General features: G+C 64.9%; 57 protein-coding genes and 2 riboswitches (2 of these 59 running past the window's edge). Of the genes, 43 read left to right on the top strand and 14 right to left on the bottom strand.

Features of this window, described 5'->3' with window-relative positions; all coding sequences use genetic code 11:
- The 14 genes from G6N43_RS29150 to G6N43_RS29085 all read left to right on the top strand — a co-directional run.
- Positions 1–264, top strand: the final stretch of a protein-coding gene (locus G6N43_RS29150; RefSeq protein ID WP_083156444.1) for a flavin-containing monooxygenase. 1389 nt of this gene lie to the left of the window's left edge; 264 of the gene's 1653 nt are visible here — the last part of the coding sequence; the start codon falls outside the window, past its left edge; it ends in the stop codon at positions 262–264.
- Positions 265–358: 94 nt separating this feature from the next.
- On the top strand, positions 359–1171 hold the full coding sequence (locus tag G6N43_RS29145; protein ID WP_083156446.1) for an MlaE family ABC transporter permease: 813 nt from the start codon (positions 359–361) through the stop codon (positions 1169–1171).
- Positions 1168–2022: an ABC transporter permease gene (locus tag G6N43_RS29140; RefSeq protein ID WP_083156447.1), complete on the top strand. Its 855-nt coding sequence runs from the start codon at positions 1168–1170 to the stop codon at positions 2020–2022. The genes G6N43_RS29145 and G6N43_RS29140 overlap by 4 nt, the downstream gene beginning before the upstream one ends.
- 4 nt (positions 2023–2026) lie before the next feature.
- Positions 2027–3409, top strand: a complete 1383-nt coding sequence (locus G6N43_RS29135) for an MCE family protein (RefSeq protein WP_083156449.1) — start codon at positions 2027–2029, stop codon at positions 3407–3409.
- 27 nt (positions 3410–3436) lie between these two features.
- Positions 3437–4465 carry an MCE family protein gene (locus tag G6N43_RS29130; protein ID WP_083156450.1) on the top strand — a complete coding sequence of 343 codons (1029 nt, stop codon included), beginning with the start codon at positions 3437–3439 and terminating at the stop codon, positions 4463–4465.
- Positions 4462–5808 (top strand): MCE family protein, encoded by a 1347-nt coding sequence (locus tag G6N43_RS29125; RefSeq protein WP_083156501.1) that lies wholly within the window; start codon positions 4462–4464, stop codon positions 5806–5808. The genes G6N43_RS29130 and G6N43_RS29125 overlap by 4 nt, the downstream gene beginning before the upstream one ends.
- On the top strand, positions 5805–7184 hold the full coding sequence (locus G6N43_RS29120) for an MCE family protein (protein WP_083156452.1): 1380 nt from the start codon (positions 5805–5807) through the stop codon (positions 7182–7184). The genes G6N43_RS29125 and G6N43_RS29120 overlap by 4 nt, the downstream gene beginning before the upstream one ends.
- Positions 7185–7198: 14 nt before the next feature.
- Positions 7199–8332 carry an MCE family protein gene (locus tag G6N43_RS29115; RefSeq protein ID WP_234810238.1) on the top strand — a complete coding sequence of 378 codons (1134 nt, stop codon included), beginning with the start codon at positions 7199–7201 and terminating at the stop codon, positions 8330–8332.
- 1 nt (position 8333) lies between these two features.
- A complete protein-coding gene (locus tag G6N43_RS29110; RefSeq protein ID WP_083156455.1) occupies positions 8334–9815 on the top strand; it encodes an MCE family protein in 1482 nt (493 codons plus the stop codon).
- A 96-nt stretch (positions 9816–9911) separates the two neighbouring features.
- Entirely contained in the window at positions 9912–10403 is a 492-nt protein-coding gene (locus G6N43_RS29105; protein ID WP_083156461.1) for an Rv1363c family protein, read from the top strand.
- Positions 10404–10582: 179 nt separating this feature from the next.
- A complete protein-coding gene (locus tag G6N43_RS29100; protein ID WP_083156503.1) occupies positions 10583–11023 on the top strand; it encodes an Rv1363c family protein in 441 nt (146 codons plus the stop codon).
- Positions 11024–11206: 183 nt separating this feature from the next.
- Positions 11207–11989: an enoyl-CoA hydratase/isomerase family protein gene (locus G6N43_RS29095; RefSeq protein WP_083156463.1), complete on the top strand. Its 783-nt coding sequence runs from the start codon at positions 11207–11209 to the stop codon at positions 11987–11989.
- Between the two features lie 119 nt (positions 11990–12108).
- A complete protein-coding gene (locus G6N43_RS29090; protein ID WP_083156464.1) occupies positions 12109–13038 on the top strand; it encodes an EfeM/EfeO family lipoprotein in 930 nt (309 codons plus the stop codon).
- The gene (locus G6N43_RS29085) at positions 13035–14303 is read left to right on the top strand and encodes a Dyp-type peroxidase (RefSeq protein WP_083156466.1); all 1269 of its coding nucleotides are present in this window, start codon (positions 13035–13037) and stop codon (positions 14301–14303) included. Before G6N43_RS29090 ends, G6N43_RS29085 begins: the two co-directional genes overlap by 4 nt.
- Here G6N43_RS29085 and G6N43_RS29080 read toward each other — a convergent pair.
- A complete protein-coding gene (locus tag G6N43_RS29080; protein WP_083156467.1) occupies positions 14260–16290 on the bottom strand; it encodes a prolyl oligopeptidase family serine peptidase in 2031 nt (676 codons plus the stop codon). The two genes, G6N43_RS29085 and G6N43_RS29080, sit on opposite strands and share 44 nt — an antisense overlap.
- Positions 16291–16509: 219 nt before the next feature.
- Here G6N43_RS29080 and G6N43_RS29075 point away from each other — a divergent pair, with 219 nt between their 5' ends.
- Entirely contained in the window at positions 16510–17385 is an 876-nt protein-coding gene (locus G6N43_RS29075) for a phytanoyl-CoA dioxygenase family protein (protein WP_083156469.1), read from the top strand.
- On the opposite strand, the gene G6N43_RS29070 is transcribed toward G6N43_RS29075, so the two are convergent.
- The gene (locus G6N43_RS29070) at positions 17375–18853 is read right to left on the bottom strand and encodes an MFS transporter (RefSeq protein ID WP_163658259.1); all 1479 of its coding nucleotides are present in this window, start codon (positions 18851–18853) and stop codon (positions 17375–17377) included. The two genes, G6N43_RS29075 and G6N43_RS29070, sit on opposite strands and share 11 nt — an antisense overlap.
- An 85-nt stretch (positions 18854–18938) precedes the next feature.
- Between G6N43_RS29070 and adh the strand changes: the two genes are divergently transcribed.
- Genes adh through G6N43_RS29040 form a run of 6 tightly spaced genes read left to right on the top strand, consistent with a single transcriptional unit; the run spans position 18939 to position 23467 of the window.
- Positions 18939–20462 carry an aldehyde dehydrogenase gene (gene adh, locus G6N43_RS29065; RefSeq protein ID WP_083156472.1) on the top strand — a complete coding sequence of 508 codons (1524 nt, stop codon included), beginning with the start codon at positions 18939–18941 and terminating at the stop codon, positions 20460–20462.
- 53 nt (positions 20463–20515) lie between these two features.
- A complete protein-coding gene (locus G6N43_RS29060; protein ID WP_083156473.1) occupies positions 20516–21025 on the top strand; it encodes a DUF779 domain-containing protein in 510 nt (169 codons plus the stop codon).
- A 36-nt stretch (positions 21026–21061) separates the two neighbouring features.
- Positions 21062–21340, top strand: coding sequence for a putative holin (locus tag G6N43_RS29055; RefSeq protein ID WP_083156475.1), 279 nt, complete (start codon positions 21062–21064; stop codon positions 21338–21340).
- Between the two features lies 1 nt (position 21341).
- Positions 21342–21794 carry a hypothetical protein gene (locus G6N43_RS29050; RefSeq protein WP_083156476.1) on the top strand — a complete coding sequence of 151 codons (453 nt, stop codon included), beginning with the start codon at positions 21342–21344 and terminating at the stop codon, positions 21792–21794.
- Between the two features lie 9 nt (positions 21795–21803).
- Positions 21804–23198: a dihydrolipoyl dehydrogenase gene (gene lpdA, locus G6N43_RS29045; RefSeq protein WP_083156478.1), complete on the top strand. Its 1395-nt coding sequence runs from the start codon at positions 21804–21806 to the stop codon at positions 23196–23198.
- Complete coding sequence (locus G6N43_RS29040) at positions 23195–23467, top strand: hypothetical protein (protein ID WP_083156479.1); 273 nt, start codon at positions 23195–23197, stop codon at positions 23465–23467. Before lpdA ends, G6N43_RS29040 begins: the two co-directional genes overlap by 4 nt.
- Before the next feature lie 5 nt (positions 23468–23472).
- Here the strand turns inward: G6N43_RS29040 and G6N43_RS29035 are convergent, their stop codons facing one another.
- Entirely contained in the window at positions 23473–24024 is a 552-nt protein-coding gene (locus G6N43_RS29035) for a carboxymuconolactone decarboxylase family protein (protein ID WP_083156481.1), read from the bottom strand.
- A 10-nt stretch (positions 24025–24034) separates the two neighbouring features.
- Entirely contained in the window at positions 24035–25450 is a 1416-nt protein-coding gene (ramB, locus tag G6N43_RS29030; RefSeq protein WP_083156482.1) for an acetate metabolism transcriptional regulator RamB, read from the bottom strand.
- A gap of 77 nt (positions 25451–25527) precedes the next feature.
- On the opposite strand from ramB, the gene G6N43_RS29025 reads away from it, so the two are divergent.
- The 3 genes from G6N43_RS29025 to G6N43_RS29015 all read left to right on the top strand — a co-directional run bounded on the left by G6N43_RS29025 (position 25528) and on the right by G6N43_RS29015 (position 28832).
- The gene (locus G6N43_RS29025) at positions 25528–26334 is read left to right on the top strand and encodes an acyl-[acyl-carrier-protein] thioesterase (RefSeq protein WP_083156484.1); all 807 of its coding nucleotides are present in this window, start codon (positions 25528–25530) and stop codon (positions 26332–26334) included.
- A gap of 252 nt (positions 26335–26586) precedes the next feature.
- Positions 26587–27873 carry an isocitrate lyase gene (aceA, locus tag G6N43_RS29020; protein WP_163658257.1) on the top strand — a complete coding sequence of 429 codons (1287 nt, stop codon included), beginning with the start codon at positions 26587–26589 and terminating at the stop codon, positions 27871–27873.
- A gap of 143 nt (positions 27874–28016) precedes the next feature.
- Positions 28017–28832, top strand: coding sequence for a 3-hydroxybutyryl-CoA dehydrogenase (locus G6N43_RS29015; RefSeq protein WP_234810076.1), 816 nt, complete (start codon positions 28017–28019; stop codon positions 28830–28832).
- Here G6N43_RS29015 and G6N43_RS29010 read toward each other — a convergent pair.
- The 3 genes from G6N43_RS29010 to G6N43_RS29000 all read right to left on the bottom strand — a co-directional run bounded on the left by G6N43_RS29010 (position 28826) and on the right by G6N43_RS29000 (position 31033).
- Entirely contained in the window at positions 28826–29323 is a 498-nt protein-coding gene (locus G6N43_RS29010; protein ID WP_308206524.1) for a type IV toxin-antitoxin system AbiEi family antitoxin, read from the bottom strand. The genes G6N43_RS29015 and G6N43_RS29010 overlap by 7 nt on opposite strands.
- A gap of 137 nt (positions 29324–29460) precedes the next feature.
- Complete coding sequence (locus tag G6N43_RS29005; RefSeq protein WP_083150632.1) at positions 29461–30324, bottom strand: polyphosphate kinase 2 family protein; 864 nt, start codon at positions 30322–30324, stop codon at positions 29461–29463.
- Positions 30325–30328: 4 nt separating this feature from the next.
- The gene (locus G6N43_RS29000; RefSeq protein WP_083150631.1) at positions 30329–31033 is read right to left on the bottom strand and encodes a TetR/AcrR family transcriptional regulator; all 705 of its coding nucleotides are present in this window, start codon (positions 31031–31033) and stop codon (positions 30329–30331) included.
- A 138-nt stretch (positions 31034–31171) separates the two neighbouring features.
- Between G6N43_RS29000 and G6N43_RS28995 the strand changes: the two genes are divergently transcribed.
- From G6N43_RS28995 to G6N43_RS28955, 9 genes are all read left to right on the top strand, one after another.
- Positions 31172–32503, top strand: a complete 1332-nt coding sequence (locus tag G6N43_RS28995) for a DUF445 domain-containing protein (RefSeq protein ID WP_083150630.1) — start codon at positions 31172–31174, stop codon at positions 32501–32503.
- Positions 32504–32596: 93 nt separating this feature from the next.
- Positions 32597–33106 (top strand): helix-turn-helix transcriptional regulator, encoded by a 510-nt coding sequence (locus G6N43_RS28990; protein WP_083150664.1) that lies wholly within the window; start codon positions 32597–32599, stop codon positions 33104–33106.
- Positions 33099–33719 carry a heparin-binding hemagglutinin gene (locus G6N43_RS28985; protein WP_083150629.1) on the top strand — a complete coding sequence of 207 codons (621 nt, stop codon included), beginning with the start codon at positions 33099–33101 and terminating at the stop codon, positions 33717–33719. Before G6N43_RS28990 ends, G6N43_RS28985 begins: the two co-directional genes overlap by 8 nt.
- Positions 33720–33792: 73 nt before the next feature.
- The gene (locus tag G6N43_RS28980) at positions 33793–34089 is read left to right on the top strand and encodes a DUF2516 family protein (RefSeq protein WP_083150628.1); all 297 of its coding nucleotides are present in this window, start codon (positions 33793–33795) and stop codon (positions 34087–34089) included.
- A gap of 7 nt (positions 34090–34096) precedes the next feature.
- Positions 34097–34507, top strand: coding sequence for a DUF2599 domain-containing protein (locus G6N43_RS28975; protein WP_083150627.1), 411 nt, complete (start codon positions 34097–34099; stop codon positions 34505–34507).
- Positions 34508–35188: a deoxyribose-phosphate aldolase gene (gene deoC, locus G6N43_RS28970; protein ID WP_083150626.1), complete on the top strand. Its 681-nt coding sequence runs from the start codon at positions 34508–34510 to the stop codon at positions 35186–35188. It begins immediately after the preceding gene.
- Between the two features lie 132 nt (positions 35189–35320).
- Positions 35321–35626, top strand: coding sequence for a hypothetical protein (locus G6N43_RS28965; protein ID WP_083150625.1), 306 nt, complete (start codon positions 35321–35323; stop codon positions 35624–35626).
- Between the two features lie 4 nt (positions 35627–35630).
- Complete coding sequence (locus G6N43_RS28960) at positions 35631–37208, top strand: S53 family peptidase (protein ID WP_083150624.1); 1578 nt, start codon at positions 35631–35633, stop codon at positions 37206–37208.
- Positions 37205–38998: a zinc ribbon domain-containing protein gene (locus G6N43_RS28955; RefSeq protein WP_234810071.1), complete on the top strand. Its 1794-nt coding sequence runs from the start codon at positions 37205–37207 to the stop codon at positions 38996–38998. The genes G6N43_RS28960 and G6N43_RS28955 overlap by 4 nt, the downstream gene beginning before the upstream one ends.
- Positions 38999–39001: 3 nt before the next feature.
- Here G6N43_RS28955 and G6N43_RS28950 read toward each other — a convergent pair whose 3' ends face one another.
- The 3 genes from G6N43_RS28950 to G6N43_RS28940 all read right to left on the bottom strand — a co-directional run bounded on the left by G6N43_RS28950 (position 39002) and on the right by G6N43_RS28940 (position 41929).
- Entirely contained in the window at positions 39002–39895 is an 894-nt protein-coding gene (locus G6N43_RS28950) for an LmeA family phospholipid-binding protein (RefSeq protein ID WP_083150623.1), read from the bottom strand.
- A complete protein-coding gene (locus G6N43_RS28945; RefSeq protein WP_083150622.1) occupies positions 39892–40704 on the bottom strand; it encodes a carbon-nitrogen hydrolase family protein in 813 nt (270 codons plus the stop codon). The genes G6N43_RS28950 and G6N43_RS28945 overlap by 4 nt, the downstream gene beginning before the upstream one ends.
- 76 nt (positions 40705–40780) lie before the next feature.
- A complete protein-coding gene (locus tag G6N43_RS28940; RefSeq protein WP_083150621.1) occupies positions 40781–41929 on the bottom strand; it encodes an agmatinase family protein in 1149 nt (382 codons plus the stop codon).
- 9 nt (positions 41930–41938) lie between these two features.
- Positions 41939–42006: riboswitch (guanidine-III (ykkC-III) riboswitch) on the bottom strand.
- A 227-nt stretch (positions 42007–42233) separates the two neighbouring features.
- A riboswitch (guanidine-I (ykkC/yxkD leader) is annotated at positions 42234–42340 on the top strand.
- A 27-nt stretch (positions 42341–42367) separates the two neighbouring features.
- On the opposite strand from G6N43_RS28940, the gene G6N43_RS28935 reads away from it, so the two are divergent.
- Entirely contained in the window at positions 42368–43912 is a 1545-nt protein-coding gene (locus G6N43_RS28935; protein WP_083150620.1) for a high affinity choline transporter 1, read from the top strand.
- Here G6N43_RS28935 and G6N43_RS28930 read toward each other — a convergent pair.
- Positions 43872–44669, bottom strand: a complete 798-nt coding sequence (locus G6N43_RS28930) for a class I SAM-dependent methyltransferase (protein WP_083150619.1) — start codon at positions 44667–44669, stop codon at positions 43872–43874. The genes G6N43_RS28935 and G6N43_RS28930 overlap by 41 nt on opposite strands.
- A 129-nt stretch (positions 44670–44798) precedes the next feature.
- Here G6N43_RS28930 and G6N43_RS28925 point away from each other — a divergent pair, with 129 nt between their 5' ends.
- The 7 genes from G6N43_RS28925 (at position 44799) to G6N43_RS28895 (ending at position 52171) form a co-directional block, all read left to right on the top strand.
- The gene (locus G6N43_RS28925; RefSeq protein WP_083150662.1) at positions 44799–46325 is read left to right on the top strand and encodes an AMP-binding protein; all 1527 of its coding nucleotides are present in this window, start codon (positions 44799–44801) and stop codon (positions 46323–46325) included.
- Positions 46326–46341: 16 nt separating this feature from the next.
- Positions 46342–47175: a mycofactocin-coupled SDR family oxidoreductase gene (locus G6N43_RS28920; RefSeq protein ID WP_083150618.1), complete on the top strand. Its 834-nt coding sequence runs from the start codon at positions 46342–46344 to the stop codon at positions 47173–47175.
- A 9-nt stretch (positions 47176–47184) separates the two neighbouring features.
- Complete coding sequence (locus G6N43_RS28915; RefSeq protein ID WP_083150660.1) at positions 47185–48234, top strand: phosphotransferase; 1050 nt, start codon at positions 47185–47187, stop codon at positions 48232–48234.
- Entirely contained in the window at positions 48231–49454 is a 1224-nt protein-coding gene (locus tag G6N43_RS28910; RefSeq protein ID WP_083150617.1) for a CaiB/BaiF CoA transferase family protein, read from the top strand. Before G6N43_RS28915 ends, G6N43_RS28910 begins: the two co-directional genes overlap by 4 nt.
- The gene (locus G6N43_RS28905) at positions 49451–49858 is read left to right on the top strand and encodes a Zn-ribbon domain-containing OB-fold protein (RefSeq protein ID WP_234810070.1); all 408 of its coding nucleotides are present in this window, start codon (positions 49451–49453) and stop codon (positions 49856–49858) included. The genes G6N43_RS28910 and G6N43_RS28905 overlap by 4 nt, the downstream gene beginning before the upstream one ends.
- A complete protein-coding gene (locus G6N43_RS28900; protein WP_083150616.1) occupies positions 49840–51039 on the top strand; it encodes a thiolase family protein in 1200 nt (399 codons plus the stop codon). The genes G6N43_RS28905 and G6N43_RS28900 overlap by 19 nt, the downstream gene beginning before the upstream one ends.
- 154 nt (positions 51040–51193) lie before the next feature.
- Positions 51194–52171 (top strand): SDR family NAD(P)-dependent oxidoreductase, encoded by a 978-nt coding sequence (locus G6N43_RS28895; protein ID WP_083150615.1) that lies wholly within the window; start codon positions 51194–51196, stop codon positions 52169–52171.
- Positions 52172–52213: 42 nt separating this feature from the next.
- On the opposite strand, the gene G6N43_RS31155 is transcribed toward G6N43_RS28895, so the two are convergent.
- A complete protein-coding gene (locus G6N43_RS31155; protein WP_110810348.1) occupies positions 52214–52435 on the bottom strand; it encodes a Rieske 2Fe-2S domain-containing protein in 222 nt (73 codons plus the stop codon).
- Positions 52436–52554: 119 nt separating this feature from the next.
- On the opposite strand from G6N43_RS31155, the gene G6N43_RS28885 reads away from it, so the two are divergent.
- A complete protein-coding gene (locus G6N43_RS28885) occupies positions 52555–53775 on the top strand; it encodes a cytochrome P450 (protein WP_083150614.1) in 1221 nt (406 codons plus the stop codon).
- A 24-nt stretch (positions 53776–53799) separates the two neighbouring features.
- Complete coding sequence (locus tag G6N43_RS28880) at positions 53800–55269, top strand: class I adenylate-forming enzyme family protein (RefSeq protein ID WP_234810069.1); 1470 nt, start codon at positions 53800–53802, stop codon at positions 55267–55269.
- 30 nt (positions 55270–55299) lie between these two features.
- Here the strand turns inward: G6N43_RS28880 and G6N43_RS28875 are convergent, their stop codons facing one another.
- Together G6N43_RS28875 and G6N43_RS28870 are read right to left on the bottom strand one after the other, a co-directional pair.
- Positions 55300–56829, bottom strand: a complete 1530-nt coding sequence (locus G6N43_RS28875; RefSeq protein WP_083150612.1) for an MCE family protein — start codon at positions 56827–56829, stop codon at positions 55300–55302.
- A protein-coding gene (locus G6N43_RS28870; protein ID WP_083150611.1) for an MCE family protein crosses the window boundary here: on the bottom strand, positions 56829–57435 show its final stretch. It continues 662 nt past the right edge of the window; 607 of the gene's 1269 nt are visible here — the last part of the coding sequence; its start codon lies off the right edge, out of view — the gene reads right to left on this strand; it ends in the stop codon at positions 56829–56831. The genes G6N43_RS28875 and G6N43_RS28870 overlap by 1 nt, the downstream gene beginning before the upstream one ends.

The following is a 57435-nucleotide window of genomic DNA, read 5'->3' as shown; positions in this document are numbered from 1 at the left end:
GCGCGATCGAACGGCTTCAATCTCATCGATGCCGCAGAAGCAGCCGCCGAGGACTGGACAGCGCACGTGTACGAAGGGGCGCAACACTTCGCCCAGTCCGCCGGCTCTTGGTACGTGGGTGGCAATATTCCCGGCAAGGCCAAGAAGTTCCTTCCCTACAGTTGGGGCATTCCCATCTATCGCGAGAAGCTCAACGAAGTTGCGAACAACGGATATCGCGGCTTTCGTTTTGCGCATGTCGCCGCGGAGGCGGCAGTTTCCTGACCCCGGCCTGCCCTTGCCCCGGATGATCGCCGGTGAGCGGGATCTAGGCAGGTCGAAATTGGACGACTAATCGATCCGATGGAAGAGCACACTGATGGAGAATTCCGGCAACGTCGCGGGAACCAGCCGAGCGCTGAGCGCCATCGCGTCGACGAAGGTGGCTAAGCCGTTTCACTACCTTGGTGGCTTCTTCGCCATGACGCTGGACGTCCTGGTATTGATCCCGCGTAGACCTTTCGCGTGGCGCGAGCTCATCCTGCAGGCGTTCTTCGTTGCTCGCGTTTCGCTTCTGCCGACGGTGATGTTGGCGATCCCGTTCACCGTCTTGATGATCTTCACCTTCAACATCCTGTTGGTGGAATTCGGTGCCGCCGACTATTCGGGCACCGGGGCGGCCTACGGGACCGTCACGCAAATCGGCCCAGTGGTAACGGTTTTGGTTGTTGCTGGCGCCGGAGCGACGGCGATGTGCGCTGATCTCGGGGCCCGCACCATCCGAGAAGAGCTCGACGCCCTGCGTGTGATGGGCATCAATCCGATCCAGTCCTTGATCGTCCCTCGCGTACTGGCTGCGACCGTGGTCGCGACCTTGTTGTCGTCGGTGGTTATTCTCGTAGGACTGGTCGGAAGCTTCATCTTCTCCGTATTCACTCAGCACGTCACACCGGGTTCATTCATCGGCGGGCTCACCGTCATCACCAACGTCGACGACGTGATCATTTCGTTGATCAAGGCTGCACTTTTCGGCCTGGCAGCAGGACTCATCGCCTGTTACAAGGGCATAACCGTCGAAGGTGGTCCCGCTGGCGTCGGCAATGCGGTCAACGAAACAGTGGTCTACACATTCATGGCGCTGTTCGCCATCAACATCATTGCCACCGCGGTCGGGGTTAAGGCCACGTTATGAGCGTCGGAGTCCCCAGCGGGATGTACCCGCGCGTACGTACCATCACCTCAGGTTGGGTACGGGGGCTCACACGCATCGGTACACAAGCCCGGTTCTACTTCAGGACCCTGTACTCGATCCGGGACGCACTGGTTCACTACCACCTTGAGACGGTGCGCCTGATTGCGCAGATGAGCCTGGGCACAGGCGCATTGGCCATCATCGGCGGCACCGTCGTCATCATCGGCTTCCTGACGATGTCGACAGGGGCACTGGTGGCGGTGCAGGGATACAACCAGTTCGCCAACGTGGGTGTGGAAGCGCTGACGGGGTTCGCCTCGGCGTACTTCAACGTGCGGTTGATCGCACCGGTCATCGCGGGCATCGGCCTGGCGGCGACCATCGGTGCGGGAGCGACCGCTCAACTGGGCGCAATGCGGATAAACGAGGAGATCGATGCCCTGGAGGTGATGGGCATCAGATCAATCGCCTATTTGGCATCCAACCGTGTCGTGGCCGGCATCATCGTGGTGATCCCCTTGTACTGCGTGGCGATGATCACGTCGTTTCTGGCTGCCCGGTTGGGTACAACGGCCATTTATGGGCAGTCCAGCGGAGTCTATGACCACTACTTCAACACGTTCTTGAATCCCATCGACATCGTCTGGTCCTTTTTTCAGGCGGTCTCGATGGCGGTGGTGGTCATGTTGGTGCACACGTACTACGGCTTCACCGCGTCCGGTGGCCCCGCTGGCGTCGGGGAGGCCGTCGGACGTGCCGTCCGCACCTCGATGATCGCCGCGGTGTTCATCGTCCTGTTCCTCTCGCTGGCGATCTACGGCCAGTCCGGCAACTTTCACCTCGCGGGCTAGTGGCATGACCGAATCTCTGGGCGAAGACCGGATACATCCGTTGTGGTGGGCCGCGATCATGTTTGCCGCGATCCTCGGGATGGCGCTGGTGTGTTCAGGCCTCTTCGCCGGGACATTTCGCAGCTTCGTCCCGGTCATCGTGACGTCCGACCGTTCGGGCCTGGTGTTGGAACCCGGCGCGAAGGTGATGATGCGCGGCGTGCAGGTGGGCCGGGTTGCGGCAGTCATGGGCGGAGGCGAGCCAACGAGCCTGAAGCTGGAGCTATTTCCCGATCAGAACCAATACATCCCGGCCAATGTCGAGGCGGAGATCAAGGCCACCACCGTATTTGGTGCCAAGTACGTCGAGTTCATCTATCCGGACCAGCCCGCAGCCAAGCGTTTGTCTGCTGGGTCGGTGCTTCGTTCTCGAAACGTCAGCACAGAGGTGAACACCGTATTCGACAACTTGGTAGGCCTGCTTCAACAGATCGACGTCTCGAAGCTCAACGCGGTGCTGACCGCACTCGCGGACGGGGTGCGAGGCCAGGGGCCACGTATCGGCGAGGCGACCACCGACGCCAACCAAGTGCTGCTTGCCCTTAATCCCAGAATGGACACCGTCGCGGCGAACTGGCGCTCCTTCAAGGGAGTCAGCGACGCCTACAGCGTTGCGGCACAAGATATCTTGGCCACCTTGGATGCCGCGAGTGTCACGAGCACCACCATCACGAGCCATGCTAAGGACCTGGATGCGTTGCTCATGAACGTGATCGGGTTCTCGGACTCCGGCAACCGACTTCTCGCCGGGAGCAGCGTGAACTTCGTGGATGCCGTCAACGGACTTGCGCCGACCTTCGACCTACTACTCAAGTACGAGCCGTCGTACACCTGCTTGTTGAAAGGATCCGTCATATACCTACAGGGTGGAGGGTATGACGCCATCGGGGGCAATGGCCGGACGGTCCTTGTGGACGCAACGATTTTGGCGGGCGACAACCCGTACAAGTATCCCGAGCATCTCCCGATCCTTGCGGCCAAGGGCGGTCCGGGGGGCAAACCCGGGTGCGGGTCGCTACCTGACGTGGCGAAGATGTTCCCGCACCGCTATATGGTCACCAATACCGGCTGGGGCACCGGACTGGACATGCGGCCTAACCCCGGTATCGGGAATCCCTGCTGGGTCAACTTCTTTCCGGTGACACGGGCCGTCCCCGAGGGGCCAAGTCTTCGACAATGTCTGCCTGGGCCAGCGCCGGGCCCCATAGTCCCGCCGGGTGCGCCTCCGTACGGCGCCCCGATGTACGGGCCGGGCGGGGTGCCTCTATTTCCAGCGGTGCCGCCTGCGCCGCCGCCCGAACCAGCGGCCGCCAGCTCGACAGCCGAACCAGCACCACCCCCGTCGTGAGTACGCAGATCGAAGGGAGGCCTCGTCGTGAACGTTAGCTTGCGGCGTGCGTCCATCGGACTAGCTGTGTTCGTGGTCGCCTGCCTCGTCGGCACTTTCGCGCTCATCGCGATATTCGCGCAAACGCGGCATCAAAGCGAACGCGTCTACAAGGCCAATTTCACCGACGTCAGCGGCTTGGCCGCCAACGATTTCGTGCGCATCGCCGGAGTTGAAGTCGGCAAGGTAAAGCGCATCTCCATCAGTCCGGACAACCATGCGGTCGTGGAATTCTCGGCCGACCCTTCGGTTGTACTCACCGAGGGCAGCATTGCGGCTATCCGCTGGGCCAACCCGATCGGCGACCGATATCTGGCTCTGTTGGAAGGTGCTGGGGGCGTGAGGAAGCTGAACCCCGGCGATGTCATACCCCTGGAGAACACCGAACCAGCGCTGGACCTTGATAGCCTGCTCGGCGGATTCCGCCCACTCTTCCGCGCTCTCGACCCGGAGCAGGTAAATGCGTTGTCAGCGCAGTTGATCGAGGCGTTCCAAGGTGAGGGCGAGACCATCGGCTCGTTCTTGCGAACTGCGGCCGAAGTGACGAGCACGCTTGCCGATCGCGATGAGTTGATCGGGCAGGTGATTACAAACCTCAACTCCGTGGTGGGTTCACTCGCCCAAGAGCGCAGTCAATTCGCCAAGACAGTCGACTCAATGTCGGAACTCGTCCGCGGGCTGGCCGAACGAAAGTCCGATATCCGCAATGCCATTGCGTCCACCAACACCGCCTCGGCAACCATTGCGGATCTGTTGAGCCAGGCTCGGAAGCCGCTCAAGGAAGTGATCACAGAGACCGATCGAGTGTCAGCGCTTGTCGTCGCAGACCATGAGTACTTCGATAACTTGCTCGCTTCGCTGCCAGACGCTTACAAGATTCTGTCTCGCTTGGGTATTCAGGGCGACTACTTCACGTTCTATCTGTGCGATGCGGTGTTGAAGATGAACGGCAAGGGCGGGCAGCCCGTCTACATCAAGGTGGCAGGTCAAAACACGGGACGGTGCGCGCCAAAGTGAAATCCTTCGAGGAGTACAACCCTGTCGTCATCGGAGCCTTAGGGGTCGCGCTGACCGCGACGGTCGCATTAGGGGCCTTGCAGTACGACAAACTGCCATTCATCAATACGGCCAAACACTATTCGGCGGAATTCGCTGAAGCGGGCGGGCTGCGAGCAGGCGCGGCGGTGCAGGTCGCCGGGTATCGAGTAGGCGAAGTCACATCCATCGAATTGGACGGCGCGCAAGTGCTCGTCGAGTTCGACGTCGACCGCGACGTGCACCTCGGCGAGAACACCGAGGCCAACATCAGAACCAAGAGTCTGTTGGGAGCCAAGGTTCTGGAGATAACGCCACGCGGCGATGGCAATCTGAACCGGATCCCCCTGAGTCGCACAAGGTCGCCCTACCAGTTGCCCGACGCCCTCGGCGATTTGTCGGCCACCATCAGCGGGCTGAACACCGCCGGCGTTTCAGACGCGTTGGACACGCTGGCGCAGACTTTTCAGAACACCCCTCTGGACCTGAAGCTCGCCCTACAAGGCGTGACGCGGTTTTCTCGAACCCTCGGTGCCCGAGATGCTCAGCTTCGTAAGCTGCTCGAGGATGCGAACTCGGCCACGTCGGTGCTGTCCGAGCGGGCCGACGAGATCGCCGCCCTGATCGCTAACACCAACGCCCTGCTGGCTGAACTGAGGTCACAAAGTGCAGCGCTGCAGCAGATCTCGGGCAACCTGTCCGCCTTCGCGCGACAGCTGTCGGCGTTCGTTGAAGACAACCAGACCCAACTGCGTCCGGCGTTGGACAAGCTCAATGGCGTCATCACCATGGTCGACAATCACAAGAAGGGCCTTCAAAAGTCCATCGTCTATCTGAACCAGTACGCGCTGTCTTTTGGGGAGGCGATCGCCTCCGGGCCATTCTTCAAGGCCTATCTGTCCAACTTGCTGCCCGGGCAGTTTGTGCAACCGTTTGTCGACGCGGCTTTCTCCGACCTCGGGTTGGATCCAAATGTACTGTTGCCATCGGAGCGAACTGACCCCGAGATCGGTCAGCGGGCGACCCCGGCCCTTCCCATGCCGTACCCCCGCACAGGACAGGGCGGGGAACCCAAAACTCAACTCCCCGATGCGATCACCGGGAATCCCGGCGACCAGCAGTGCGGTCCGCCCGGTGTGCCATTACCGGGTCCCGGCTGCTACCCGTACCGCGAACCGCTACCTGCACCGGCGCCGGGCGGACCGCCGCCGGGCCCGCCGGCTGCCCCATCTGGTTCGGCGACACCTGCCGACACGACACCCTCCCCGGTTTATCAGACCGCACCTGGAGAACCAGCGCAGGCAAGTCAGGAGGCAGGCCGATGATCCGCTCACGTAGCGTCCGCATCGTCTTGGGCATCGCATTGACACTTGCTTTGATCGGCGGCATCACCGCCGCGGCACGGTCGATGCTGCAGGGCAGCAGAACCCATGTCGTGGCCTACTTCGACAACACCAATGGACTGTTTCGCGGTGACGAAGTGCGGATCTTGGGCGTGCCGGTCGGTGTGATCGAGTCGATCGAACCGCTACCCGAACAGGTACGGGTCAAGTTCTGGGTCGACTCGAAGTACAAGGTGCCCGCGGATGCGAAAGCCGCAATCGTGTCACCACAGTTGATCACCTCTCGAGCCATCCAACTGGTGCCGGCATATACCTCGGGGCCCGTGATGCCCGATGGCGCAGTCATACCGATGGAGCGCACCGCCGTACCCGTCGAGTGGGATGACCTGCGCCAGCAATTGGAAAAACTCACAGAAGCGCTACAACCCACCGCGCCCAGCGACGTGAGCGCACTCGGGGCGTTCATCAACACCGCGGCCGATAACCTGCGGGGGCAAGGCAAGAACATCCGCGACACGATTGTGACGATGTCGCAGGCCCTTTCAGTATTGGGCGATCACAGCTCTGACATCTTCGGCACGATAAGGAATCTCTCAGTGGTCGTGTCGGCGCTTCAGGACAGCGCGTCGCTGCTGCAGCAACTCAACAGCAACCTCGCCTCGGTCACCGGCGCATTGACTGTCGATCCCGACGCCGTCGGCAATGCGGTCGAGGACATCGAATCCGCAGTCGCTGCCACCACCAGGTTCATCACCGAGAATCACGAGGCGCTCGGCACCGCCGGCGACAAACTGTCGTCGATCTCGACGGCGGTCCGCGAGAGCACAGGCGAAATCAAACAAGCACTGCACGTCTTCCCGAATGTTGCGGCGAATTATCCCAACATCGTCCAGCCGACACAGGCGGCGCTGACCGGTGCTCTCGTCGCTACCAACTTCGCCAATCCCATCTCCTTCCTGTGCGGCGCGATCCAGGCCGCATCGCGTCGGGGTGCAGAAGAGTCGGCGAAGCTCTGTGTGCAATACCTGGCCCCGATCATCAAGAACCGGCAGATCAACTTTCCGCCGTTCGGCGAGAACTTCTTCGTCGGGGCAGCCGCGCGTCCCAACGAAATCACCTACAGCGAGGATTGGCTGCGTCCCGACTACGTACCGCCACTGCCGGCAGGTACACCGTCGGCGTCGGGAGAGCATTCGCCGCCGAATGTTCCCGGCCCTGGGGCGGCGCCCCCATTGCCCGCCGAGACGGGACCGGCAGGGGGCCAGTCCGCGGAGCCTCCGTCGGCGCAGCCCTCGGTGTCAACGGATCCATCCGCTGGGCTACCCGGCATGATGATCCCGACCGGCGGTGGCTCATGAGAACAGCCCATCGGATGAGACTTGCCCATCGGTTGTGCTCGGTACTCGTCGCGGTTGCGCTGGCCGTGCTCATTAGCGGCTGTCAGTGGCGCGGGCTCAACTCATTGCCGATGCCAGGGACGCAAGGTCAGGGCGACGGGTCGTTCGTGATCACCGCAGAGATGCCTGACGTCGGCTACATAGAGCCGAACTCCCGCGTCCGGGTTGGCGACGTGAATGTCGGCACCGTCACCAAGATCGAGCGCCAGGGATGGCATGCGTTGGTCACGATGAGGCTCAACGGCGACGTCGAACTGCCCGGCAACGCGACCGTCAAGATCGGCCAGACCAGCTTGTTGGGTTCGCTTCACATTGAGCTCGCAGCACCGACCCAAGCGCCGCCTCAGGGGCGACTGCACAACGGTTCGCACATCCCACTTGCGCACGCCGGTGCTTACCCCAACACCGATCAAACGCTCGCTGCCTTGTCGCTCCTCCTCAACGGAGGCGGAATCGGTCAGGTGCAGGACATCACGGCCGCATTCGCCACTGCGTTTGCCGGCAGGGAAAAGGATCTGCGCAGCCTGCTGGAGCAGATCGACGAGTTCGTCGGACACGTCGACAAACAGACCGGCGACATCATCGCCGCTACGGACAGTTTCAACAGTCTTGTGGGGCAGTTCTCGGAGCAGAAGCCGGTGGTGGACAAGGCACTTCGGACAATCCCCGATGCGCTGCGCATATTGGCCGACCAACGCGACAATCTCGCCGAAGCTGCCGATGCTTTCGGCAGGTTCGCCGCGCTGGCCGCTGACACCGTGGACCAAAGCAAGGAGAATCTGGTCAAGGAACTCAACGACATCGCTCCGGTGCTGCGGGCGCTGGCCGATGCCGGACCAGACATGACACGGGCGCTGAGCGGCCTCGTGGCGATCCCATGGCCCATAGAGACGCTGTCCAAGTGGATTCGCGGTGATTACGGCAACCTCACCGCTGTCTTCGATCTCACCTTGAGCCGCATCGACAACGCACTGTTCACCGGTACCCGGTTCGAAGGCCAACTCACCGAGCTTGAGATGCAGTGGGGCAGAACGATCGGTCAGTTACCCAGCCCCTACACCGCGAGGAATCCGTTGATTGCTCCCTACCACGCAGACCAGGGGCCCTGATATGCGCCTGCCCGGACAACATTTTCGCCAACGCCTGAACAAGAGGGTCAAGGTTCAGCTGGCCATCTTCACGGTTGTCGCCACGATCGCCGGCGCTGTGATGGTTTTCGGCTACATCAAGCTGCCGGCCTACCTTGGCATCGGCCAATACACCGTCACCGTGCAGCTGTCGAGGGCCGCGGGCCTCTATGCCGGCGGCAACGTCACCTACCGAGGGACGGAGGTCGGCCGAGTCGCCGACGTACGTCTTACCAACACGGGTGTGGACGCGGTCTTGTCCCTGCGTTCCGACGTTCGCGTCCCCGGTGACGTGGACGCGCAGGTGCACAGCGTCTCCGCCGTGGGCGAACAGTACGTCGCCCTCATACCGCGCAGTGGCAACGGAGCGCCACTGAAGGACGGCGACGTCGTCCCACTCGCGCGCACATCGGTGCCGCCGGATATCAACTCCTTGCTCGACGCGGCAAACCGAGCACTACAGGCGATACCTCAGGCCAACGTCAAGACGGTCGTCGACGAGAGCTACACGGCGTTCGGTGGGCTCGGACCGGAGATCGCACGGCTTGTGAAGGGGTCCACCCAGCTGGCCATCGACGCCCGGGCCAACCTCGAGCCACTGACTGTGCTGATCGACCGGTCAGGTCCGGTCCTTGACGCACAGGCCGAAAGCGCGACATCGATTGAAGCGTGGGCGGACCACGTCGCAGATCTCACCCGGCAACTCAGTACCCGCGATGCCGCAGTCGCGGGCGTGCTGGAGAAGGGACCCGCCGCCGCCGAGGCGGGCCGCCAGCTCTTCGATCGTCTGCAGGCCACGATCCCGGTGCTGATGGCCAATCTCAGCAGCCTGGGCCGCGTCACGCTCGTCTATAACCCGGCAATAGAGCAGATCCTCGTCTTGCTGCCGCAGGCCATGGCAGGCATTCAAACCACGACCGTGGCCAACCGGGGGACCAAGCATCCCGGCCTGTACATGGATTTCAACCTCAACTTCAACCTGCCCCCACCTTGCACGACCGGGTATCTGCCCGCCCAACAGTGGCGCAGTCCCGCTCTGACCGATGTGCCGGAGCGCACCACAGACGATATGTACTGTCGGATTCCGCAGGACGCCCCTAACGCCGTTCGGGGAGCACGCAATTTTCCGTGCCTCGCGCAGCCGGGCAAGCGTGCGCCGACAGCGGCAATGTGCGAAAGCGACGAGCAGTACGTGCCGCTCAATGATGGAAACAACTGGAAGGGCGACCCCAACGCGACCCTTACCGGACAGGATATCCCCGCACCACACAAACTCGCCCCGACTCCGCCACCTGCTGCACCGCTACCTTCGGGACTCGCGCCGCCCGTGTCGGTCGCCTATTACGACCCCGTTAAAGGGGCCTACATGGGACCCGACGGCAAGCAGTACATCCAATCCGACCTTGCTCAGGGTGAGAAAGACAGGTCATGGCAAAGCATGCTGATCCCGCGGGCCGGCAACTGAAGGAGTAGAGCCTCGATGGAAGTCCAGCCTGAAACAGCGAATATCACTGGGGTGCAGTTGATTCGAGAGGGTAACGCTAGCACCGCGCGGGCCGACATGAGGCGTCCGAGCGTAATTTGGGCGGCGATCGTGTTCGGGGTGGCGGTGATCGTGACGCTGGCATTCGTGGGTGCCTGGCTGGGCCACGGCGTGATCCAGACCCGCCAAGCTCATGTGCAGAACCACGCGTTCATCGAGGCGGCCCAACAGGGGGTCCTGAACATGACCACGATCGACTACGCCGAAGTCGATGCCGACATTCAACGCATACTCGACACCTCAACCGGGAGCTTCCACGATGACTTTCAGCAACGGTCCCAGTCGTTCATCGACGTTGTGAAAGAGGCGAAGTCCAAGTCTGAGGGATCGATCATCGCCAGTGGACTGGAGTCGCAGGATGGCGATAATGCACAGGTCCTCGTGGCAGTATCCGTCAAGACATCGAGTGGCGGTGTGCCGGAGCAGAGTCCGCGGACATGGCGAATGCGAGTCAGCGTCGCGAAGGTTGGCGGTGTCGTCAAGGTCTCCGACGTCCGGTTCGTGCCGTGACCACAGACACGAAGGGTGCTGCGCCCACCCCTGCGGAACTTGAGGTGGATTTTGACGACTCCCAAGCAGACTGCTCACTGCCGGCCACGACCGCATACGTCGACGAAACTGTGCCGGCAGGCAAGTGGATCGGCAGGCGCGGGTGGCAGCGCTTGGTGGGGTTCGGCCTGCTGCCGGTCATGGCACTCGGGATGACCCTCGGAGTGGGTTACCTGAAGTGGCAGGAGGGTTCCGAACGCGAAGCGCGGGAGGCGGCTCTGTCGTCGGTGCAGGCCGCGACTGACGGCTCGATCGCGATGCTCTCCTATAGTGCCGACACCGTCGACACTGACTTGGCCGCCGCCCGTCCTCTACTCACCGGCGGCTTCCGCGAGGAGTACACCAAGTTGATCAACGATATTGTGATCCCCGGTGCCCGGCAAAGGAGAATATCGGCAACCGCGAAAGTACCTGGTGCCGTGTCGTTATCGGCCACAGCTGACCACGCCGTGGTTCTGGTCTTCATCAACCAGACCACCACTGTGGCCGAGGACGCCCCTACCGACACAGCCTCCACCGTGCGCGTCACCCTCGACAAGGACCGCGGTAAATGGCTTATCTCCCAGTTCGAGCCAGTATGACTCGGGTGAGCGCTCCGGCTCCAGTGTTCAGCGACAAGGTCGCTTGAGCCGCCCCAGCCCGCTGGCACTTGTGCGACTGGCTGGCCTGGAGTTGGTGCAGGGTTCGGAACTCGATCGCTATCTGGAACTGCTCCACTGGCAATCACTGCGTCGCGAACGCAGTGCCAACGAAAGGTTGAAAGAATGGATCATCTCACATGGTCGGTTTCCGATGGTGTCGGCATGATTGTGCTAAACCGTCCGGAAGCTCGAAATGCCTTCACGTTACCGATGATCCGAGAGTGGGAGGCGTTGCTGAGGTCGTGGCGCACCGACGACAGCGTACACGTAGTGGTCTTGACTGGCGCTGGCGATAAGGCCTTCTGTGCCGGCATAGATTTGTCGTGGCTGACCGACTCGCGGACTCCGCTGGAACGTAAGACCGACCTGTATGCCGGCATCCAACGCATCGCGCTGGCCGTCGACGACCTGGACAAGCCGATCGTCGCAGCGATCAACGGCGTCGCTGTCGGAGCCGGCCTTGATATGGCACTGATGTGCGACTTGCGGGTCATGTCGGCTACCGCGCGAGTAGCTGAGGGCTATGTCAAGCTCGGCCTGGCGCCCGGCGGTGGCGGGGCGTACTACCTGCCGCGCCTGGTCGGCCTTTCCAAAGCGCTCGAATTACTACTCACCGGCGACTTCGTCGATGCGGAAGACGCGTTGCGTATCGGCCTCGTCAATCGCGTCGTCGCCCCACGCGAGCTGATTGCGGAAACGACCGCCCTAGCGCGGGCAATTGCAACCAATCCTCCAGCCAGTGTCCGGATGATCCGACGGGTGACCCGTCAGTCGGCCAGCCTAGAGCTTCGGCCCGCACTCGACCTGGTGTCGTCCCATGTCGCCATCCTCGCATCGACCGACGACGTCGGCGAAGCTCTCGCAGCCCTGAGCGAGAAACGGGCCGGCAACTTCATTGGTCGGTAGCCCTGTTCCAATCCCGTCAAGCCAAGCCGACCTGGGGTTTCGAATCAAGATTTAGGTGTGCCTACCCTCTCGTCAGGGGGAATGCTATGTTTTGCCTCTCCTAACTTAAGAGGGTGCAAATGAATCGTTATCTCGCATGGTCGGTGCCGATTGTTGCCGTGAGCCTCATCGTCGCCGGCTGCTCCAGTAACAAGTCCAGCGGTACCGAGGAGACATCCTCCGCCAGCGCCACGACCACCACGTCGAGTGCGGCTGCGGCGGCTGCCGATCCTCTGGCAGAGCAGGCCGCAGCGGAGTACAAGACATACGCGAGCGGTCAGATCGACGAACTCGTCGTCGCCGTCAAGGTGCTGACCGACGCAGTGCGGGCGAACAACCTGAAGGCCGCGCAGGATGCCTACGCACCGTCGCGCGTCCCGTGGGAGCGCATCGAGCCGCTGGCCGGTCTGGTCGAGGAGATCGACGGCAAGGTGGACGCCCGAGTTGACGACTTCGCCGGCGTGGACGACGCCGGGTTCACCGGCTGGCACCGCCTGGAGTACCTGCTGTTCGACAAGAACACGACCGAGGGCGGCGCCCAGTTCGCCGACCAGCTGGACAAGGACATCGCGTCGCTGAAGGAGCAGTTCCCCTCGGTCGAGGTGAAGCCCGTCGACGTCGCAACCGGTGCCGCCGAGCTGATCGAAGAGGTCTCCGAAGGCAAGATCACCGGCGAGGAGGACCGCTACTCCAAGACCGACCTGTGGGACTTCGACGCCAACCTGCAGGGCTCGCAGGCCGCGATCGACAAGCTGAAACCCGCTCTGGAGAAGGCCGATCCGGCGCTGCTCGGCAAGATCGAGGCCGGGTTCGCGGACATCTACGCCACGCTGGCGCCGCTGCGCCGCGGGGACGGCTGGGTGCTCTACTGCACCGAGAATGACCCGTACCCCTCGCCCCGGTGCACCGGTGTGACAGTCGACCCCACGACCGTCGACAAGCTCAAGGCCCAGCTGGCAGGTCTGTCGGAGAACGTGTCCCAGGTCGCGGGGGTGTTGAACCTGTCGTGACCGAGCAGCCGCGTCGGGGCATCTCGCGTCGAGGATTCGTCACGGGTGCCCTGAGCGCGGGTGCGGGAGCTGCCGTGGGCGCCGGCGCCACGCTGGCGTTGACGAACTCCGGTGAGCGGCAGCCTCCCGTACCCGCGGCACAGTCGAGGTTCGTGCCCTTCGAGGGCGTGCATCAGACGGGTGTCACCGCGCTGCCGATACCCGAGCAGGGGCTGGTGGCGTCGTTCACCGTCCAGTCCAAGGATCGAGCCGGGCTGACGACGGCGCTCCAGGAGCTCACCGAGGAAATCCGCGGGTTGATGGCCGGCAAGCCGCCGGAGACGCGCGACGCCGCCTACCCACCGGTGGACTCGGGCATCCTCGGCGAGAAGCCGCCCCCGGACAACCTCTCGATCGTGGTGGGGGTCGGGGCATCGCTCTTCGACGACCGCTTCGGGCTTGCCGATCGCAAGCCCAAGGAACTGGAAACGATGCCGTTCCTTGCCAACGACCGGCTGGACCCCAAGCTCTCGCACGGGGACATCTCGGTGATCTTCGAAGCCGGACACAATGACACGGTTCAGTTCGCGCTGCGTCAGGTGATGCGGCGCACGCGACGTGATCTGGTGTTGCGCTGGATGATCGACGGCTATGCCCGCGGCATCGGCGCGGGTGTGGCGTCGGGAGCGACGACTCCGCGAAACCTGTTGGGCTTCAAGGACGGGACGGCCAACCTCGACGTCGACGACCAGGCCGTGATGGATCGACACGTCTGGGTGGGACCCGACGACGGCGAACCCGAATGGGCGGTCGGCGGCTCGTATCAGGCGATCCGCATCATCCGGATGTTCGTGGAGTTCTGGGACCGCACCCGGCTCGTCGAACAGGAGCAGCTCATCGGCCGCTCCAAGGTCAGCGGTGCGCCGCTGGGGCTCACGGGCGAATTCACCGACCCCGACTACCCGTCAGACCCCGACGGTAAGCGCATCCCGCTGGACGCACACATCCGGCTGGCGAATCCGCGCACGCCCGAAACGGACGAAAACCTCATCCTGCGGCGCGGTTTCAACTACTCGCGAGGTTTCGACGGCGCGGGCCGACTGGATCAGGGGCTGGCGTTCGTCGCCTACCAGCGGAGCCTGGAGAAGGGCTTCCTCACCGTGCAGCGGCGGCTCAAGGGCGAGCCGCTCGAGGAGTACATCATGCCGGTGGGCGGCGGCTTCTTCTTCGTGCTGCCTGGCGTCACCGGTCCGGATCGGTTCCTGGGCGATCTGCTGGTGAAGTGAGTGTCGCCCACAGGTAGGAGTAGATCAGCGCGGACTTGAACGCCGTCTGTGCGTTGTCCGCGGCACCGGCGTGGCCGCCCTCGATGTTCTCGTAGTAGTGCACGGTGTGGCCGGCGTCCTCGAGTGCCGCGGCCATCTTCCTGGCATGCCCAGGATGCACCCGGTCGTCGCGCGTCGACGTCGTGATCAGTACCGGCGGATAGTGCCGCTCGGCGGAGATGTTCTGGTACGGCGAGTATTTCGAGATGAACGCCCAATCATCGGGGTTGTCCGGATCCCCGTACTCGGCCATCCACGATGCGCCGGCGAGCAGTAGGTGGAAGCGGCGCATGTCCAGCAGGGGCACGCTGCACACCAACGCGCCGAACAACTCGGGATACTGCGTCAGCATGACGCCCATCAGCAGGCCGCCGTTGCTGCCGCCCTGAGCGCCGAGCTGTTCGACGGTGGTGATGCCTCGGTCGACGAGATCCTTCGCCACCGCCGCGAAGTCCTCGTAAACCAGATGCCTGTTCTCGCGTATCGCCTGGGTGTGCCACGTCGGCCCGTACTCGCCACCGCCGCGGATGTTTGCCAGCACATAGGTACCACCGCGCGCCAGCCACAGCCGGCCGAGCACGCCCGCGTACCCCGGTGTGTTGGCGACCTCGAAACCGCCGTACCCACTGAGCAGTGTCGGTCCGGGGCCCGTCGCGTCACGGTGCCCCACAACGAAGTACGGAATCTTCGTGCCGTCGGCAGAGGCGACGAAGTGCTGGGTCACCCCGAGGTCGGATGCGTCGAAGAACTCGGGAGCGCTCTTCACAGGGATCACCTCGGTGCCCGCGCGGCCCCACAGCAGCTGCGACGGAACGGTGAAACCGCTTGAGTCAAGGAAGAACTCGTCGCCGTACTCGTCGATGTCGACCAGCACGGTGTTGGTGTTCGGCGGGATGCCGGCAATGGGGGAGCGCTCCCAGGTCCCAGGCGTGACGAGCTCCACGTGGCTGGACACATCCACCAGTGCGATGAGCACCAGGTGGTCGCGGGTCCATGCATAGTTGTCCAGGCTGGAATGTTCATCGGGTTCGAAGACGACGGCCAGTTCCTCACTGCCGGCGAGGAATTCGTCATAGCGGACGGCAAGCAGTGAACCCGGCCGGTAGGTGATGCCGCCAACGGTCCACTCGCTGCGGGGTCGGATCAGCAACCACTCGCGGTGCACCGACATGCCCGCGTCGGTGGGCACCGGGATGGGAATGAGGTCCTCGCCGCGGAGTTCGTAGCGGTCGCGGTTGAAGAAATCGAACGACCGCGTGATGAAGAGCCGCTCGAAGCCGGGCGTCGGGTCGTAGCCGCCGCCCACGCTGACATCCGTCGACTCACCCTCGAACAGGGTCTCGGCGCTGTCCAGCGGTTGGCCGCGCCGCCAGCGTTTCACGATCCGCGGGTACCCGGAGTCCGTCATCGCACCTGGGCCGAATTCGGTGCCCACCAGCACCGCGTCGCGGTCCTGCCACGTGATACTCGACTTCGCTTCAGGCAGCTCGAAGCCGTCGGCGACGAATTGCCGTTTCTGCATGTCGAATTCGCGCACCACGGTGGCGTCGGCACCACCGCGGGACAGCTCGATCAGCGCCAACGAGTGATCGGGCTCCAGCACGTCGGCGCCGGCCCACACCCAGTTCTCGTCCTCTGCATCGGCGAGTTCGTCGACGTCGAGCAGAACGTCCCAGTCGGGATCGTCGGTGCGGTAGCTCTCCAGCGTGGTGCGTCGCCACAGCCCACGCGGATTGGCGGCATCGCGCCAGAAGTTGTAGAGGTAGTCGCCGCGCCGCCGGACATACGGGATCCGCGCCTCGGTGTCGAGGACCTCCAGCGCCTCGGTGCGCATCTCCTCGAACAGGGGCCCGCCGAACTCGGTGAGGGTGGGTTCGTTGTGCTTGCGGACCCAGTCCAGCGCGTCGTCGCCGGTGATGTCCTCGAGCCACAGGTACGGGTCCGTCATCCCGCCATTGTCGCGTTCGGAGTCCCGCTCGCTCTCCGCGCCTACCGCCAGGGCCGATTTTTCATGGGAATCCGCTGCATGGCCGCCTCAAGTGAGTGACCATGATCCCATCACTGTCGTCTTCGCGGAGGAGGTAGTCATGGCTGATCCCCAGGTTGTTGACACCAGCGAGAGCCAGGAAGAAGAAGTTCAGCAGGAAATCGACCTGCTGCCGTCCTGATGACCGACGACTCATCGACCGCTCGTCACGTCGGTGAGATCGAAGAATTCGGCTACACCGTCGTCAAGGGGGTCCTCGACGAGGCCGCGGTAGCCGACTACCTGAGCGACACGCGCCGCCTCGAGCGGGAACTGCCGACGGTGATCGCGAACTCGAACACCGTCGTGAAGGGGTTCCCTCGACCGGGACAGCAGCCCGTCGCCTTGCCCGATCACGATTGGGTGCGGATCGACAATCTGCTGCTGCACGGGGCCAGATATGAGGCACTGCCCGTACATCCGCGGCTGTTGCCCGTCATCGAGGGTGTGCTCGGCAGCGACTGTCTGTTGTCGTGGTTCATGACGAGCAACCAGCTGCCGGGCGCCGTCGAGCAGCGGTTGCACTGCGACGACGAGATGTACCCGATTCCGCGGCCGCATCAGCCGCTGCTGTGCAACGCGCTGATCGCACTCTGCGATTTCACCGACGAGAACGGGGCGACCCGGGTCGTGCCGGGAACCCATCGCGTGGAAGCCAAACCGTCTGAGCCGTATCCGAAGAGCACTCCGGTCGAAATGGCGGCGGGTGACGCCCTGGTGTGGAACGGGAGCCTGTGGCATACGGCGGGGGCGAACCGGACGGACCAGCCGCGGCCCGCCCTCACCGTGAACTACTGCGCGGGGTTCCTGCGTCAGCAGATCAACCAGCAGCTGAGTATTCCGCGGGAGTTGGTGCGGCGGTTGGATCCGCGGCTTCGGGAGCTCATCGGGTACGGCTTGTTCGCGGGCAAGATGGGCCGGATCGATTGGCGGCCACCGGCCGACTATCTGGGTACGGAGGAGCATCCGTTCCTGGACTCGGTGCGCGACCGTCTGGAGCGGCCCGTCACGATTTGACGTGCTGTCCTTCGGGTAGTCGCAGCGCGATGATCAGCGCGACGGCCGTGATGGCGGCTGCGACCGCGATCGTCGCCTGTGCACCGGCCGAGAGTGCCGATGTGAGCACGTGTGGGTCTGCCGACGGTGTGATCCGCGCGTGGGACGGGACTGCCGCGTCGATCGCGGACCGCCCGGCGACACCGCTGAACACCGCCGTGAGCACCCCCGCGCCGAGCGCACCCGCCAACAACCGCAACGCACTCTGGATTCCACCGGCCACTGCTGAGTCCTGTTCGGGCACTTCGTAGTACGAGACGTTCACCAGGCGCGCGTAGGCGACGCCCCATGCCACTCCGTACGCGACCAGTACCGCTCCGACGGCGGCCAGCGGGGTGTCCCGGGAGATCAGTACGAGCAGTCCGAGCAACAACAGCGGCAGCGCTGCCAACGCGTACTTGGCGACCGTGCGGTCATCGAGGCGGCGACCCAGCGTCGTGGACACCGTCCCGCTGACCACCGCGCCCACGCCGTAACAGGCCAGCACGATACCGACGCCCAGTTCACCAATCCCGAGGACGAACCCCAGGACGAGCGGTAACGCGAGTTGGAACCCGGTGTCACCCACCGACATGAATGCCGAACTGAACGTGGCCAAGCGAAATGACCTGAACCGGAACAGGTGTGGTGGGGCGATGGTGTCCTGGCGTCGTCGGATACGTCCACGCTGCACAGCAAAGAATGCCACCACTGCCGCGAAGGCGACGCCGAAAAGCACGACCGCCGTTCGCAGTTGGTCATCGAATGCGCCGCCGAGGTCGACGGCGAGAGCGAGACTGCCCGCAGCCGTCGCCAACAGGAGCGCGCCGCCGGCGTCGATGTCGGTGAGGCGAGTTCGAGGGCTTTCGGCGAGCGTGACTCTGATCCCCGCCGCAGCCAGCACACTAAGCAGTGCGGATCCCAAAAAGGCCCAGCGCCAACTGATCGCGGTGTCGGCTACCGCGCCGATGAGCGGTCCGACGACCGCCGCCATTCCGATGGCCGCCGCCCACCAGCCGAACGCACGCTCGCGCGGCGGCCCGGGCGCCGGGAACAGCGTGCTCAGTAAGCCGAGACCGGTGGGCAGGGTTGCCGCCAACGCCAACCCGGCCAGCACGCGGCCGGCGAAGAACGACGGCAGGTTCCAGGCGATGCCGCTGAGCACGGACCCGGCGGTGAACAGGCCGACCGCGATGAGCAGTACACGCCGTCGGCCGAACACGTCACCGAGCCGGCCGAACAGGACCATGAAGGCCGCCGCCGCGGCGAAGTAGGCGGTGAAGGCCAGGCCGATGTCTGCGACGGTCAAACCCAGATCACGTACGAGGGGTGGGATGACGGCGTCGGCGATGGTGAAATCGCTGATCGACAGGGTCACCGGCAGCAGGACGAATCCGTAGCCCGTCGAGGGTCGCGAACTTCGCGTGCGACTTCCGACCGTCGGATCCACGCCCCCATTCTGACCTGGCGCTGGCGCGTCGAAGTGATCGAGAGCACAATCGGCCGTGACGCAGCGTCTCAATGAGGAGGACACGATGACCGTTTTCGCTCGCCCGGGTGCCGCCGATGCCTTGATGTCCTTTGAGTCGCGATACGGCAATTTCATTGGGGGAGAGTGGGTCCCGCCCGCGTCGGGGGAGTACTTCGAGAACCCGACGCCGGTGACCGGGCAGCCGTTCTGCGAGATCCCGCGGTCGGGTGAGGCGGACGTCGAGAAGGCGCTGGACGCGGCGCACGGCGCCGCCACCGCATGGGGCAAGACAGCTGTGGCTGAACGCGCCAACATCCTCAACAAGATCGCCGACCGCATCGAGGCCAACCTCGAGTCGCTGGCGCTGGCCGAGTCGTGGGACAACGGCAAGCCGATCCGCGAGACCCTCAATGCCGACCTGCCGCTGGCCGTCGACCACTTCCGGTACTTCGCGGGTGCCATTCGGGCGCAGGAGGGCTCGCTGAGCCAGATCGACGACGACACCGTCGCCTATCACTTCCACGAACCGCTCGGAGTCGTCGGTCAGATCATCCCGTGGAACTTCCCGATCCTGATGGCGACGTGGAAGCTGGCGCCCGCACTGGCGGCAGGTAACGCCGTGGTGCTGAAGCCGGCCGAGCAGACGCCTGCGTCGATCCTGTACCTGATGAGCTTGATCGGCGACCTGCTGCCCGCCGGTGTGGTGAACGTCGTCAACGGGTTCGGCTTCGAGGCGGGCAAGCCGCTGGCGTCGAGTAACCGCATCGCCAAGATCGCGTTCACCGGCGAGACCACCACGGGTCGGCTGATCATGCAGTACGCGTCGCAGAACCTGATCCCCGTCACGCTCGAGCTCGGCGGTAAGAGCCCGAACATCTTCTTCTCCGACGTGATGGCGGCGGGCGATGACTTCCAGGACAAGGCGCTGGAGGGGTTCACGATGTTCGCGCTGAACCAGGGTGAGGTGTGCACGTGCCCGTCGCGCAGCCTGATCCAGGCCGACATCTACGACGAGTTCCTGGAACTGGCCGCCATTCGCACCAAGGCGGTGCGCCAGGGCGATCCGCTGGACACCGAGACGATGATCGGGTCGCAGGCGTCCAACGACCAGCTCGAAAAGGTGTTGTCCTACATCGAGATCGGCAAAGACGAAGGTGCTCGCGTGGTCACCGGCGGTGAGCGCGCAGAGCTGGGTGGCGATCTCAACGGCGGGTACTACGTGCAGCCGACGATCTTCGAGGGCAACAACAAGATGCGCATCTTCCAGGAGGAGATCTTCGGCCCCGTCGTCGCGGTGACGTCGTTCAAGGACTACGACGATGCGATCGCCATCGCCAACGACACGCTCTACGGGCTCGGTGCCGGGGTGTGGTCGCGCGACGGCAACGTCGCCTACCGCGCCGGGCGCGACATCAAGGCGGGTCGGGTGTGGACCAACTGCTACCACGCCTATCCCGCACACGCGGCGTTCGGCGGCTACAAGCAGTCCGGCATCGGCCGCGAGACCCACAAGATGATGCTCGACCACTATCAGCAGACGAAGAACCTGCTGGTGTCGTACAGCAACAAGGCGCAGGGATTCTTCTGACGGTGTCACCCTCCAGCGCGAGCAGACGCGAAACCCCCCAAAATCGCGGGGAAATGGGGGAGTTTGCGTCTGCTCGGCAGGGAAAGGAGGCCCCACCGCGGGCGTTGATCACGCGGGCCGCAGCGGACCTGCTGGCGAAACTGCAGCAGCGCCACGGCGCGCTGATATTCCACCAGTCCGGCGGATGCTGCGACGGGTCGTCGCCGATGTGCTACCCCGACGGCGAATTCCTCGTCGGCGACCGCGACGTCCTGCTCGCCGTCCTCGATGTCGGGGACGGGGTTCCGGTGTGGATCTCCGGACCGCAGTTCGAGGCGTGGAAGCACACGCAGTTGGTGATCGACGTGGTGCCCGGCAGGGGCGGCGGCTTCAGCGTCGAAGCCCCCGAAGGCCTGCGTTTCCTCTCGCGGGGTCGGGCGTTCACTGACACCGAGAACCAGCTGCTCAGCGCGCAAGCGCCTGTGACGGGTGCCGACTTCGCGCAGGGCACACGCCCGCGCCGGAACGGCACCCACATCGTCGCGGAGGCCATCGATGCCTGCCGTGCCACGCCGGGCGGCTAACGGGCTAACGGGCGGTGCCGCAGTATCGTCGAAAGGGTGATACCGCTGCCGCGCCCGCGGTTGCTGACCAGTGCATTACTGATCGGCACGGCGGTCGGGCTGCTTCTGGGAATCGGGTTGACGCTGCTGGTCAGCGCCAAGATTCGGCCTGATGTGGCGATCGCGCTCGTGGTCGGCGTGCCCGGTGCGATCGGGATGTTGACCATCCTGTTCTCCCGCGCACGCTGGGTGACCGCGGTCGGCGCATTCGTCCTCGCGATCGCCCCCGGCTGGTTCGGCGTGCTGGTGGCGATTCAATCGGTGAACGGTGCCTGACATGGACCACAACCTGCTCGAAGACACCCAGGAATTCACCCCGACGTGGGACACCGGCGAATTCGACGCTGTCGACGCGCCGTCGGAACCACTCCCCGTCCCGGCCCCTCCGGTCGTCGTGCCGGGTGAATACCAGTTCCTCAAACGGTGGAAGTTCGTCCTCGTGGTGGCGTTTGTGTGGGCGCTCGCTGCCGCGGCGGGATGGGGGCTGTACCACTGGTGGTACCACTCGATCGACAAGACCGCGCCGGTGTTCGTGGTGCTGGTGTTCCTGATCCTCTGCACCGTCGCGGGCCTGCTCATCGCCATGGTTCCGAACCGCCCGGTGGCCTCGGCTCTGGCCATCGCCTGCACCTCCGCGCCCTTCGCGGCGACCGCCGGTGCCGCGGTGCTGCACGGTCTCTACTTCTGCGAATGGGCCAGCCGATGTTTCGTGGGGCTGATTCCTTACTAGGGTGGGGGCGTGACCCACTATGACGTCGTCGTTCTTGGAGCCGGCCCTGGCGGATACGTCGCGGCCATTCGAGCCGCCCAGCTCGGACTGAATACCGCAATCGTCGAACCCAAGTACTGGGGAGGGGTGTGCCTCAACGTCGGCTGCATCCCGTCCAAGTCGCTGCTGCGCAACGCCGAGCTCGCCCACATCCTGACCAAGGAGGCCAAGACCTTCGGCATCAGCGGTGAGCCGACGATGGACTACGGGGTGGCGTTCGACCGTAGCCGCAAGGTCGCCGAGGGCCGGGTCGCGGGCGTGCACTTCCTGATGAAGAAGAACAAGATCACCGAAATCCACGGTTACGGAAAGTTCAAGGACGCCAACACACTCGAGGTCGCTCTCAACGAGGGTGGTACGGAGACCGTCACCTTCGACAACTGCATCATCGCCACCGGCAGCAGCACGCGGCTGGTGCCGGGCACGTCGCTGTCGGAGAACGTCGTCACCTACGAGAAGCAGATCCTGTCCCGCGAGCTGCCGGGGTCGATCATCATCGCCGGTGCGGGTGCCATCGGTATGGAGTTCGGTTACGTGCTGCGCAATTTCGGCGTCGACGTCACGATCGTCGAGTTCCTGCCGCGGGCACTGCCCAACGAGGACGCCGAGGTGTCCAAGGAGATCGAGAAGCAGTTCAAGAAGCTCGGCGTCAAGATCCTCACCGGGACGAAGGTGGAGTCCATCAACGACGACGGGTCGTCGGTGACCGTCACGGTGAGCAAGGACGGCAAGAGCGAGGAACTCAAGGCGGACAAGGTTCTTCAGGCCATCGGGTTCGCGCCCAACGTCGAGGGCTATGGACTCGAGGCGGCGGGGGTAAAGCTCACCGACCGCAAGGCGATCGGCATCGACGACTACATGCGCACGAACGTGCCCCACATCTATGCGATCGGCGATGTCACGGCGCTGCTGCAGCTGGCCCACGTCGCCGAGGCCCAGGGCGTCGTCGCGGCCGAAACCATCGCGGGCGCTGAGACTTTGGCGCTCGGTGACTACCGCATGATGCCGCGCGCCACGTTCTGTCAGCCGCAGGTGGCCAGCTTCGGGCTGACGGAGGAACAGGCTCGCGACGAGGGTTACGACGTCAAGGTCGCCAAGTTCCCGCTCACCGCGAACGCGAAGGCGCACGGGCTCGGCGACCCGAGCGGATTCGTCAAGCTGATCGCCGACGCGAAGTATGGCGAGCTGCTCGGCGGGCACCTGATCGGACATGACGTCTCCGAACTCCTGCCCGAGCTGACTCTGGCGCAGAAGTGGGACCTGACCGTCAACGAACTGACCCGCAACGTGCACACCCACCCGACGCTGTCGGAGGCGCTGCAGGAGTGCTTCCACGGCCTGGCCGGCCACATGATCAACTTTTGAGAGCCGCGATCTGGGTCGCCGCGATCGGCGGATTGGTGCTCGGTCACATCCTGTGGCTGAGTGGGATCACGGCTGCCACCTCGACGGCGACCATCAGCTCGTGGGTGTTGGTCGTCGTCGCGACATCGTTTGTCGTGGGAGCCGTCGTCGGGGCGCTCGGCTGGCGCGCGTACAAGCGCAAGTCGGACGTGTGGGCCGCGTTCCTCTTGGCGCTTCCTGTGTCGCCGGTGCTGCTGTCGCTGGTGGTACTCGGTGTGACGTACCTGTAGTCGGGTTAGTCAGGAAAATCCAGCGGAACGCTGAGCGTGGTGATTGTCGCCGCCAACCCGTCGTACTGGGCTGCCAGTAAGCAGAACTCGATGAGCTGTGGCTTGGAGAGGTGCCTGGCCAACACCGCCCACGTTTCTGGTGAGACGCCCCGGGTGACGACGAACTCGTCGGTGGCGGTGATCAGTGCGCGCTGGCGCTCGGTCAACCCTTCGGCGTCGGGACCCTCGAAGATCTTCGCCTGAACCTCGGGACCGATGCCGCGGCTGCGGGCCAAGCGGCGGTGCTGCTGCAGTTCGTATTCGCAGTTGCGCAGGTGGCCGACGCGCAGGATGACGGTTTCGGCGTCCTTCAGCGGCAGTTTGCTCAGGTGGCCCAGCAACATGATGCTGTACGGCAGCCACGCCAGGAACAGAAGCCGATGTTGGCCAAGCACATTGACGAGGCTGAACCGCGGTGCCCGGATCGCCCTGGCGCCGATCTTGGCGATGACCCAGTTGAGGGGTCCGAGTTCTTTGAATCCGCCCGGCGCGATGCGTGCCGGCTCAAGTGAGCTCACCGAATCGAGTCTAGGTCTGCTTGACCAGGTAGGGCGACACGGTGCTGCGATGCTCGTCGAGGTCCAGTGCGCGGCCCAGTGCCGGGAAGGCCCGCTGCGGGCAGTTGTCGCGTTCGCAGACGCGACAACCCGCGCCGATCGGTGTCGAGTTGTCGCCCGACAGGTCCAGGCCCTCCGAATAAACCAACCGGTGCGCATGCCGTAGCTCGCAGCCCAGGCCGATCGCGAACGTCTTGCCCGGCTGGCCGTATCGGTGGGCGCGACGCTCGACCGTGCGGGCCACCCACATGTAGTTGCGCCCGTCGGGCATCTGCGCGACCTGCACGGTGATCTTGCCGGGGCTCGCGAACGTCTCGTACACATTCCACAACGGGCATGTTCCGCCGCTGGACGAGAAATGAAAGCCGGTGGCGGACTGCCGTTTTGACATGTTCCCCGCGCGATCCACCCGCACGAACGACAGTGGCACCCCTCGCATCGATGGCCGCTGCAGGGTCGAGAGCCGGTGCGCGATGGTCTCGTATGACACCGAGTAGAACGCCGAAAGACGTTCGACGTCGTACCGGAAGTCTTCCGCGGTTGCGTGAAACTGCCCGTAGGGCAACACCGTTGCGGCGGCGAAGTAGTTCGCCAGCCCAAGCCGGGCGAGCACGGTGGACTCGTGGCTGGTGAAGTTGCCCTCGTCCACCAACCTGTCGATCAGATCGCCGAACTCCAGGTAGGCCAACTCGGCGGCCATCTTGAACACCGTCTGTCCCGAGGACAGGTGGTCACTGATCTCCAGCGTCTTGGATTCCGGGTCGTAGCGGTGTAACACATTGCCGCCCAGGTCTGTTCGGCGCCGAATGCGAACCCCGTGCACCCTGGTCAGCCGGTCGGCGAGCTCACGGGTGAGCTCGGCGCGGTGCATCCGCATCCGGATGGTGAGGTCCTCGGCCGCGGTGTCGAGCTCGTGCAGGTAGTTCTGCCGCTGATAGAAGTAGTCGCGGACTTCCTCGTGCGGCATCGTGATCGCGCCGCTGCCGCTGCCGTCGGCGTACCGGTCCTCGGTCGCGGCCGCCAGTTGTGCGGCGGTCAAGCGGTAGCGCTGGTGCAGATTGACCATCGCGCGGGCGAGCGCCGGATGCGAGCTGACCATGTCGGCGATCTCGGCTAGGTCGACGTCGATGGCCACGTCGCGGTCCAGAGTCACCTCGCGCAGTTCGGCAACCAGTCGGGTGTCGTCCTCGGAGGCGAAGAACGTCGCGTCGACCCCGAACACCTCGGTGATGCGCTGCAGCACGGACACGGTGAGCGGCCGGACGTCGTGCTCGATCTGGTTGAGATAGCTCGGCGAGATCTCCAGCAGCTGGGCCAGCGCGGCCTGGCTGTAGCCACGTTCGTTGCGAAGTTGCCGAACGCGCGATCCGACGTACGTTTTCGCCACGTCAGCCAGCCTAACAACCCTGCGAAGGTTGGCTTCGCATTCTTGGCAGAACGACGGCTGTGGCAGGATCGTGCGACATGGAAAGCAGTACGGGTCTGGCCAAGGTGATGATGCCTGTTCCCGATCCGCACCCCGACGTATTCGATGTCGAGTGGCCGCTGCGGGTCGCCGATGTCGATCGTGCGGGCAGGCTCAAATTCGACGCGGCGACCAGGCACATCCAGGACGTCGGCTCCGATCAACTGCGTGAGATGGGCTACGAGGAGACGCATCCGCTGTGGATCGTCCGCCGCACGATGGTCGATCTGATCAGGCCAATCGAGTTCAAGGACATGCTTCGGCTGCGGCGCTGGTGCTCGGGCACCTCCAACCGATGGTGCGAGATGCGGGTCCGCGTCGACGGGCGCAAAGGCGGACTGATGGAGTCCGAGGCGTTCTGGATCAACATCAACCAGGAGACGCAGGGGCCGGCGCGCATCTCCGACGACTTCCTCGAAGGCCTGCGGCGCACCACCGATATCGACCGGCTGCGGTGGAAGCCTTATCTGAAGCCCGGCAGCCGCGAGGATGCGACCGCGATTCGCGACTATCCGGTACGGGTCAGCGACATCGACATCTTCGACCACATGAACAACTCGGTGTACTGGTCGGTGGTCGAGGACCATCTGTTCAGCACCCCCGAACTTCTCGAGGCGCCCCTGCGGGTGACCATCGAGCACGATGCGCCGGTGGGGCTCGGGGACAAGCTGGAGATCATCACCCACGTCCACCCGCCCGGGTCGACGGACAAATTCGGTCCCGAACTGATGGATCGCACTGTTACAACCCTCACATATGCCGTCGGCGACGAGACCAAAGCCGTGGCATCGATCTTCGCGCTCTGACTCGTCCCGTTTAACAGTACGACCGTACTGACGTGCGGAAATGGGCTACTGGCCAGTAGCAACTGAACCGGTTCAGGTAATAGCTGTCTTTGCAAAATTTGCAACCTGAGGCGGACGGTTGGCGAAATTGGCAATCACAGCGACTGGACCTGCATATATGTCGTAGTGCATCCTCGAATAAGCGCAACACCAAAGTTGTTCAAGGATTAGCAAGCCGGCCACCGCCAGCTACGCGCACGCGAAGGAGCACCAATGTCCACCGTCGGAACGCCGAAGTCACCCGAACAGATCCAGCACGACTGGGACACCAACCCGCGGTGGAAGGGCGTCACCCGCACCTACACCCCGGAGGACGTCGTCGCTCTGCAGGGCCACGTGGTGGAAGAGCACACCCTCGCCCGTCGCGGCGCCGAGGTGCTGTGGAACCAGCTGCACGACCTGGAGTTCGTCAACGCGCTGGGCGCCCTGACCGGCAACATGGCCGTGCAGCAGGTGCGCGCAGGCCTGAAGGCCATCTACCTCTCGGGTTGGCAGGTCGCCGGTGACGCGAACCTGTCCGGCCACACCTACCCGGACCAGAGCCTGTACCCGGCCAACTCGGTGCCGCAGGTGGTGCGCCGCATCAACAACGCGCTGCTGCGTGCCGACGAGATCGCCAAGGTCGAGGGCGACACCTCCGTCGAGAACTGGCTCGCCCCGATCGTCGCGGACGGTGAGGCCGGCTTCGGTGGCGCACTGAACGTCTACGAGCTGCAGAAGGCCATGATCGCCGCAGGCGTCGCGGGGTCGCACTGGGAAGATCAGCTGGCTTCGGAAAAGAAGTGCGGCCACCTCGGTGGCAAGGTGCTGATCCCGACCCAGCAGCACATTCGCACGCTCACCTCGGCCCGGCTGGCCGCCGACGTCGCCGACGTGCCGACCGTCGTCATCGCCCGTACCGATGCCGAGGCGGCGACGCTGATCACCTCCGATGTGGACGAGCGTGACCGTCCGTTCATCACCGGTGAGCGCACCGCCGAGGGCTTCTACCGGGTGAAGAACGGTCTGGAGCCCTGCATCGCGCGCGCCAAGGCCTACGCGCCGTACGCCGACCTGATCTGGATGGAGACCGGTACTCCGGATCTCGAGCTGGCCAAGAAGTTCGCCGAGGGCGTCAAGGCGGAGTTCCCCGACCAGATGCTGGCTTACAACTGCTCACCGTCGTTCAACTGGAAGAAGCACCTGGACGACGCGACGATCGCGAAGTTCCAGAAGGAGCTCGGCGCGATGGGCTTCAAGTTCCAGTTCATCACGCTGGCCGGCTTCCACGCCCTCAACTACTCGATGTTCGATCTGGCCTACGGCTACGCCCGCAACCAGATGAGCGCCTACGTCGAGCTGCAGGAGCGCGAATTCGACGCCGAGGAGCGGGGTTACACCGCGACGAAGCACCAGCGCGAGGTTGGCGCCGGCTACTTCGACCGGATCGCCACCACCGTCGACCCGACCAGCTCGACCACCGCGCTTGCGGGTTCGACCGAAGAGGGTCAGTTCCACTAGGAACCCACTAAGCCAGGCCCAGTAGGCTCACGAGGCCCAACGGCTTGTCATCAGGCCCCGTCCTTATATTGGGCGGGGCCTGATGCTTGTGAGGAGACAGCGAAGTGAGTATCGAACGGGTAGGTGTCGTCGGAGCCGGACAGATGGGCTCGGGGATCATCGAGGTGTCGGCGAAGGCCGGTGCGAATGTCGTCGTCTACGAACCGACCGACGCGCTGCTCGACGCGGGACGCAAGCGCATCACCGGGTCGTTGGAGCGCGCCGCGAGCAAGGGCAAGCTCTCCGAAGCTGACCGCGACGCCGCGTTGGCGCGGTTGACGTTCACGACGAACCTCGCCGACCTCGCCGATCGCCAGCTCGTGATCGAGGCCGTGGTCGAGGACGAGACGGTCAAGGGCAAGATCTTCGCTCAGCTCGACGAGATCATCACCGACCCCGACGCGGTGCTGGCATCGAACACGTCGAGCATCCCGATCATGAAAATCGCTGCGGCGACGAAGAATCCGTCGCGGGTGCTGGGATTGCACTTCTTCAATCCGGTCCCGGTGCTGCCGCTGGTCGAACTCGTCAACACCCTAGTGACCTCTGACTCTGCGATTGCGCGGGTGGAGGAGTTCGCGAGCGAGAAACTCGGTAAGAAGGTCGTACGCTGCGGGGACCGTTCGGGTTTCATCGTCAACGCGCTGCTGGTGCCGTATCTGTTGTCGGCCATTCGGATGGCCGAGGCGGGAGTGGCTTCGGTCGAGGACATCGACACGGCGATCGTCGCGGGGCTGTCGCATCCGATGGGCCCGCTGCGGCTGTCCGATCTGATCGGGCTCGACACGATGAAGCTGATCGCCGACTCGATGTACGAGGAGTACAAGGACCCGAATTACGCCCCGCCTCCGCTGTTGTTGCGGATGGTCGAGGCGGGCCGGTTGGGTAAGAAGTCGGGCCAGGGCTTCTACACCTACTGAGCGAGGGCGTGCGCGACTCGGCGCACAATCGCCGCGATCGACTCAACCTCTGAAACCTTGCAGCCGGTCGCGTTCAGGAGGGCGTCGACACGAATGATCGCGCTATCGCCGGTTACGCGCCGTCCGATGTCGAAAGCGGTTCTGGCAGGCGTTGTGCAGTCGATACTGCCTCGTACGCATATCTCGTCGGCGCGGATGGTGTCGTTGCGCACGATGATGTCTCGTGTTGCGGCATGACGGATTCGCGCGAGTTCGGCGGGCGCGTCTCTAGGGATCCACTTCGTGCCGTGCATCGCTGCTGCTGAGTGCCCGACGAGTGTCGCCTCACCACGTGACCAAAGCCATGCTGCGAAGGCTCGATCCCTTGCGTCGAGCGTCATGTCGACTGGGGCATAGATGTTGTGATGCAGCTTCACGTACTTGGTGCGCAACATTTGTCGAGTGACTGTCCCCGCAGCCAGGGCTTCACTGCCCACGATGATGCGTTGCATTCATATATGGCGCATGAGCCGACTGATCGGTTCCCGAGACTACGGTTTCTGACGAAAATTACACGAAATCCGTCAGAAACCGTAGTTTCGGCGCGAGGCGTGGGCAGAGGCGCGAAACGTGCACTCGGCGTCAAAGATTAGGCCTGGGCTAGGCGCTTCTTCTCCGCCTCGACATCGAAATCGGCTGGCGGCCACGACAAGTCGAGTCCCTTGAGCGCCTCGATCAGCAGCTCGGTGATGGCCAGTCGGGCGTACCACTTGCGGTCGCACGGAATCACATGCCACGGCGCATAATCCGTCGATGTCTTGTCCAGCACCGCCTGGTAGGCCTCTTGATAAAGCGGCCACTTCAGCCGTTCGTCGATGTCCCCGGGGTTGTACTTCCAGTATTTGTCGGGACGCTCGAGCCGTTCGGCCAGCCGCGCCTTCTGCTCCTCCAGCGAGACGAACATCGCGACCTTGATCAGCGTGATACCGCCGTCTACGAGTTCCTTCTCGAACGCGTTGATCTCGTCGTAGCGCGCGCCCCACACCTCCGGTGGAACCAGGTTGTGCACCCGCACGATAAGCACATCCTCGTAGTGGCTGCGGTCGAAGACGCCGATCTCGCCAGCACCCGGCAGCGCCTTCCAGATTCGCCACAAATAGTGGTGCGAGAGCTCCTCCTCGGTCGGTTTACCGAAGCTGGTGTACCGGATCCCCTGTGGATTACCTGCTCCCACAACATGTTTGACAATTCCGCCCTTGCCTGCGGTGTCCATGCCCTGCAGCACCAGCAGTATCGACCTGTGATCGCCGGATCGACTGTTGGCGTAGAGCATCTCCTGCAGGTCGGCGAATCGCTGGTTGCGTTCGGCCTGCAGCGTCGGTGCGTCAGCCTTGTTGCCCTTGAATCCCGGCGTGGCGCTGGTGTCGATGTCGGCGACCTTGTCGCCGGGACGGAACTCGAGATGGGTATGCGGCTCGTGCGTCCACAGCGACGGGAGATCGGACTCGCTCATGCGGTCAGTCAAGCTTTTTCGGCGGAAGCACCGGCGACGGATGGGGCATTTGGCGGAACTTCTCCAACGAGCCGCCGACCTCGACGATGCCGCACAGCGCGCTCCAGGACAGCATCGTCAGATAGTCGATCAGCTCGTCGGAGGTGATGCGCGGGTTCGACATCCACGAGTGCGTCGCCAACTGCACACCGCCGACGGTGTGAAACGCCCACGCCGACGCGCCGCCGGTGTCCATGCCCGCCTCGGCCATCCGGCGGCGCAGCATCACGCCGAGCATGCGCGCGATGATCTGCTCTGAGTCCGCGACGGCCTTGTTCTTACTGGCCGAGTTGTTGGCCATGACGAACATGTACGGCTCGGGTTCGGAGGCCACCGTCTCGACGTACACCCGGATGATCTCCCGGGTCAGCTCGTAGCCGTCGAGGTTCGACGACAGGGCCGCGGCCATGTTCGGGATCAGGGTGGTCTGCGCGAACCGCATCATCACCGCAGTCGTCAGATCGTTCTTGTCGACGAAGTAGCGGTAGAGCACGGTCTTCGACACCCCGATCTCGGCCGCGATCTCATCCATGCTGACGTTGCTGCCGCGGCGCCGAATCGCCTCTAGGGTCCCGTCCACCAGTTCATTGCGCCGCTCCACCTTGTGCTGGTGCCAGCGTCGCTTGCGGCCATCGGTTTTGACCGCGACGGACGAGGTTTGTTGTGCCACGATCGCCGTAATCCATTCCCTAGTTCCCCTCGATAGTACGGGCGATCTTGGCTCCAGGGGCTGTCGGCTCGGCCCGCCACTCCGGATGTAGCGGATGATGTAGGGGTGGCACACAGACCGAACGTCGGCGCACGGGCGATGACGCCGTTGCCGAACCGGCGTGATGCCGCCGCTGATCCGCCCCGTCGTAGCTTCGCCGAGTCGCTGGCAGGCGCCGACAGTGCCGCGGACGCCGAGCGCAGACGCAGCCTGCGCAGGATGAAGCTCGTCGCGCTGTCGTTCCTGCTCGGTGCCACCGCGATCTTCCTGGTCTGCACCTGGGCACAGTCCACCGGCACAGCGCCGGGATGGGTCGGCTACGTCCGTGCCGCCGCCGAAGCCGGCATGATCGGCGCGCTCGCCGACTGGTTCGCGGTCACGGCGCTGTTCAAGCACCCATTGGGGATCCCGATCCCGCATACCGCGATCATCAAGCGCAAGAAGGACCAGCTCGGCGAGGGCCTGGGCACGTTCGTCCGGGAGAACTTCATGTCGGCCGAGGTCGTCGAGACCAAACTGCGCGACGCGCAGGTGGCTGGGCGGCTGGGCAAGTGGCTCTCCGAACCTTTGCATGCAGAGCGCGTCGCTGCCGAAACATCAACGGTGTTAAGGGTTCTGGTGGAGATGCTGCGCGACGAGGACGTGCAACATGTGCTGGACCGGATGATCGTCAAACGCATAGCCGAACCGAAGTGGGGACCGCCGATCGGGCGGGTGCTCGCCTCGCTGCTCGCCGAAGGGCGCCAGGAGGCGCTGCTGCAACTGCTTGCGGACCGCGCCTTCCAGTGGTCGCTCAATGCGGGCGACATCATCGAGCGGGTCGTCGAGCGGGATTCACCCACCTGGTCGCCCCGCTGGGTCGACCACCTCGTCGGCGACCGCATCCACCGCGAGCTGATGGACTTCACCGACAAGGTGCGGCGTAACCCCGAACACGAGCTGCGGCGCTCGGCCACCCGGTTCCTCTTCGAGTTCGCCGACGACCTGCAGCACGACGACGCCACCATTGCGCGCGCCGAGAACGTCAAGGAACAGATCATGGCCCGCGACGAGGTCGCCAAGGCCGCCGAGACGGCCTGGGCCACCGCCAAGCGGATCTTCCTCGAGTCGGTCGACGACCCGTCGTCGGCCCTGAGAACCCGGATCGCCGACTCGGTCGTGCACATCGGAGAGTCGCTGCGCGACGACGCCGACCTGCGCGACAAGGTCGACAACTGGATTATCCGGGCGGCCCAGCACCTGGTCACCGAATATGGGGCCGAGATCACAGCGATCATCACCGAGACGATCGAGCGGTGGGACGCCGACGAGGCCAGTCGCCGCATCGAATTGCATGTCGGTCGTGACCTGCAATTCATCCGCATCAACGGCACCGTGGTGGGTTCGCTGGCGGGCCTGGCGATCTATTCGATAGCCCAGCTACTCTTCTGACCTGCGCTAACTAGTGCTTGCAAAAGTTAGCACCCCAGCGTACGGTAGGCGCTGTCGCTAACCGGTTACCCGATGCACGAGGGGGTTTCGCGCGTGCCGCAGGATGAAAACATCGCCGCTGTGGTGTCCAACGCTGCGCAGGACATCGGCACCTTCATTCGCACGCAACGCGAGGCAGCACAGGTATCGGTGCGGCAGTTGGCCGAGAAGGCCGGCGTCAGCAATCCCTATCTCAGCCAGATCGAGCGGGGATTGCGTAAACCCTCAGCCGACGTGCTCAACCAGATCGCCAAGGCACTCCGAGTGTCCGCGGAAGTTCTCTACATCAGGGCCGGAATTCTGGAACCCAGCGAGAACAACCAAGTCCGCGACGTCATCATCACCGACACGGCGATCACGGAGCGGCAGAAGCAGGTGCTGCTCGAGATCTACACGTCGTTTGTTCAACAAAACGAGGCGCAGAAGAACGACGCCGCAGCGACGAACAACGAGGAGCCGACGACTGACCAGACCATCTCGACACCCGAATTAGTCGGAAGCACAACGTCAAATCTCGAAGCACCAAATCTCGAAGAAGATGAAAGGAATCACCCCAATGGCTAAGAAGACCACGGGCAAGAGCCAGCCCACCGCCGACGACCTCAAGGCCCCGCTGCTCGCCGCCGTTGGCGCCGCCGACCTGGCCCTGGAGCGCGTCAACGAGATCGTCGCGACTCTGCGTGAGCGTGCCGGCGAGGCCCGGTCCGACGCCGAGACCCGCGTGGAGGAGACCCGCGCCCGCGTCACGAAGCTGCAGGAGGAGCTGCCGACGCAGTTCGGCGACCTTCGTGAGCGTCTGACCTCCGAGGAACTGCGCAAGTTCGCCGAGAGCTACGCCGAGGCCGCGCAGTCGTCGTACAACAAGCTCGTCGAGCGTGGCGAGGCCGCTCTGGAGCGGCTGCGCAACCAGCCCGCCCTCGAGGAGGCCGCCGGTCGCGTCGAGCGTTACTCGGACCAGGCCGTCGAGCTGACCCAGGAGGCGCTGGGCAACGTCGCTTCGCAGACCCGCGCGGTGGGCGAGCGTGCCGCCAAGCTGGTCGGCGTCGAGCTGCCGAAGAAGGCCGAGAAGGCCGCGGCTCCTGCGAAGACCGCTGCCAAGAAGGCGCCCGCCAAGAAGGCCCCGTCCAAGAAGGCTCCGGCCAAGAAGGCCGCTGCCAAGAAGGTCACGCAGAAGTAGCATTTCGGCTCTGAGTCGCCCGGTTGGGCGACTCAGAGTCGACCCGGGGACGTAGCCCGCCTACGCTTGGAGTGTGCAGCTCCAAACTCTGGCGGGTTACATCCTCTTGCTTTTGGCCGTCGTGGTGTTGGCCTTCACCCTGTACGCCTTCGTCCACGCCGCCATGCAGCGTCCGGACGCATATACCGCGGCGGGCAAGCTCACCAAGCCGGTTTGGTTGCTAATCCTCGGTGCTGCAGGTGCTTTCGCACTGCTCACCAGTCTCGCCGGGGTGTCGGTTTTCGCGGTCGCGATAGCCGCGGTCGCCACGGGTATCTATCTCGTCGACGTGCGGCCGAAGATCCTGGAGATCCAGGGCAAGTCCCGTTAGCGCGTCGATGCGTTTCTTGCGTACAGCCGTTGCGGTCGCGACGGTTCTCGTCCCCCTGATCTGCGCGCCCGCTGCGTCCGCCGTTCCCTTACCGCCTCCCCCGTATATCGACCACGTCGAATGGGCCAAGTGGGGCGACCTGTCCAGCCTGCGGGTATACCCGACGCCCGCGGGGCGGCAAGCCTCGACCGTCGCCACCGACGCGGCCGTCAACCAGGCGTGGTCGGAAGTGCTGGCGCTGTCGCCGGACGCCGACATGCCCGGTATGTGGGACCAGTTCGTCTGCCACTGGGAATTCGCCGAACGGGGCCAGCCCGGCAAGATCAGCTGGAATCTGGAGCCCTGGCGGCCGGAGGTCGACCAGACCACGCTGTTGGCGACCGGCTGCAACCCGGGCGGCACCGAGGAACCGTTCTAGATGCCCTCGCGGCACAGCTACCGCCGCGCCGACGTCGCCGCGCTCATCGATCACACTCTGCTCAAACCCGAAGCCACCGAATGCGACGTCGCACGCCTCGTCGAGGAAGCTGCCGAACTCGGGGTGTACGCGGTTTGTGTGTCCCCGCCCATGGTCACCGCTGCGAAGACCGGGCAGCGGCCCGTCGCGGCCGTCGTGGGATTCCCGTCGGGTAAGCACCTTTCGGTCATCAAGGCCGAAGAGGCCCGCCTGGCGGTGGCGGCGGGGGCCGCTGAAATCGACATGGTGATCGACATCGGGGCCGCGGTAGACGGTGATTTCGCTGCGGTGGAAGCCGACGTCGCAGCGGTCCGGGCCGCCATCGAACCGAATATCGTGCTCAAGGTCATCCTGGAGTCGGCGGCGTTGCTCAGCATCGTGGGGGAGCAGGCACTGCGCTCCGCCTGCCGGGCGGCGGCGGATGCCGGGGCGGACTTCGTCAAGACATCGACGGGATTCCATCCTGCGGGCGGCGCGTCGGTGCGGGCGGTGGAGCTGATGGTTGCGGCTGTCGGTCCTGCCGTCGAGGTCAAGGCCAGTGGGGGCATTCGCACGACCTCAGATGCGCTGTCGATGCTCGACGCCGGAGCGACGCGACTAGGGTTGTCAGGGACTCGATCCGTGCTCGACGGGCTCGAGTAGCGAATATGAATACAACAACATTTGACGCAAACAAAAATATTTTGCTCAGTGTAGGTTACAAGTGTGCCAAAATCGCATCTACTTGCACAGATACCGCGCATTGCCCAGGTAATCTGGGTTATGGTGTGTGATATGACTACGCAGAGATATTTGCTTCGCAAGGCTTCTACGGTTGCGGGACTCACCGCCATCGCCGCTATGGGCTTCTTCACCGCCTCGTGCGCGAAGGAAGAGGAGAAGGCGCCGGAGACCTCGACGACCACCACGACCACCACGACCACCACCACAACGACGACGTCGCCTTCCGCGACCGTCGCGCCGACGGAGAATGCGCCCCGCATCGATCCCGGCTCGCCGAACCCGTTCTCGCCGACCGTCGTTGCGCCGCCGGCCGGCACCCAGGCACCGGGTCATCACAGCCTGCCGGGTCACCACTGAGACGGTGCGCCGACTCTCGGCGCTCGCGGCAGCGGCGCTGATCGTCACTTCCGGCGCAGCCTGCGCACGGCAATCTCCCGATGTCATCACCGGTCCGTACGCGTCGCTGCTCGCGAGTTCCTCCGACCTGGGGCCCTCGCAGGCCGGCGACGCGCAGGTGACCGTCACACTCGCCGATCCCACCCAGGCGGGCGCGCTGACCCAGTGGGCCGCCGATGCCGGCCTGTGGGTCCGCGCGCGGCCCGACGACGGCTGGGCGGTGGTCGAGGGCGCGGCGCCGGATATGGAACGGGCGTTCGGCGTTCCGATCCACGACTACCGGGGACGCAAGGGCCAGGTGTTCTATGCGTCCACACATCAGCCGTCGATACCCGCACCGCTGCGCGGCGTCGTGACCGGGATGGGCCGGATCAACGGCTACACGCCGCACCACACGGCGAGTCCCGGATTCCTGCCGCTCGACGTCCGGTGGGGCGGTTTGACGCCGGACGGCTTGTTGCAGGCGTACGACGCGACCCCGCTGGCCGAACAGGGCTTCACCGGCGAGGGGGAGACAATTGTGTTCTTCGCCTTCGACAGCGCCGACCAAGCGGACCTCGACCTCTTTGCCGATACCTCCGGCCTGCCCCGCTTCACCCCCGAGATCGTCGGTGGGAAGCCAGCGGAGCAGCACGGCGAAACGGCGATGGATCTTCAAGTGGCGCATGCGATTGCGCCCGATGCGAAGCTGGTCGTCGTCAACGCCCGCCCCACGGTCGAGGGTGACGGCGCCTACGAGAAGATCGGCAAGTTGTTCGAAGACGTCGATCGCCAGTTCCCCGGCGCGGTGTGGAGCCTGTCGATCGGGTGGGGTTGCGAAAAGCTGGTCACCGCAGCGGATTTGGCACCGGTGCAGGCCGCGCTGGTCGCAGCGCAACGGCGCGGCACCTCGGCATTCGATGCGAGCGGCGATACCGCGGGGCTGGAGTGCAAGAGCGGCGAGGACTGGTCAGCACCTCCGGGCCCGGATGACATTGGGCTGGACGCGGTTTCGTCGATACCGAACATGACCACGGTCGGCGGCACCACCCTGTCGACCACCCCGCGCGGACAGTGGGTTGGCGAATACGCCTGGGTGGATTCCCCCCTTTCGCAGGGCACCAGCGGCGGGGTGTCGACGTTGTTCGAACGTCCGAGGTGGCAGAGACGGCTGAGCGTCGAACGCGACACCGAAGGTCGACGCCTCTCGCCCGATGTCTCCGCACTCGCGGATCCGTTCACCGGCGTCCGATTCATCTACAAGCAGACCGAGGTCCTCGGCGGTGGCACCTCGCAGGCCGCGCCGATGTGGGCCGCGTTCACCGTGCTGATGAACCAGTACCTCGAGGCCAACGGCGGTCGACCGATCGGGAATGCGAACGCGATGCTGTATCGCGTGGCCGAGGGCGCGAGTCTGCCCGGGTTCCGCGATATCGTTCGCGGAGGCAACGCGGTCGACTTCGCGGGCCCCGGCTATGACCTGGTGTCAGGCCTGGGTACCCCCGACGTCTACAACCTCGCCCAGAACTTCCTCGAACTCCAGAAGGGGGTCTCGCCTCGGTGACCAGTCCCGGTGACACAGCCACCATGGTCTGCCGGGCATGCGAAACCGAAGTACCCGACGCGGCGTTCTGCGGACTCTGCGGCGCGCGTCGGGGAGCGACTCGAAGGCGCAGGGCGTACGCGGCGACGACGGGCGAGTCGACCCTGCTGCCGTCGGTCGCGACGTCGTTGTTCCCGCACCTGGCGAAGCGGGCGCTGCTCCCGTTCCGCGTCGGGTTGGCACTGCTGTTCCTCGTCCTGACCGCGCTCGCCCTGCTGGGCTGGCAAGCGCCGTTGATCACGGTCGGGGCGCTCGGTCTTCCGTTGCTTTTCGTGCTCTATCTGCACGAGTCGGAGGTCGACGACGACATACCGAGAAGATCGCTCGTGCTGACGGCGGTGATCGGGATCGTCCTCGGTGTCGGCTGGGCCTACGTGACCGGCGCCCTGCTCGCTGATCCCGCCGCCGTGGCATTCGTCAACGCCGACTACAAGCTCACCTGGTTCGACATCATTTCCACGTTCGCTGTCCCCGTCGGGTTCGGGATCCTCTCCCTGGTCCCGGCGGTGGTGATGCGGCTGATGCGACCGAAAACCTGGGAATCGTTGGACGGCTTCGTGATCGGGGCGTTCGGCGCGACCATGTTCACCGCCGCATGGACACTGACCCGGCTGGCCCCGCTGTTCGAGACGGGCGTCACCGCCGGTCCCCGTCCGATCGACAATCTCGTCCTCCAGGCGGGAATCCAGGTCATCGCGGTACCCGTGGCCTCGGCGTCGTTGGGCGGATTGGTCGGTGTCGCACTGTGGTTCGGCCGCCGATCCGTCATCGCCGTCAGTGTGCTTGTCACACTTGGCCTGTACGCCGCGATTGCGCTCATGGATCTCTGGCAGATCCCGCTACTTTGGCAGTTCGCGCTGTACTTCCTGTTCGCGGTGCTCGCAATGGTCGCACTGCGCATCGGCGTGCAGATCGCTCTGGTCAACGAACAGCAGGAACCGGTCGATCCGAACGCGCGGGAGCTCTGCCCGCAGTGCAACACCGTCGTACCCGAGATGCCGTTCTGCCCCAACTGCGGCGTCGCCAATCACGCGGCCTCGCGGGCAGCGCGCGTCGCGCGGCGCGCCGCGGCGGACGGCGATACCGAAGCGGTACGCCAAACGTCCAACAGGAGACTGCTGACGGAGCTGGGCATCGCCGTGGCAGTCGTTGCGGCAGCGGGCGTTACGATCTCGCTGGTGGCCACACCCGCCAAGCCGGCGTATGTGTGCCCGCCGGACTGCGGGCGGCCGCCGATCGGCGAACCGATCGAATCCTATCCGCGTTTCATCTCACCGGACGGTCGGTTCTCGGTCCAGTATCCCGGCCCGGGAACGGCATACGAGGCGACGCTCGCCGACGACGGCGTCGACCTGAAATTCAACGGCGGTGACACCGGAACCATGGCGTTGTTCGGCATGCCCGCTGACGGCCGTACTCCGGAGGAGATCACGCTCGGCCTGATCAAGGACAAGTATCCGAACGCGACTGTCGATTACGAAATCCCCAACGCCATGGTCGGATACGAGCCCGGGTATGGCGTTGTCGCCGACGAGTATCCGCAGGACGCAGGCAGCACGTTCACCCATCTGCGGGTGCTCGTCATGGTCTCGATCAAGTACGACTACGCGTTGGTGGCCGCCGCGGTCGGTCCGTACCACGAGTTCACCAGGGACTTCGGCACGGGCCATCCGTCGGGCGTCAACATGCAACTCGCCATGGATATGGGCAAGTACATCAACAGCTTTCGCTGGAAAGACCCCGACGCCTGATCGTCAGATGCTGGCGAAGCAGGAATTCTGTTCGCTCTTGGGGATCGTCGCGTTCTGGGTCGAGAACTGCGACTCGACACCGGTTTCGGTGACCTTCACCGAATCGGCCTTGATACCCAACGGCAGCTCCTGCGTCAGCTGCGAAGTGAGCGAATCGAGCGCGGGCTGGATGGACTCACGCGGCAGCGTGAAACCGAGTCCGGTGAACTCCTTCACCTGCAGGGTCAGAGCGCCGTTGCGAACCTCCGGCTTGGTCACGATGGATCCGAGCGCCGCCTCCAGCTCGACGGTGCCGTCGGACGGGTTGGTCGTGACGCCGGAGACGAGGGAACCGACGAGCGGAATCGCGTTCTGAATGGACTGCGTCATGCCCTCGGCGGTCCAGTTGATCTTTGCGACGAGCGAGCCGATCGTGCCGCCGCCGCCGGAGCCGGCGTCCTCCGCCAGCTTCACATCCTTGACGGTGACATCGGCCTTCATCCCCTGCAGATCGCGGATCTGGTTTCCCGCCGTCTCGATGTGCAGGCTCGAGTAGTGGCGCGACAGGTGTTGCGTCAGGAACGGCGGCATGAAGGCGAACGACACCTCGGCCTTGTCTTCGACGAGACATTCGACGGCGTTCGCAACCCTGGTCTCGCCCTCGTTGCGGGCGTACAGCTCGATGCCGATCAGCGTGCCCGCGACCACCGCCACCACGATGATGAGGACGAGGATGATCGACAGCGGATCGCGCAGGAACCCCTTTTTCTCAGGTGCGGGCTCTTCCTGCGACGGCGCAGGTGGCGGGGTGTAGCTCGGCGGCGGCCCCGGTGGCGGGCCTTGCTGCTGGGGTGGCTGCGGGTACGGGGCCTGCGGTCGCTGCGGTGGCTGGTTCCGGGGGTCCCAGGGGTCTGTCATCCCCGCGATTCTGCCTTACCCCACGAGTGGTCCACGCGGTTGTTCATCACCGCGATGGTTTCGCGCACCTTTTTGGCGGCGTCGACGTCGATGTCGGCGATGACCAACGACGGGTCGTCACCCGCCGATGCGAGGACTTCACCCGTCGGCGAGGCGGCCAGGCTGCCGCCGACCCCGGTCGGCCCGAGGGCGGCGATCTCGTCGCCTGGATAGGCCTGGTCGACCGCGGCGACGAACCCGGTGGTGTCGATCGCGCGGGCGCGAGCCAGCAGCGTCCACTGCTCGAGCTTGCCAGGGCCGGTGCCCCACGACGCGTGGACGGTGATGAGTTGTGCTCCGCGGCGGGCCAATTCGATGTACAGCTCGGGGAAGCGGACGTCGTAACAGAGCGTGAGGCCGACGCCGACGCCGTCGATCGTGATCATCACCGGCTCGTGGCCGGGTGCCACGGTGGCCGACTCTTTGAACCCGAACGCGTCGTAGAGGTGGATCTTGTCGTAGTGCGCGTCGACTCCTGGTCCCGTCGCGATCAGCGTGTTCTTCACCCTGCCGTCGTCCGCGGGGGTGAACATGCCTGCGACGACGACGATGCCCGCTCGCTCGGCGATCTGTCGGACACCCGTCGCCCACGCCCCGTCCAGCGGCTCGGCGATCGCGGCGAGTGGAACCCCGAACCGGCACATCGTCGCCTCGGGGAACAGCACGAGCTGTGCACCGGCGTCGGCGGCGCGGCGCGTGTACTCGTCGACCAGGCCGAGATTGATCGACGGGTCGGTGTCGCTACGGATCTGTGCGAGGGCCACGCGCATGCGACCAGCCTACTTTTTCGCGATTTGTGCGCGTTTCGGCGCGCTCAGCACTCCTAAACGCACACAAATCGCTGGGTTACGGGCCCCAGGCGGGACGGTCGAGCGACGCGGCCTTCTTGCCGAGCTTTCCGGACCGCACCTGGGCGGCCAGGCTGTCGAGGATCACGCGCGAGCTCAGCAGCGCCGTCTGCTCCGCCCAGTCGTACGGCGGCGAGCACTCGACGACCTCGATGCCTGCCAGGCCGGGTTCGGACACCATCTTGACCAGGTTCAGCGCCTCGCGGGGGAGCAGGCCGCCCGGCTCGGGCCAACCGGTGCCAGGCACGAAGCCGGCGTCGATGACGTCGATGTCGAACGACAGATACACCGCCTTGGCGTCCTTCCACGCGATCTCCAGCGCCATCTCGGCGATCTTCTCGACACCGACCCGCTCGACGTCGCCGACCGTGATGACCGTCGACTGGCGTTCCCGGCCGACCTTGACGCCCGCCCGGGGCGCCTGCCAGCCGCCGATCCCGATCTGCACCAGGTTGGTCGCGGGCGCGTTCTTGATGTTGGTGGCGTGGAACCACGGGGTGGTGTGCATGCGCTCGTCGAGATCGGACTCCTGGGTGTCGACGTGGCGGTCGAAGTGGATGATGCCGACGTTGCCGTCCAGATACGGCGTCATGCCCCGGATGGTCGGGAAGCCGATCGAATGGTCGCCGCCGAGCACGACCGGCATGACGCCCTTCGACACGACGTGGGCCATGGCCTGGCTGATCTGGTCGAAGGACTTCTCCAGGTTGCCCGGGATGGTGAACACGTCGCCGATGTCGACCATGTTGAGCTGCTCGCGCAGATCGACACCCGACTCGTAGTTGTAGGTGCCGAACAGGTTGGTGGAGCGCCGGATTCCCTGTGGGCCGAAGCGAGTGCCCGGCCGGTACGTCGCCCCCGCGTCCAGCGGCACCCCGAAGATCGCCACCTCGGCGTCGTCGACCTGGTTCACGTCCTCGATGAACGGGCACTTCAGGAACGTTCCGCGTTCACCCGCGAAATGGGGCAGCTCGCCGCGAACGAACGTCGAGATGCGACGGTCGTTGATCGTCGGCGCCGCCTCGAGGCCGTACGCCAGGCTGCGCTCGATCTCCTCGCGTTCGCGGCGCTCCGGCAGTCGTGCCTCGGCCTGCTGGGCCCATGCGCCTTCGGCGTTGAGTGGTTGGTTGACGTTCTGCTCGGTCACGGGGCTCCTCACGCGCCGTCTTGTCGCAAGCCGGGTACGACGCACCTCGTCCGGGGAGCCCACCGGAAAGCTGGCCGGCTCCTGGGTCCATATCTTGGCAGCGATTCGCGAACCCGGCAGGGGGTAACGGCAATGCGGCCCAACCGAATCTGAGGTTGTGCAGGCGAAACCACCGGATTACCTGCAGAACTTCAGATTCGGCCGTGAAGGAGGCGGTGAAGGAACTGCAACGCATCGTTAACACGACGCGCGAACCGCCGTAACGGATCGGAGTTTGTCTGATCGACGACTCACATTCGGTTGTGTGAGGCGCGCCTAGGGTTCCGCCGGCTCGCCGGGTCTGGTCCGAGAGACGCAAGCGGCTGCGCAGCGACGCCGGTCGTTCCACGGCGGGACAAAAGCCCGGGAGGCTCCAACCTAGTTTCTAGGAGACTCCCCATGATTCTTCTCGGCGTAGGAATCAGCATCGCCGTCGTCGTGCTCGTCGGCTTCCTGGCTTCCAAGCGAATCGCCGGCGACAGCGCCAACTTCCTGGTCGGTGGCCGGATGCTGCCGCTCGTCTTGGTCGGCGGCGCGTTGATGGGTTCGGCCGTCGACACCAACGCCACGCTCGGCAACACCGACCTCGCTGCGGAGTTCGGGTTCTGGGCGGGTGCCTGCTTGCCGCTGGGGCTCGCGTTGTGTCTGTTCTTCACCGGCCTGTTCTTCGCCAAACCGATGAACCGGATGGGCCTGACGTCCTTCCCCGACTACTACCGACTGCGCTTCGGTCGGGTTGTCGAGATTGCTGCGTCGGTGATGCTGATCGTCGGGTTCTGCATCCTCGTCGCCGGAAACCTGGTGGCGGGCGGGTTCCTCTTCAACTACTTCCTCGGCATCCCTTACTGGCTGGGCACCGTCATCATCGCGGTGCTCGCGGTGGCCTACACGGGCACCGGCGGCCTGATCGCCGACGCGTACACCGCGATCATCCAGATGGCGTTGGTACTCGTCGGCGCCGTCGGCCTGCTCATCTGGATGGCCTCCACCCACGGCATCGCGATCGCCGAGGGCATGGGCCCCTTCGACATGGGCCAGATGACCGATCCCGCGCAGGGCGCAGTGATCAACTGGGCGACGCTCATCGCGCTCGGCATCGGCGACATCGTCGCCATCGACTTCATGCAGCGGGTGTTCGCCGCCAAGTCGCCGGAGACCGCACGCCGTGCGTGCTTCGGTGCGGCCACCGGCGTCGTGGCGATCTGCGTGCCGTTCGGCCTCGTCGTGCTCTCGGCGAAGGCGTTCATGCCCGAGGAACTCGACGGGCCGATCCTGTTCGTCCTGCTCGACAAGTACGCGCCACTGTTCCTGACCATCATCGTGCTGTGCGGCCTGGTCGGGGCCTCCATGAGCACCGCCAACGGGGCCATCCTCGCGATATCGAACGTTTCGGTGCGCAACCTGGGCGGCGTTCGGCGCGTTCATGTTCCGGGCCAGCGGGACCCGCTGCTGTGGGCCACCCGCACCGCGATGGTTCCGATGACGCTCGTCTCGATCCTGATCGCGATCTACGTCAAGCAGACCGGCATCCTGCTGACGCTCGCGTTCGATCTGCTGCTGGCGTGTCTGGTGGTGCCGTTCATCCTCGGATTGGTTTGGCGCAAGGGCACTTCCGCCGCGGCCATCGTCTCGATCGTGATCGGCCTCGCGGTGCGCCTGGTGCTGTTCGTGATGACGCCGACGATGTACGGCCTCGAGAACACGATCCTGTACATCCCCAACGGGCTGATCGATGCGTCGTTCGACGGATGGCCGACGTTCATCGCGTTCGCGGCGTCGTTGGTCACCTACGTGGTCATCGCGCTGCTGACGCCCGCTTCACCGATCCGGGGTCTGGACATCAGGCTGGCCGAGGACGTCGACGACGCGCTGGCCGCCGTCGAGGTGTCCGAGGCGGAGCCCGTCAGTGCGGAAGCGGAGCCACGGCTGGCCACGGCACCGTAAGCACGCCGTCACGCATTCGCCGCCGCGGGGGATCGATGGGGAAGCCCCCAAAATTCCTGTCGCGCAGTGCATCCAGCATTGCGCGCCAGCGAACCCGCGGACCGAAGACACCGTGCCCTGCGACGGTGGCCCACGCCCGGTCGGCCGCCGTCAGCAGCGTGTGAATCGGCTGACCCTCGACGTTGTGATGGATCAGCACCTTCGGCAGCCGCTCGGCGAGGTCGGAAGGGCGCTCAATGGCGAACGGGTCGCAGGCCATCGTGAGGCTCAGTGGACCGTCGGCGTCGAGCAACACCCAACAGCACAGTCGGCCGAGCTCGTCGCACGTGCCGTCGATGATCAGCCCGCCGGGAGCCAGCTGACGCTGCATGGTCGACCACGCCTCGGCCACCGCGTCGACCGGATACTGACGCAACACGTTGAACGCCCGCACCAGCGTCGGCCGTCGGCCGGCCAGTTCGAAACCACCTAAGGCGAATTCGACACCTTCGCCGCCGGCGGCCTGTGCCGACGCCACTCGGTCGGGGTGGATTTCGAGGCCGATGACGCGCACGTCGCCGCGCACGGCCCGCAGGCGTTCGGCCAGTTCGAGGGTGGTCACCGGCAGCGCGCCGTAGCCGAGGTCGATGACCAACGGCTCGGCGGTGGACAGCAGCGCGGCGCGCACCCGTGGCGAATGCACCAGCCAGCGGTCGCTGCGGCGCAGTCGGTTGTACCCGGTGGTGCCCCGCGTCAGCTGTCCGACAGGGGCGCCCATGCTGCGATTTTAGGCCGACGGACCGTGTTGCCCCTGAACCACGCCGCGCCCGGGTCAATAGTTTGACCCTTGTTTGGGCGAGAGTCGCGTTCTACTGTGAGCACTGTGTTTCATGTCACCTCCCGGCCGATGCCCGCGGAGCTGCGGGTTCGGTACGAATCCGAGGGGTGGTGGACATCGGACACTCTCGGCGATCTGTTGTCCAGGGCCCTCGCGGACCAACCCGACTGCGCGTTCTGGGTGCACTCCGCGGTCCGGCCATACGAGGGCACGTTCGCCGACGTCGAACTCGTCGCGCGCCGACTGGCAGCCGGTCTGCGGTCCCGTGGGGTGGGGCCCGGCGATGTGATTGCGCTGCAGCTGCCGAACTGGATGGAGGCGGCGGCGACGTTCTGGGCGTCGACGCTGCTGGGTGCGGTTGTCGTGCCCATCGTGCACTTCTACGGCCCCAAGGAACTCGGCTACATACTGCGCACCGCGCGGCCGAAGGTGTTCATCACCGCCGAGGAATTCGGGCGGATGTCCTACCAGCCCGAGGTGAGCGCGGGCGTGCCGATCGTGGCGGTGGTGGACCGCGATTTCGACGAGCTGCTTGCGCCCGAACCGATGCAAGGCACCGTCGAAACCGATGCTTCGGCGCCTGCGCTCATTGCGTTCACCTCGGGAACGACGCGCGACCCCAAAGGCGTTGTGCACACCCATCAGACGCTGGGTTTCGAGCTCCGTCAGATCGACGACAGCCACCCGAGAAACACGGCTGGCATGGTGATGCCGCTGCCGGTCGGCCACTTCATCGGCATGCTCGGCGGGCTGTTGCGCCCGGTGCTGGAGGGCTTGCCCATCCACCTGTGCGATGCCTGGGATCCGGCCCTCGTGCTGAAGCTGATGCTGCGGCACGGCGTCCGATTCGGCGGTGGGCCAGCGTATTTCATCACCAGCCTGCTGGACCACCCGGACTTCACCGACGAACATCTGCAGTGGATGTCGTACCTGGGGCTGGGCGGATCGGCGATCCCGGTGGCGGTCACGCGACGATTGACCGACCTGGGCCTGCTGGTCACTCGGTCCTACGGCAGTACCGAACACCCGTCGATCACCGCGTCTCGCGCCGACGCGCCCGTGGACAAACGGTTGTGCACCGACGGAGACGCCCGCCTGGGCGTCGAGATCCGTCTCGCACCGGACGGCGAGATACTGTCCCGTGGGCCGGACATGTGCATCGGTTATCTCGATCCGGCGTTGACCGAGAAGGCGTTTGACGCCGACGGCTGGTATCACACCGGGGATATCGGCGTACTCGACGACGACGGCTACCTCACGATCACCGACCGCAAGGCCGACGTGATCATCCGCGGCGGCGAGAACGTCAGCGCGCTCGAGGTGGAGGAGGCGCTGCTCGCGATGCCGCAGATCGCCGAGGCAGTCGTGGTCGCAGGTCCCGACGAAGCCTTCGGGGAGCGGGTGGTGGCGGTCCTGAGACTCCGGCCCGGCGAGACGATGCCCACCCGTGATGACGTCCGCACCCACTTCGCAGCGCTCGGACTGGCCCGGCAGAAATGGCCGGAGGAACTGCGGCAGGTGGACGACTACCCGCGCACGGCGAGCGGCAAGGTGCAGAAATATCTGGTGCGACAACAGATTCGCGAAAACAGCTAAAAGCAAGGAGAATTCGTTGACTGGACGGGTGGAAGGCAAAGTCGCCTTCGTCACCGGAGCAGCGCGCGGACAGGGTCGCAGCCATGCGGTACGGCTCGCCGAAGAGGGCGCCGACATCATCGCAGTCGACATCTGCCGTCAGATCGAGAACACCACATCGGGCTCGACGCCGGACGATCTCGCAGAGACGGCAGACCTCGTCAAGGCACAGGGCCGCCGCATCGTCACAGCCGAGGTCGACGTGTGCGACTTCGACGCGCTGCAGGCCGCGGTCGACAGCGGGGTCGAACAACTCGGCCGCCTCGACATCATCGTGGCCAACGCGGGCATCGGCACGCCGGGAGCGATGCTCGACGAGATGGACGAGTCGCGCTGGCAGCAGATGCTCGATGTCAACCTCACCGGCGTGTGGAAGTCGGTGAAGACCGGTGTGCCGCACATCAAGGCAGGCGGACGTGGCGGATCGGTGATCCTGACGAGTTCGGTGGGCGGCCTGAAGGCGTACCCGCACGTCGGCCACTACGTGAGCGCGAAACACGGTGTCGTTGGGCTGATGCGCACGTTCGCCGTTGAGCTGGGCCAGTTCTCGATCCGGGTGAACTCGGTGCACCCGACGCACGTGAGCACCACGCTGCTGCTCAACGAGTCGACGTTCCGGACCTTCCGGCCGGACCTGGAGAACCCTGGACCCGACGACATGGCGCCGATCTGCCAGAACTTCCACATCCTGCCGATCCCGTGGGTCGACGCCATCGACGTCAGCAACGCCGTACTGTTCCTGGCATCCGACGAGTCGCGCTACGTCACCGGGGTACCACTTCCCATCGACGCGGGCAGCTGCTTGAAGTAGGTGGTGCACATGGGCGTTGCGGTTCCCGAAGACATCGACGTCGCGCTGTCGCCGGGGTGGCTGACGCAGGCGCTACAGCCGCGGTTCCCTGGTATCGAGATCCGTGCGGTGCAGCGGGGTCCGGTGGTCGAACGACTGTCGACCAATGCGCGGTTCATTGTCGACTACGACGGCGATTTCGACCTGCCGCGGCACCTGTGCATCAAAGGCTACTTCAGTGAGTTGGGCCGTCACATCGCGCACGTCGGAGAACCGGAGGCCTACTTCTACCGCGACCTCGCCGTCGTATCGGGTATCAGGACGCTGCACTGCGTGTACGCCGATGTGCATCCGGACAGCAGACACGGTGTCGTCATCACCCGCGACGAGGCCGCCGCAGGCGGCGACTTCCTCGACGGCAATAGTCCGTTCGACGTCGATCAGGCCGCCGATGCCCTGACCGAGCTCGCGCGGCTGCACGCCACCACCTGGCGCGCGCAGATGTGGGCAGACGCGACGTGGCTGCAGCCGCGGCTGGGCGCGGCGGTCAAGGCCTGGGGTGCGGCCCGCACTCTGGAGATCATGTCGGCGAATCTCAACGGGCCCAACGGTCTTGGTGCACCTCCTGCCGTGCGCGACGCCGGACAACTACTTGCTGCGCACAGCAGGGTCAGCGGCCGCACGCCGGATGGCAACGCACAGTGGTGCGTCATTCACGGCGACGCGCACGTCGGCAACATCATGGTCGACGCCGAAAGACGTCCGTGGATGGTCGACTGGCAGCTCGTGCAACGCGGCTTCTGGGACGTCGACGTGGGGTATCTGATCGCAGCGACCCTGTCTCCGGACCTGCGGCGCGCGTCCGAACGAGACCTGCTGCACCACTATCTCGATGCACTTGCCGCCCAAGGAATCTCGACGATGCCATTCGGCGAGGCCTGGGCGGCGATCACCAACGGCATGATTCACGGCTTCTTTCTGTGGTCGATCACCACGAAGGTCAAACCCGACGTCATCGCGGTGCTGCTCGAACGCCTCGGCACCGCGGTGACCGACCATGTAGGAACGGCGGCACGATGAGCGTAGACCCGACCTCCGGCGCATTCGAGGGCATCCGCGTCGTCGAACTCGCGCAGTGGGTGTTCGTCCCCGTCGCCGGGGCGCTGCTCGCGGACTGGGGCGCCGACGTCGTTCGCGTCGAGCGCCTCGAGGGCGACCCCTATAGGGGATTGGCGACCCAGGGTATCGGAACGGATCGCGGTGGCGTGAATCTCTCGATGGCACTTGCCAATCGGGGCAAGCGGTCGGTTGCGCTCGACCTGCAACACCCGAAGGGTCTCGACGTGCTGCACGAGCTGCTCGCATCGGCCGATGTGCTGCTCACCAGCCTGCGACCCGGCGCGTTGGAGCGGCTCGGCCTCAGCGCGGATGCGGTCCGTGAGCGGCATCCCCATCTTATCTACGCGCGCGGCAACGGGTTCGGCATCCGCGGGCCCGACGCCGACGAACCCGGCTATGACGCCTCGGCGTTCTGGGCACGTGGCGGCGTCGGGCACATTCTCACCCCGCCCGAACGGGACTATCCGATCAGCCAGCGCGGCGCGATGGGGGACCGCAACGGTGCGATGGCGCTTGCGTTCGGCATCGCCGCCGCACTGCTCAAGCGCACGCGCACCGGCACCGGTTCGGTGGTGGACGTATCGCTGCTCGCGACGGCGATGTGGATGCTGTCGTCTGATCTGCTTGCTGCGCTCAATGGCGGTGACGTCATGCGTAATTCGGGGCGCACCGCTGTGATGAGCCCGCTGACGGCAACCTACCGCACGAAGGACGACCGCCACATCCAGCTGATGTTCCTTCAGGGGGATCGGTACTGGAAAGAGTTCTGCCGCACAATCGGGCGGCCCGACCTCGCCGAGGACGAACGGTTCGTCGACATCCCCCGCCGGCGAGCGAACGGTGCGGCATGCGTCGCCGAACTCGACGCCGTGTTCGCGACCAAGACGCTGGCCGAGTGGAAGGATGTCCTCGCCTCGATGGATGCGCCGTGGTCACCGATCCAGTCGATCGAGGAAGTCATCGAGGACCCGCAGGTGATCGCGAACTCCTACATCGGCGAGGTCGAGATGGACGATGGCACCAGCTACCGGTTGCCTTCGGTGCCAGTGCAATTTGACGGCCAGCCTCCGCCGCTGCGGCGTGCGCCCGAGCACGGTGAGCACACCGAGGCCGTCCTCGTCGAACTCGGCTACGACTGGGACCGCATCACCGAACTCGCCGAGGCCGGCGTGATCCCGTGACGCGCCCGCTGCCGGTGCCCGACGAATCGTCGGCGCCCTACTGGGAAGCCGCCGCCCGGCACGTGCTGACCGTGGCCCGCTGCAGGCACTGCGGCACGCTCGCGTTGCCGCCGGATGTCGTGTGCATGGCCTGTGGGTCGACCGAACCCCGTTATGAGTTCACCGCGGTCAGTGGCCGCGGCACGGTGCGGTCCTGGACCGTTGTGCGCCAGTCGTTCCTGCCCGGCTTCGAGGTGCCGTTCGTGCTCGTCGATGTCGAACTCACCGAGCAGAAGGGGCTGCGCGTCATCGGACGCCTGCTCGACGGGTTGGATGCCGACCTGCGTCTCGGTGCCGACGTGCGGGTGGCCTTCGAGGATCTTGCCGACGGAATTGCCGTCCCGGCATGGGAGTTGGCGACATGATCCGCAGCAAGGTCGCGATCGTCGGCTACGCACAGAGCACGATCGAACGGCGCGCCGACCGCCCGCTCGGTGCCATCGCCGTCGACACCGCGCGGGCCGCCGTCGCCGACGCGGGGCTGTCGGTGGACGCGGTGGACGGGTTCGTCAGCTCGAGCCTGCTGCCTGCGGCGGGTGGCCATCAGGTGGTCGACGGGGTCAGCACGGTGTCGTCGACGTGGCTTGCACGCAGTCTGTCGGCGTCGCCCCGGTACGTCGCCGGCTTCGACGGCATCGGTCAGGTCAGTGGGTCGGTCGCGATGGCAGTCAACGCGGTGATCAGCGGTGCCGCCGACTACGTCCTCGTCCACCGGGCGTTGCACAACCCCGCCGGCAGTTACCACGGCAACGCGATGCGCGAGGCGCGCGGCGCCACACAATGGACTGCGCCACAGGGGTTTTTCGGCCCGTTGGCGATGATCGCACTGCCCTACAACGAGTATCTGCAGCGCTTCGGCGCACGGCGGGAGTCGATGGCCGCCGTCGTGACGGAGGCCCGCAAGAACGGTGCACGCCTACCGTGGTCGTACTGGCGGGACCGGCCGCTGACGGTCGGCGATTACCTCGCCGAACCGACACTGGTCGATCCGGTCTGCCGGTTGGACTGCGACATCCCGGTCGACGGCGTCGCCGCTTTCGTCCTGACGTCCGCAGAACGCGCCAAGGATCTGCCGAATCGGCCGGTGTACGTCGCCGGCTATGCGGGCAGTCCCGGTGCGCCCCGCCGACTGCCCTTGCACTGGCCGCTCGACGACATCCTGGACGGGGGCGCAGAGACCGCGCGACGGCTCTGGGCGCAAACAGGTTTGAGCATCGGCGACGTCGACCTGCCGCAGGTGTATGACGGCTTCTCGCCGTTCGTCTGGTTCTGGCTCGAGGTGCTGGGAGTGTGCCCGGTCGGGGAGGCGCATCGCTTCGTCGAGTCAGGCGGCATCGACGCCGACAAACCCGGCGCGGTCCCGGCACTGTCCGGTGGCGGTGCGTTGGGCAACGGCCGCATGCACGGCGTGCCCCAGATGCTCGAGTGCTACCTGCAGTTGGCGCGCCGCGCGGGCGAGCGACAGCGCGACGTGTCGATCGGAATCGCCTGCCAGGCATCGCCGCACTTTGGCGGCGTCGTTGCCTATTCCTCCGCGCCGATATAGCCTGTCGGCATAAGTGGCAGACGGCTGTCAGTACCGCTGCCCTAGGAGAGACAAGGGGTGCCATGACGGAGAAGATCACCCCGGAGTTCATCGCCGAGAACATCGACATGGTGTTCGGCACCACCGACGGTTACGTGATTGCGGTCGGGTGAGCATGGCCGAACTCAGATTCGACGGCAGAGTCGCCATCGTCACCGGTGCCGGTGGGGGACTTGGTAAGTCGCATGCACTGCTGCTCGCTGCCCGCGGTGCAAAGGTAGTCGTCAACGACGTCGGCGGCTCGGTGACCGGCGAGGGTTCCGACACGGGACCCGCCGAGCTGCTGGTCAGCGAGATCAGGGCGAACGGCGGAGAGGCGGCCGCGGACGCCAACAGTGTCGCCACACCCGAAGGCGGTGCGGCGATCGTGGCGACCGCGATGGACAACTTCGGGCGCGTCGACATCGTGGTGAACAACGCTGGGATTCTGCGGGACAAGATGTTCGAGGACATGACGATGGACCTCGTCGATCCGGTCCTCGACGTCCATCTCAAGGGAGCCTTCAACGTAACGCGGCCGGCCTTCGCGATCATGCAGAGGCAGGGCTACGGACGAATAGTCAGCACCTGCTCGGCGTCGGGGATCCTGGGGTCGCCGTCGAAGGCCAACTACGCCGCCGCCAAGACCGGTCTCATCGGACTCACTCGCGTACTCGCCGCGGAGGGGGCGGCACACAACATCAAGGCGAACGCCTTGAGTCCGATCGCCTACACCCGCATGCTCGCGCACTCGCTGGAAGGGCCGGAAGCCGACGAACAACTGGGTCCCGACCCCGACGCTGCGAAAGAGCAGCTGACCAAGATGTTCACCGAAACCCTCGATCCCGGACTCGTTTCGCCCGCGGTCGCATTTCTCGCGCATGAGGATTGTCCGGTGTCGGGCGAGCTCTACACGGCCGGTGGGGGTCAGGTGTCGCGATGGTTCATCGGCAGGACCGCGGGGTACTTCAACCGCGGGCTGACGATCGAAGACGTCGCCGAGCATTTCGACGAGATCCGTGACGAAACCGGCTACACGGTGATGACCGATCCGGCCGAGGAGGTCGGGCAAGTACTCACCGCTGTGACCGGCACTGCCACCACGGTGAAATAGGTGTGCCGCACGACGGTCTGAGGCAGCATCTAATCGGGCGCATCAGCAATATACTTGGACTGAAGCCCAATTCCTTCCTGCCGCAACAGATCCGCCGCCGATGAATCCTTCGGACAGCGAGGCCACTTCGTGGGTGCAGTTGTCCGTGGTGCAGAAGAACTCGCCGTTGGAGTTGAAAATCCCTAACGGGCCGTACTTTTCGGTCAAGTAGCAGATGGCGTCGCCGGGTGGGATCGAAGCTGCGTCCGCGGCGTAGGTCCACACGGTTCGTTACGTCGCTCCTTGTTGGCGTAATGGCAGTTGACTGCCATTTATAGGCATACTAACGTCTTGGACTGGCAGCCCAATGTCGATGTTCCGCGACAACGCGAGCAGGAGAGACCATGTCGAGTCCAACCTCCACTGACGCCCTACTGCCCACGGTGCCGGCCCGCCGAGCCGAAGCCTGTCCGCTCGCGCCGCCACCCGAATTCACCCAGTGGCGCGATGAGCCCGGGATGCGCAGGGCGACAAACTTGTTCCTGGCACAGCCGACGTGGGTCGCCAGCCGATACGAAGACATCCGGGCCGCGTTGACCGATCCGCGAATGAGCGCGATGACGATTCCCGACGCATTCACCCCGACGGGTGACGACGATCAGGCTCCGGTGATCTTCCCCCGCACCGACGACCCGGAACACAACCGCCTGCGGAGGATGCTGACGCGAGATTTCACAGCCAGACGGGCCAAGGAGCAGGGCCCGGAGATCCAGCGACTCGTCGACGACCTCATCGACAAGATGATCGCCACTGGACCACCATCCGACTTCGTCCGCGACTTTGCACTGCCCGTCCCCTCGTTGGTCATCTGTCTGCTGCTTGGAGTTCCGTACGAGGACCATGACTTCTTCCAAGACCAGAGCACCGGCGCGCTAGACGTCACGACCAGCGAGGAGGACAAGGTCGCGGCGATCGGGACCATGTTCGGTTATATCAGCCAACTGCTGGAGCGAAAGAAACGCGAGCCAGGCGACGATCTCCTGAGCCGGCTGATGAACGACAATGTCGCCAACGGCGAAATGAGCGTCGCCACGGCGGCGATGACCGGTTTCATCATGCTGCAGGCGGGACACGAGACGACGGCGAGCATGATCGCGCTCGGAACCCTCGTTCTGCTACAGCATCCCGAGGCAATGGCGCGTCTGCGTCAATCCGACGATCCCGCCGTCGCGCTGAACATCGTCGACGAACTGCTGCGCTATCTGACAATCGTGCATGGACCGCTGGTCGACCGGGTAGCCACCGAAGACATGGAGTTGGGTGGTCAGACGATCCGGCGCGGCGAACACGTCGCGATGAACCTCGTTGCGGGCAACTGGGATCCCGACTTCGTCGACAATCCCGAGGTGTTCGACCCCGACCGCAACCCTCGTGGGCATCTCGCGTTCGGCTACGGGGTCCACCAGTGCATCGGCCACAACCTGGCGCGCACGGAACTGCAGATCGCATTGACCACCGTCGCGCGCCGTCTGCCGGGCCTCGCGCTCGCAGTGCCGTTCGAGGAGTTGAACTTCATGGAGGATCAGGCGATCTACCGCTTGGAGACGATGCCGGTCACCTGGTAGTGCGGCCTCAGTAGACTGCCGACTGTGGACAAGCCCGACGAGGGCGTGCCGTACGGCACCCGACTGACAGAGCTGGCCTCGGAGCGCCCCGACGACGCCGTGGTGACCACCGTTGCGCCTGACGGCACCGAACGCACCATCACACTCGGTCAATTGGAGGCGGGAGCCAACCAGTGGGGCCGTGAGCTGGCGGAGCGCGGTGCGACGGTGGGTGCGTATGTTGCGCTGATCGTCCCGAATTCGATTGAACTCGTCCTCGCCGCGTATGGCTGCTGGAAGATCGGTGCGGTGCCGATCCCGGTGCGCTGGGATCTACCCGAATGGGAACGCTCGAGACTGGTGGAGGCGATCTCTCCGGCTGTCCTCATCGACGAAGCGATCTGTTCCGCGTTCGCCGCAGCTGCTGCGCGCCAACCCGATTCCGCTCTGCCTGAGGTCGTCACACCGATGACCAGTGGCATCTGCAGCAGCGGTTCGACTGGCATGCCGAAGGTCATTCTCGATACTCAGCCCGCGCTGTGGACTGAGCTGAAGACGCAACCGTTCATGGCGGTTTGGACGCCGGTGCCGCGTCCGCAAAGGATTCTGGTTCCTGCGCCGATGTACCACACCAACGGTTTCAACACATTGTTCTACATTCTCGGTGGCGATCGGCTGGTGGTTCTGGAGAAGTTCGACGCCGAGCTGTTCCTGGACGTCATCGAAAAGCATCGGATCACCAACTTCACTGCGACGCCGACCATGCTGTCCCGCGTCGCGCGGGTGCCGGGCGTGGGTGAGCGCGACTTGTCCAGCGTGGTGTGGATGCTGCAGGGTGCCGCGGTCATGCCCGCAGCCCTCTTGGAGACATGGTTCAAACTGCTGAACCCGGAACAGATTCTGATGGCGTATGGCATGACGGAGAACTTCGGTCTGACGGTGCTGCGCGGCGATGAATGGCTCGAGCACCGCGGCAGCACGGGCCGGGGTTTCCGTGACACCGAGATCAAGATTCTGGACGCTGACGGCAACGAGGTGCCGACGGGTGAGCTCGGCGAGATCTACATGCGGTCGCCGATTCGCGAACTCTATCGGTATATCGGTGGTGCACAGCCACTTCCGTCCACGCCCGACGGGTTTCACACCGGGGGCGACATCGGTCGAGTCGACGAGGACGGCTATCTGTACGTGACAGATCGGCGCGTCGACATGATCGTGACCGGAGGTGCCAACGTTTTCCCGGCCGAAGTGGAGGCCGCGCTCGCCGAACATGACGACATCGTCGACGTCGTGGTCCTTGGTCTGAAGGATCCGGAGTGGGGCAGACGTGTGCACGCCGTCGTCCAGCTGGCCGACCCCGCGAATCCGCTGACCGAACAGCAGGTCATCGACTACGCGAAGTCGAAGTTGGCGTCATACAAGGCACCCAAGACGGTCGAGTTCGTCGCTGAGATACCACGAAGTGCCGCAACGAAAGTCAGCCGGTCAGCGATGGTCGAAGCGCGCGGAGGCTGAGCGAAGCGCGCTGTCCAGGTCGACGCCGGATCACCCGACCGGCAGCATCTGCCGCCAATCTGTGGGGCCGGGCCGCGCGGCCAGGTCGGATTGCTCATACACCTGACCATCGGATCCGACGTAGCGTCCGGTGCGCGGATCGTATTGCGCGACTGCGGTCGGCGGTGGTGGCGGCGGCCAGACGGGTGGCACGTTTCTCGAGCCCGGCGTAGGTGGGCCCGCCGGTGGGGTGCCGGAGGGAACGGCTCCCGATGGCAGGGGCGTGCCCTGGACCGGCGCGTAGATCTGCTCGGCGGGGTTCGCCCGGCGATCGGGCGGTATGCCCTGGGCTATCAAGTTGGGGTCGATCGGATAGGGCCCCAAGGCGTGCTGACGCAGCGCCAGGGGCTTGAATTCCTGGTCGCTGTTGCAGATCTCGACCGAGGGGGCGCGTTTGCCCGGCCGGCCCATGCACGGGTTGTTCCGGACGCCGCGGACCGCGATCGGCGAGTCCTGCGGCAGCTTGCAGTAGAGATTGTCCGGCGTGTCGATCGTGGTCTCGTCGGCAGGCGAACGCCACTGCGAGGGCGGAAGGAAGCCGACCGTGCACACCGGCGGGTCGGCCATCATCAGCGAGAACGCACCGAGCGACATCCCGGTGGGATTGTTCATGCTGGACATCGAGGCGAAGCCCGCGACATAAGGCGGCAGCAGCACCAGCAGCTGGCGAAGCGACGGGTTGTACGTCACGCCGATCTCACCGACTGTGGTCATGTTCGCCAGCAGCACAGGCAATGTCGGCTTGAGCTGGTCGAGGAGCCGGGCCGCCTCGTCTGCGGTGTCGGGACCGGTGGTCAGCACCTTGCGCAGTTCCGGATCGTTGGTCACGACCTGGCCTGTCACGACGCTCAGCGATTCGGACCAAGTGCGCAACGACTCCGCGGTGCGTACCTGCGAGTCGAGCAGCGGCGCGCTGTCGTCGATGAGCGTCCTGGTTTCCGCCGCGGTGGCGTTGGCGTCGGCGGCGATGCGTGACCCGGAGTCCAGGAGCGACTGGATGTCGTAACCCGCCCCGTTGAATGCCAGAAACGTCTCGTCGAGGAGGTCCGATACCTTGTCCTTGGGAACGCTTTTCACGAGCGCATTGAGTTGGTCGAGCATCGGTCCGACCCGCTGCGGAATGGTCGTGTCCTGTCGCTGGATCACCGACCCGTCGGCCAGGAACGGCGGCCCGCCGCCGCGCGGGATCAGATCCACATACTGTTCGCCGACGGCCGACACGCTGCGCACATGGGCCTCGACGTTGGCGGGGATCTTCGGCGACGACGCCAGAGACAGTTCGGCCACCGCACCGGTTGCCGTCGGAGTCACGCTGCTGACGCTGCCGACCTGTACGCCGCGGTAGGTGACGTTGCCGAACCGGTAGAGGCCGCCCGTCCCCGGCAGCTCGACCTTCACCGTGATATGGGCGATTCCCATCCAGGTGGGTACCGACATGTACCCAAAGATCATGGTGGCCATACCGATAACGCCCACGATGGTGAATATCGCGAGCTGTATCCGGACGCCTTTGGTCAGCATCAGGGACCGCCGGGGTTCGGATAGGGGCCGGCGAAGATGGGACTTGGTCCGGTCGCAGATGTGGTGGCAACGGGAGGCGCCACGACCGGCGCGACGGGAGCAGGGGCCGACGAGGGTACGGCGTTGGGGATCTGGCCTGGCGTACTGCCATCGGCTGGTGGGGCAGGCATTGCGAGGTCGGGTGGTTCATAGGTGTGGCTGAGGTAATTGGGCTCGCCTGGGGCCGGCGTCAACGCCGCGTTCGGATCCCCCCACCGTGTCCCGAGGAAGAGTGTGCGCTTGAGCCGTGGCACGCTGATGTCCATCTGCGCCCAGATGTTGAAGTAGTCACCGCGCACAGCCCGGTCGATCATGTTCTGGCTGAGCGGGAATGTCGGCGCGTAGGCCAACGTGGGAGCAACCTTGGGCGCCTGGTCGGCCAGTAACGCCAATGTGGGACCGAGGTTGTTCAGATTGCGCACGAGATCATCCTGGGTGCGGTTGATCAGGTCGGTCGTGGTGTCGCTGAACTGCCCGAGTTTCTGCAGGGCGGTGACGAACTGGGCGCGTTCGCGTAACAGCACGTCCATGGCGGGCGGGATGGTCTTCAAGGCGTCGATGATGTCG

This window comes from Mycolicibacterium moriokaense (assembly GCF_010726085.1).
GTDB lineage: Bacteria > Actinomycetota > Actinomycetes > Mycobacteriales > Mycobacteriaceae > Mycobacterium > Mycobacterium moriokaense.
Note: the sequence above shows the minus strand (reverse complement) of the source record. Positions and strands in the feature narration are given on the sequence as shown.

Bases quoted from the DNA above. Each gene is read 5' to 3' on its own strand.
- G6N43_RS29145 (WP_083156446.1), top strand. From the start codon at position 359: ATGGAGAATTCCGGCAACGTCGCGGGAACCAGCCGAGCGCTGAGCGCC.
- G6N43_RS29140 (WP_083156447.1), top strand. From the start codon at position 1,168: ATGAGCGTCGGAGTCCCCAGCGGGATGTACCCGCGCGTACGTACCATC.
- G6N43_RS29135 (WP_083156449.1), top strand. From the start codon at position 2,027: ATGACCGAATCTCTGGGCGAAGACCGGATACATCCGTTGTGGTGGGCC.
- G6N43_RS29120 (WP_083156452.1), top strand. From the start codon at position 5,805: ATGATCCGCTCACGTAGCGTCCGCATCGTCTTGGGCATCGCATTGACA.
- G6N43_RS29115 (WP_234810238.1), top strand. From the start codon at position 7,199: ATGAGACTTGCCCATCGGTTGTGCTCGGTACTCGTCGCGGTTGCGCTG.
- G6N43_RS29110 (WP_083156455.1), top strand. From the start codon at position 8,334: ATGCGCCTGCCCGGACAACATTTTCGCCAACGCCTGAACAAGAGGGTC.
- G6N43_RS29105 (WP_083156461.1), top strand. From the start codon at position 9,912: ATGAGGCGTCCGAGCGTAATTTGGGCGGCGATCGTGTTCGGGGTGGCG.
- G6N43_RS29100 (WP_083156503.1), top strand. From the start codon at position 10,583: ATGGCACTCGGGATGACCCTCGGAGTGGGTTACCTGAAGTGGCAGGAG.
- G6N43_RS29095 (WP_083156463.1), top strand. From the start codon at position 11,207: ATGGATCATCTCACATGGTCGGTTTCCGATGGTGTCGGCATGATTGTG.
- G6N43_RS29090 (WP_083156464.1), top strand. From the start codon at position 12,109: ATGAATCGTTATCTCGCATGGTCGGTGCCGATTGTTGCCGTGAGCCTC.
- G6N43_RS29080 (WP_083156467.1), bottom strand. From the start codon at position 16,290: ATGACGGACCCGTACCTGTGGCTCGAGGACATCACCGGCGACGACGCG.
- G6N43_RS29075 (WP_083156469.1), top strand. From the start codon at position 16,510: ATGACCGACGACTCATCGACCGCTCGTCACGTCGGTGAGATCGAAGAA.
- adh (WP_083156472.1), top strand. From the start codon at position 18,939: ATGACCGTTTTCGCTCGCCCGGGTGCCGCCGATGCCTTGATGTCCTTT.
- G6N43_RS29060 (WP_083156473.1), top strand. From the start codon at position 20,516: ATGGGGGAGTTTGCGTCTGCTCGGCAGGGAAAGGAGGCCCCACCGCGG.
- G6N43_RS29050 (WP_083156476.1), top strand. From the start codon at position 21,342: ATGGACCACAACCTGCTCGAAGACACCCAGGAATTCACCCCGACGTGG.
- G6N43_RS29025 (WP_083156484.1), top strand. From the start codon at position 25,528: ATGGAAAGCAGTACGGGTCTGGCCAAGGTGATGATGCCTGTTCCCGAT.
- aceA (WP_163658257.1), top strand. From the start codon at position 26,587: ATGTCCACCGTCGGAACGCCGAAGTCACCCGAACAGATCCAGCACGAC.
- G6N43_RS29015 (WP_234810076.1), top strand. From the start codon at position 28,017: ATGGGCTCGGGGATCATCGAGGTGTCGGCGAAGGCCGGTGCGAATGTC.
- G6N43_RS29010 (WP_308206524.1), bottom strand. From the start codon at position 29,323: ATGCAACGCATCATCGTGGGCAGTGAAGCCCTGGCTGCGGGGACAGTC.
- G6N43_RS29005 (WP_083150632.1), bottom strand. From the start codon at position 30,324: ATGAGCGAGTCCGATCTCCCGTCGCTGTGGACGCACGAGCCGCATACC.
- G6N43_RS28995 (WP_083150630.1), top strand. From the start codon at position 31,172: ATGACGCCGTTGCCGAACCGGCGTGATGCCGCCGCTGATCCGCCCCGT.
- G6N43_RS28985 (WP_083150629.1), top strand. From the start codon at position 33,099: ATGGCTAAGAAGACCACGGGCAAGAGCCAGCCCACCGCCGACGACCTC.
- G6N43_RS28975 (WP_083150627.1), top strand. From the start codon at position 34,097: ATGCGTTTCTTGCGTACAGCCGTTGCGGTCGCGACGGTTCTCGTCCCC.
- deoC (WP_083150626.1), top strand. From the start codon at position 34,508: ATGCCCTCGCGGCACAGCTACCGCCGCGCCGACGTCGCCGCGCTCATC.
- G6N43_RS28965 (WP_083150625.1), top strand. From the start codon at position 35,321: ATGACTACGCAGAGATATTTGCTTCGCAAGGCTTCTACGGTTGCGGGA.
- G6N43_RS28950 (WP_083150623.1), bottom strand. From the start codon at position 39,895: ATGACAGACCCCTGGGACCCCCGGAACCAGCCACCGCAGCGACCGCAG.
- G6N43_RS28945 (WP_083150622.1), bottom strand. From the start codon at position 40,704: ATGCGCGTGGCCCTCGCACAGATCCGTAGCGACACCGACCCGTCGATC.
- G6N43_RS28935 (WP_083150620.1), top strand. From the start codon at position 42,368: ATGATTCTTCTCGGCGTAGGAATCAGCATCGCCGTCGTCGTGCTCGTC.
- G6N43_RS28930 (WP_083150619.1), bottom strand. From the start codon at position 44,669: ATGGGCGCCCCTGTCGGACAGCTGACGCGGGGCACCACCGGGTACAAC.
- G6N43_RS28925 (WP_083150662.1), top strand. From the start codon at position 44,799: ATGCCCGCGGAGCTGCGGGTTCGGTACGAATCCGAGGGGTGGTGGACA.
- G6N43_RS28915 (WP_083150660.1), top strand. From the start codon at position 47,185: ATGGGCGTTGCGGTTCCCGAAGACATCGACGTCGCGCTGTCGCCGGGG.
- G6N43_RS28910 (WP_083150617.1), top strand. From the start codon at position 48,231: ATGAGCGTAGACCCGACCTCCGGCGCATTCGAGGGCATCCGCGTCGTC.
- G6N43_RS28900 (WP_083150616.1), top strand. From the start codon at position 49,840: ATGGGAGTTGGCGACATGATCCGCAGCAAGGTCGCGATCGTCGGCTAC.
- G6N43_RS28895 (WP_083150615.1), top strand. From the start codon at position 51,194: ATGGCCGAACTCAGATTCGACGGCAGAGTCGCCATCGTCACCGGTGCC.
- G6N43_RS28885 (WP_083150614.1), top strand. From the start codon at position 52,555: ATGTCGAGTCCAACCTCCACTGACGCCCTACTGCCCACGGTGCCGGCC.
- G6N43_RS28875 (WP_083150612.1), bottom strand. From the start codon at position 56,829: ATGCTGACCAAAGGCGTCCGGATACAGCTCGCGATATTCACCATCGTG.